Annotated in this window: 52 protein-coding genes and 1 pseudogene (1 of these 53 running past the window's edge); 17 read left to right on the top strand and 36 right to left on the bottom strand. The window is 48.0% G+C overall.

Annotation, left to right across the window (positions count from 1 at the left end; all coding sequences use genetic code 11):
- On the bottom strand, positions 1-341 hold the beginning of the coding sequence (locus BHV83_RS16615) for an ADP-ribosylglycohydrolase family protein (protein ID WP_005648716.1). 433 nt of this gene lie to the left of the window's left edge; only the first 341 of its 774 coding nucleotides appear in the window; the start codon lies at positions 339-341; its stop codon lies beyond the left edge, outside the window.
- A gap of 44 nt (positions 342-385) precedes the next feature.
- Positions 386-1,435 (bottom strand): linear amide C-N hydrolase, encoded by a 1,050-nt coding sequence (locus BHV83_RS16610; RefSeq protein ID WP_005648713.1) that lies wholly within the window; start codon positions 1,433-1,435, stop codon positions 386-388.
- 351 nt (positions 1,436-1,786) lie between these two features.
- Here BHV83_RS16610 and BHV83_RS16605 point away from each other — a divergent pair, with 351 nt between their 5' ends.
- The gene (locus BHV83_RS16605) at positions 1,787-2,548 is read left to right on the top strand and encodes an exodeoxyribonuclease III (RefSeq protein WP_005647183.1); all 762 of its coding nucleotides are present in this window, start codon (positions 1,787-1,789) and stop codon (positions 2,546-2,548) included.
- Here BHV83_RS16605 and BHV83_RS16600 read toward each other — a convergent pair.
- The 7 genes from BHV83_RS16600 to BHV83_RS16570 all read right to left on the bottom strand — a co-directional run bounded on the left by BHV83_RS16600 (position 2,518) and on the right by BHV83_RS16570 (position 10,231).
- Complete coding sequence (locus BHV83_RS16600; RefSeq protein WP_122205838.1) at positions 2,518-3,480, bottom strand: tRNA-dihydrouridine synthase family protein; 963 nt, start codon at positions 3,478-3,480, stop codon at positions 2,518-2,520. The two genes, BHV83_RS16605 and BHV83_RS16600, sit on opposite strands and share 31 nt — an antisense overlap.
- A complete protein-coding gene (gene lipB, locus BHV83_RS16595; protein WP_122205839.1) occupies positions 3,477-4,145 on the bottom strand; it encodes a lipoyl(octanoyl) transferase LipB in 669 nt (222 codons plus the stop codon). Before lipB ends, BHV83_RS16600 begins: the two co-directional genes overlap by 4 nt.
- A complete protein-coding gene (gene mtgA / locus BHV83_RS16590; protein ID WP_005647186.1) occupies positions 4,142-4,960 on the bottom strand; it encodes a monofunctional biosynthetic peptidoglycan transglycosylase in 819 nt (272 codons plus the stop codon). Before mtgA ends, lipB begins: the two co-directional genes overlap by 4 nt.
- 35 nt (positions 4,961-4,995) lie before the next feature.
- Positions 4,996-6,540: a D-xylose transporter XylE gene (xylE, locus tag BHV83_RS16585; RefSeq protein WP_122205840.1), complete on the bottom strand. Its 1,545-nt coding sequence runs from the start codon at positions 6,538-6,540 to the stop codon at positions 4,996-4,998.
- A gap of 87 nt (positions 6,541-6,627) precedes the next feature.
- The gene (gene xylA, locus BHV83_RS16580; protein ID WP_005635242.1) at positions 6,628-7,956 is read right to left on the bottom strand and encodes a xylose isomerase; all 1,329 of its coding nucleotides are present in this window, start codon (positions 7,954-7,956) and stop codon (positions 6,628-6,630) included.
- Positions 7,957-7,996: 40 nt separating this feature from the next.
- Positions 7,997-9,484 carry a xylulokinase gene (locus BHV83_RS16575; protein WP_005648708.1) on the bottom strand — a complete coding sequence of 496 codons (1,488 nt, stop codon included), beginning with the start codon at positions 9,482-9,484 and terminating at the stop codon, positions 7,997-7,999.
- A gap of 6 nt (positions 9,485-9,490) precedes the next feature.
- The gene (locus BHV83_RS16570) at positions 9,491-10,231 is read right to left on the bottom strand and encodes an NUDIX hydrolase (RefSeq protein WP_036658802.1); all 741 of its coding nucleotides are present in this window, start codon (positions 10,229-10,231) and stop codon (positions 9,491-9,493) included.
- A gap of 225 nt (positions 10,232-10,456) precedes the next feature.
- Here BHV83_RS16570 and BHV83_RS16565 point away from each other — a divergent pair, with 225 nt between their 5' ends.
- On the top strand, positions 10,457-12,277 hold the full coding sequence (locus BHV83_RS16565; protein WP_286757763.1) for a TrkH family potassium uptake protein: 1,821 nt from the start codon (positions 10,457-10,459) through the stop codon (positions 12,275-12,277).
- Between the two features lie 15 nt (positions 12,278-12,292).
- Complete coding sequence (locus BHV83_RS16560) at positions 12,293-12,979, top strand: potassium channel family protein (protein ID WP_005648702.1); 687 nt, start codon at positions 12,293-12,295, stop codon at positions 12,977-12,979.
- Positions 12,980-12,986: 7 nt separating this feature from the next.
- Here the strand turns inward: BHV83_RS16560 and BHV83_RS16555 are convergent, their stop codons facing one another.
- Both BHV83_RS16555 and BHV83_RS16550 read right to left on the bottom strand, forming a co-directional pair.
- A complete protein-coding gene (locus BHV83_RS16555) occupies positions 12,987-14,264 on the bottom strand; it encodes a hemolysin family protein (RefSeq protein ID WP_005635249.1) in 1,278 nt (425 codons plus the stop codon).
- A gap of 204 nt (positions 14,265-14,468) precedes the next feature.
- Positions 14,469-14,774 (bottom strand): hypothetical protein, encoded by a 306-nt coding sequence (locus BHV83_RS16550; RefSeq protein ID WP_005648700.1) that lies wholly within the window; start codon positions 14,772-14,774, stop codon positions 14,469-14,471.
- A gap of 290 nt (positions 14,775-15,064) precedes the next feature.
- Between BHV83_RS16550 and BHV83_RS16545 the strand changes: the two genes are divergently transcribed.
- Positions 15,065-15,493 carry an HIT family protein gene (locus BHV83_RS16545; protein WP_005635255.1) on the top strand — a complete coding sequence of 143 codons (429 nt, stop codon included), beginning with the start codon at positions 15,065-15,067 and terminating at the stop codon, positions 15,491-15,493.
- 223 nt (positions 15,494-15,716) lie between these two features.
- On the opposite strand, the gene BHV83_RS16540 is transcribed toward BHV83_RS16545, so the two are convergent.
- The 6 genes from BHV83_RS16540 to BHV83_RS16515 form a co-directional block, all read right to left on the bottom strand.
- Positions 15,717-16,658, bottom strand: coding sequence for a sugar phosphate isomerase/epimerase family protein (locus BHV83_RS16540; RefSeq protein WP_005635257.1), 942 nt, complete (start codon positions 16,656-16,658; stop codon positions 15,717-15,719).
- Positions 16,659-16,764: 106 nt separating this feature from the next.
- Entirely contained in the window at positions 16,765-17,445 is a 681-nt protein-coding gene (locus BHV83_RS16535) for an ABC transporter ATP-binding protein (RefSeq protein WP_005635260.1), read from the bottom strand.
- Positions 17,446-17,472: 27 nt separating this feature from the next.
- Positions 17,473-19,848, bottom strand: coding sequence for an ABC transporter permease (locus BHV83_RS16530; protein ID WP_122131937.1), 2,376 nt, complete (start codon positions 19,846-19,848; stop codon positions 17,473-17,475).
- A gap of 119 nt (positions 19,849-19,967) precedes the next feature.
- Positions 19,968-20,432, bottom strand: a complete 465-nt coding sequence (locus tag BHV83_RS16525) for an N-acetylmuramoyl-L-alanine amidase (RefSeq protein WP_005635265.1) — start codon at positions 20,430-20,432, stop codon at positions 19,968-19,970.
- Complete coding sequence (locus tag BHV83_RS16520; protein ID WP_005635268.1) at positions 20,429-20,539, bottom strand: smalltalk protein; 111 nt, start codon at positions 20,537-20,539, stop codon at positions 20,429-20,431. The genes BHV83_RS16525 and BHV83_RS16520 overlap by 4 nt, the downstream gene beginning before the upstream one ends.
- 90 nt (positions 20,540-20,629) lie before the next feature.
- Positions 20,630-21,136, bottom strand: a complete 507-nt coding sequence (locus tag BHV83_RS16515) for an HU family DNA-binding protein (protein WP_005635270.1) — start codon at positions 21,134-21,136, stop codon at positions 20,630-20,632.
- 207 nt (positions 21,137-21,343) lie between these two features.
- On the opposite strand from BHV83_RS16515, the gene BHV83_RS16510 reads away from it, so the two are divergent.
- Both BHV83_RS16510 and BHV83_RS16505 read left to right on the top strand, forming a co-directional pair.
- Positions 21,344-21,553 (top strand): DUF4248 domain-containing protein, encoded by a 210-nt coding sequence (locus tag BHV83_RS16510; protein WP_005635272.1) that lies wholly within the window; start codon positions 21,344-21,346, stop codon positions 21,551-21,553.
- A gap of 93 nt (positions 21,554-21,646) precedes the next feature.
- Positions 21,647-22,585, top strand: coding sequence for an Rpn family recombination-promoting nuclease/putative transposase (locus BHV83_RS16505; RefSeq protein WP_122121376.1), 939 nt, complete (start codon positions 21,647-21,649; stop codon positions 22,583-22,585).
- A gap of 304 nt (positions 22,586-22,889) precedes the next feature.
- Here the strand turns inward: BHV83_RS16505 and BHV83_RS16500 are convergent, their stop codons facing one another.
- The gene (locus BHV83_RS16500) at positions 22,890-25,028 is read right to left on the bottom strand and encodes a VapE domain-containing protein (RefSeq protein WP_286757761.1); all 2,139 of its coding nucleotides are present in this window, start codon (positions 25,026-25,028) and stop codon (positions 22,890-22,892) included.
- A gap of 143 nt (positions 25,029-25,171) precedes the next feature.
- On the opposite strand from BHV83_RS16500, the gene BHV83_RS16495 reads away from it, so the two are divergent.
- From BHV83_RS16495 to BHV83_RS16455, 9 genes are all read left to right on the top strand, one after another.
- Complete coding sequence (locus tag BHV83_RS16495) at positions 25,172-25,321, top strand: hypothetical protein (RefSeq protein WP_005635280.1); 150 nt, start codon at positions 25,172-25,174, stop codon at positions 25,319-25,321.
- 138 nt (positions 25,322-25,459) lie between these two features.
- Positions 25,460-27,805: a penicillin-binding protein 1C gene (pbpC, locus tag BHV83_RS16490; protein WP_286757760.1), complete on the top strand. Its 2,346-nt coding sequence runs from the start codon at positions 25,460-25,462 to the stop codon at positions 27,803-27,805.
- Positions 27,806-27,909: 104 nt separating this feature from the next.
- Positions 27,910-28,143, top strand: coding sequence for a 4Fe-4S dicluster domain-containing protein (locus BHV83_RS16485; protein WP_005635283.1), 234 nt, complete (start codon positions 27,910-27,912; stop codon positions 28,141-28,143).
- A 97-nt stretch (positions 28,144-28,240) separates the two neighbouring features.
- A complete protein-coding gene (locus BHV83_RS16480; protein WP_005635285.1) occupies positions 28,241-29,323 on the top strand; it encodes a 3-methyl-2-oxobutanoate dehydrogenase subunit VorB in 1,083 nt (360 codons plus the stop codon).
- A gap of 42 nt (positions 29,324-29,365) precedes the next feature.
- The gene (locus BHV83_RS16475; RefSeq protein ID WP_005647212.1) at positions 29,366-29,539 is read left to right on the top strand and encodes a hypothetical protein; all 174 of its coding nucleotides are present in this window, start codon (positions 29,366-29,368) and stop codon (positions 29,537-29,539) included.
- Positions 29,540-29,662: 123 nt separating this feature from the next.
- The gene (locus BHV83_RS16470; RefSeq protein WP_005635290.1) at positions 29,663-30,427 is read left to right on the top strand and encodes a thiamine pyrophosphate-dependent enzyme; all 765 of its coding nucleotides are present in this window, start codon (positions 29,663-29,665) and stop codon (positions 30,425-30,427) included.
- 25 nt (positions 30,428-30,452) lie between these two features.
- Positions 30,453-31,007, top strand: coding sequence for a 2-oxoacid:ferredoxin oxidoreductase subunit gamma family protein (locus tag BHV83_RS16465; RefSeq protein WP_005635292.1), 555 nt, complete (start codon positions 30,453-30,455; stop codon positions 31,005-31,007).
- 105 nt (positions 31,008-31,112) lie between these two features.
- On the top strand, positions 31,113-33,224 hold the full coding sequence (locus BHV83_RS16460) for a putative porin (RefSeq protein ID WP_195565029.1): 2,112 nt from the start codon (positions 31,113-31,115) through the stop codon (positions 33,222-33,224).
- Between the two features lie 4 nt (positions 33,225-33,228).
- Positions 33,229-34,056, top strand: coding sequence for a transporter substrate-binding domain-containing protein (locus BHV83_RS16455; RefSeq protein WP_005647217.1), 828 nt, complete (start codon positions 33,229-33,231; stop codon positions 34,054-34,056).
- A gap of 9 nt (positions 34,057-34,065) precedes the next feature.
- On the opposite strand, the gene BHV83_RS16450 is transcribed toward BHV83_RS16455, so the two are convergent.
- The gene (locus tag BHV83_RS16450) at positions 34,066-35,610 is read right to left on the bottom strand and encodes a PAS domain-containing sensor histidine kinase (protein ID WP_122116348.1); all 1,545 of its coding nucleotides are present in this window, start codon (positions 35,608-35,610) and stop codon (positions 34,066-34,068) included.
- A gap of 188 nt (positions 35,611-35,798) precedes the next feature.
- Between BHV83_RS16450 and BHV83_RS16445 the strand changes: the two genes are divergently transcribed.
- Positions 35,799-37,082 carry a DEAD/DEAH box helicase gene (locus BHV83_RS16445; protein WP_005635300.1) on the top strand — a complete coding sequence of 428 codons (1,284 nt, stop codon included), beginning with the start codon at positions 35,799-35,801 and terminating at the stop codon, positions 37,080-37,082.
- Between the two features lie 166 nt (positions 37,083-37,248).
- Here BHV83_RS16445 and rho read toward each other — a convergent pair whose 3' ends face one another.
- From rho to BHV83_RS16360, 17 genes and pseudogenes are all read right to left on the bottom strand, one after another.
- The gene (gene rho / locus BHV83_RS16440; RefSeq protein WP_224204622.1) at positions 37,249-39,297 is read right to left on the bottom strand and encodes a transcription termination factor Rho; all 2,049 of its coding nucleotides are present in this window, start codon (positions 39,295-39,297) and stop codon (positions 37,249-37,251) included.
- 183 nt (positions 39,298-39,480) lie between these two features.
- On the bottom strand, positions 39,481-40,815 hold the full coding sequence (gene tilS, locus BHV83_RS16435; protein ID WP_286757758.1) for a tRNA lysidine(34) synthetase TilS: 1,335 nt from the start codon (positions 40,813-40,815) through the stop codon (positions 39,481-39,483).
- A 4-nt stretch (positions 40,816-40,819) separates the two neighbouring features.
- Positions 40,820-41,584 (bottom strand): zinc ribbon domain-containing protein, encoded by a 765-nt coding sequence (locus BHV83_RS16430; RefSeq protein WP_005635305.1) that lies wholly within the window; start codon positions 41,582-41,584, stop codon positions 40,820-40,822.
- A 1-nt stretch (position 41,585) separates the two neighbouring features.
- Positions 41,586-42,683 carry a Nif3-like dinuclear metal center hexameric protein gene (locus BHV83_RS16425; RefSeq protein ID WP_005647224.1) on the bottom strand — a complete coding sequence of 366 codons (1,098 nt, stop codon included), beginning with the start codon at positions 42,681-42,683 and terminating at the stop codon, positions 41,586-41,588.
- A gap of 84 nt (positions 42,684-42,767) precedes the next feature.
- On the bottom strand, positions 42,768-44,525 hold the full coding sequence (aspS, locus tag BHV83_RS16420; RefSeq protein ID WP_272070156.1) for an aspartate--tRNA ligase: 1,758 nt from the start codon (positions 44,523-44,525) through the stop codon (positions 42,768-42,770).
- A gap of 315 nt (positions 44,526-44,840) precedes the next feature.
- A pseudogene (locus BHV83_RS16415) lies at positions 44,841-47,046 on the bottom strand (GH92 family glycosyl hydrolase).
- A gap of 50 nt (positions 47,047-47,096) precedes the next feature.
- Positions 47,097-49,271, bottom strand: coding sequence for a glycoside hydrolase family 20 protein (locus BHV83_RS16410; protein WP_005635316.1), 2,175 nt, complete (start codon positions 49,269-49,271; stop codon positions 47,097-47,099).
- 476 nt (positions 49,272-49,747) lie between these two features.
- Positions 49,748-50,092 (bottom strand): 50S ribosomal protein L20, encoded by a 345-nt coding sequence (gene rplT / locus BHV83_RS16405; protein ID WP_005635321.1) that lies wholly within the window; start codon positions 50,090-50,092, stop codon positions 49,748-49,750.
- Positions 50,093-50,198: 106 nt separating this feature from the next.
- Positions 50,199-50,396 (bottom strand): 50S ribosomal protein L35, encoded by a 198-nt coding sequence (rpmI, locus tag BHV83_RS16400; protein WP_005635323.1) that lies wholly within the window; start codon positions 50,394-50,396, stop codon positions 50,199-50,201.
- 59 nt (positions 50,397-50,455) lie between these two features.
- A complete protein-coding gene (infC, locus tag BHV83_RS16395) occupies positions 50,456-51,070 on the bottom strand; it encodes a translation initiation factor IF-3 (RefSeq protein ID WP_005648683.1) in 615 nt (204 codons plus the stop codon).
- 33 nt (positions 51,071-51,103) lie between these two features.
- Positions 51,104-53,059 carry a threonine--tRNA ligase gene (thrS, locus tag BHV83_RS16390; protein WP_119216410.1) on the bottom strand — a complete coding sequence of 652 codons (1,956 nt, stop codon included), beginning with the start codon at positions 53,057-53,059 and terminating at the stop codon, positions 51,104-51,106.
- A 61-nt stretch (positions 53,060-53,120) separates the two neighbouring features.
- A complete protein-coding gene (locus tag BHV83_RS16385) occupies positions 53,121-53,591 on the bottom strand; it encodes a hypothetical protein (RefSeq protein WP_005648681.1) in 471 nt (156 codons plus the stop codon).
- Between the two features lie 194 nt (positions 53,592-53,785).
- Positions 53,786-54,130, bottom strand: coding sequence for a S26 family signal peptidase (locus tag BHV83_RS16380; RefSeq protein ID WP_286757757.1), 345 nt, complete (start codon positions 54,128-54,130; stop codon positions 53,786-53,788).
- Positions 54,085-54,453, bottom strand: a complete 369-nt coding sequence (lepB, locus tag BHV83_RS16375; RefSeq protein ID WP_286757756.1) for a signal peptidase I — start codon at positions 54,451-54,453, stop codon at positions 54,085-54,087. Before lepB ends, BHV83_RS16380 begins: the two co-directional genes overlap by 46 nt.
- A complete protein-coding gene (locus BHV83_RS16370) occupies positions 54,441-54,881 on the bottom strand; it encodes a hypothetical protein (protein WP_005648678.1) in 441 nt (146 codons plus the stop codon). Before BHV83_RS16370 ends, lepB begins: the two co-directional genes overlap by 13 nt.
- Before the next feature lies 1 nt (position 54,882).
- Complete coding sequence (locus BHV83_RS16365) at positions 54,883-55,494, bottom strand: hypothetical protein (RefSeq protein ID WP_286757754.1); 612 nt, start codon at positions 55,492-55,494, stop codon at positions 54,883-54,885.
- Positions 55,491-56,714 carry a DUF4934 domain-containing protein gene (locus BHV83_RS16360; RefSeq protein WP_055285042.1) on the bottom strand — a complete coding sequence of 408 codons (1,224 nt, stop codon included), beginning with the start codon at positions 56,712-56,714 and terminating at the stop codon, positions 55,491-55,493. Before BHV83_RS16360 ends, BHV83_RS16365 begins: the two co-directional genes overlap by 4 nt.
- A 176-nt stretch (positions 56,715-56,890) precedes the next feature.
- Between BHV83_RS16360 and BHV83_RS16355 the strand changes: the two genes are divergently transcribed.
- Positions 56,891-57,562 (top strand): IS5 family transposase, encoded by a 672-nt coding sequence (locus BHV83_RS16355; RefSeq protein WP_259324908.1) that lies wholly within the window; start codon positions 56,891-56,893, stop codon positions 57,560-57,562.
- Positions 57,563-57,671 lie beyond the last annotated feature (109 nt).

The following is a 57,671-nucleotide window of genomic DNA, read 5'->3' as shown; positions in this document are numbered from 1 at the left end:
ACTTGCAATGTTTTTTCCAATGAACCAAAAGCCCACCCAACTGCGCTAACCCGCATAGCCGAACCATTCCCCCTACTGTTATAAGGCTGTGGATTCGTTTCACAAAGCCATTGCCCGAAACGTGCTCCATAGCCTCCCATCGGACACGGAAACTCCCTGCCATAACGATGCATAACTTGCACGAGATTCCCTCCATACAATAGCCAGTCAGTCACGGCGACCGTCATAATCGTGTCGTCCGTATAATTGCTTTTCCTGGTAAATAACGGAAAAACCGTTGTCTTTATATTATCAAACTCATATACGGAACCGATAATATCTCCGACTATTGCTCCTATCATATTACTCTCATTTTTATTCGGACATAAAAATACAAAACAACCTCCTATATCTCAAACAGAAAGTGAAGTGACTTTCCGGCCCGAAACCTTCCGGCGGCATTGCCCGCATAAATCTCTCCACCCGTGAGCGTCAACTTCTTCACCGGAGCTCCGGTTTTAAAATCCAAGTCTTTGAAATTGATCCAAAAAATATCGGGGCTAAGCGTTGACTCGAAATAATACACTTTATTTTTTTGATCCGCTACCGTACGCCAGCGAGTCGAAGCAATATTAGGCTGTTCGGGGATAGAGATTCCCAAAGGAACCGAAACATTGCGCATCACACTAAAAACTCCGGCAACAGCCTGCCTGAAATTATCGGTTTGCGGTAATGCCTGGATATAAAACGATGCACGGACAAAGCGATCAGAAGCACGGTTTGTCCCGGGTAGCATAACCAGACCGCCAATCTCTTTCCAGTAATCATTCAAAGTCAACTGTTTGTCATAGGTAGGGGAATTTGTCATTATCTGGCATTCTCGTCCCTCATGAATAATCAGATTGCCGTTGATATATTCAAAGATGGCACTATTCCCGGTCGCATCCGAAATCGAGAGGTGCAAAGTCGATTTTGCTCCGTTAGGTAAATCAGGGTCATCGATACGGAAAGTTTCCAGGCTCAATTCATTCACAGCTTCGTCCACCGTCGCAAAATTATCCAAGACATATTGTGTCCAGATGCTCAATCCCATCACCGGACGACTATCATTCGGACGATGATAAGAGGATTCGGTCAAGAAAAGCAAGTTCGCCACCAGGCCTTTCTCATTCATACCGTCACAAACTCCGATATCATATCCGGCAGTCACGACACTCCCATATTTGGAAGTCCACGTCACCGTATTGTCCGTAATCCCTCCCCGTTTCTCCATTCCCCGAGGGAAAAGGTAAATATTCGATTGCGGATCCTCTTTCCAATCCATCGTCCGCCCTGTCACGATCATATCATCCGGTCCCAGATAGACCGCACGCGTACAAGCTTTGTTTTGCTCTGCAAAAAACATCATGCCTAAAGCTACCACTGAAAAGACGGCTAACTTATTTCTTTTTGCCATAACTATAATTTTAAATATGTCCAAACTATATTTATAACAGGGATATGAGAATGATAGTTCCAGTTGTTCAGAACAACTTGTAACAGAATAAAATCAACAATACCCCCTTTTTGTACCATTTTTCTATTTCATCGAAAATTCCGATCCATACTGTTCTTACGTTTTGGCAAGATTAGGATGCCCTATTAATTCAATTTAGATGGGAAAGAGGTGTCATTTTGATAACTGTGCCGAAAGATTCCTCCCTGTGAAAAAGGAGAAATGATATTTTGGTGAGGTTACCTCACTGAAAATATGTCAATAGAAGAAAATACATTACATTTGTCTTATCATTAAAATAAGTATTAGGAGATGAAAATTATAACATACAATGTAAACGGCCTGCGTGCCGCCGTAGGAAAAGGATTGCCCGAATGGCTGGCACAAGAACAACCCGACGTACTTTGCCTGCAGGAGACCAAGTTACAACCGGAACAATATCCAGCCGAAGCATTTGAAGCACTTGGCTACAAAGCGTGGCTTTTCAGTGCACAGAAGAAAGGCTACAGCGGAGTCGCAATCCTGAGCCGCCGAGAACCGGACCATGTAGAATATGGAATGGGAATCGAAAAATACGATAACGAGGGGCGTTTCATCCGGGCCGATTTCGGGGATCTGTCGGTGATCAGCGTTTACCACCCTTCGGGTACGAGCGGCGATGAGCGTCAGGCATTCAAGATGGAATGGTTGGAAGATTTCCAGAACTATGTAATGGAACTACAAAAATCGCGTCCGAAACTGATCTTATGCGGAGACTACAATATCTGCCACGAACCGATTGATATTCATGACCCAGTACGCAATGCGACGAACAGCGGCTTCCTTCCGGAAGAACGGGAATGGATGACTCGTTTCCTGGATGCCGGCTATATTGACACGTTCCGCCTCCTCAACCCGGACAAACAGGAATATACTTGGTGGAGTTATCGTTTCAGCGCTCGTGCCAAAAACAAGGGCTGGCGTATTGACTATTGCATGGTCAGCGAACCGATGAAAGCACAAGTGGAAAAAGCGTATATTTTAAATGAGGCTGTTCATTCGGATCATTGCCCGGCAGTGATCGAGGTGTCGTAAATCAAATTCCGCACTGCCTCTTGATAATCTGCCAACCGGGAACTTTTCAATATTTTTTTCCGGAGCCGTTTCTCTGCATCCGGCAACAGGTAATCCCAAAGGGTCTTCATCTTGTCGAGTACCTGGTGTTCGCCTCCCTCCAGACGGAAAGAATAGCCCGCTAACAGTAAGGTATGGAAAGCAGACAACTTCTCTATCTTCTCCTGAGCGGTAAGCGGGGTATCGGATATATATTCCGTTGCCAGCCAAGGAGAAGACAGCAGACCACGTCCGATCATGATACCTTTCAAACGGGGAAAACGTCTGGTTAACGAACGAATATCCGGCAAAGTCCGGATGTCTCCATTATAGAAAAGCGGAAGCGTGCATGAATCATAAAATCGGGAAAAGGCACTTAGGTCAGTCTTTCCTTTATATTGCTGCGTACCGATCCTGGGATGCAATGTGAGATGTGTGAGGGGCAATCCGTTCAAAAAAGGAAGAAGCGCTTGCGCCTCCTCAGGAGAATCCCAACCTAACCGCAGTTTGACCGAGAATTGTATCTCCGGGAATTCAAAAATCGTTTCCAACAACACTTTCACCTCATCCGGATAAGGCAGGATACCCGCTCCCCGATGTTGTCGTGCCTGCATCGGGAAAGGACAACCCAAATTAATATCAGCACGCCGGTACCCTGATTCACGAAACAAACCGGCAATCCGGCGGAACTCTTCGGGCGAAACTGCGATCATCTGGGGAACAAGTGAGGCGGATGTATTTGCTTCCGGTACAAGATCCCACAACTCCTTATTGCGAAAGCCAGTCTTTTCGAGACGGACAAACGGGGTGTAATAGGTTTCGACACCTCCGAATATTTGTGCATGTGCTTCCCTATAAACCGAGTCGGTATAACCCTGCAATGGGGCAAAATGAATAACATACGGTTCCATCATTCCGGAAACATTTCAATGAAAAGTGAATGAAGACGTGCTTTGGCCTCTTCAAAATCCTGCTCCATCCCCATCTCTTTCTCAAGCGAAGTAACCCCTTTATCTTTAAAGCCGCAAGGGTTGATCAAAGAGAAGTAATCCAAGTCGGTATTTATATTCAAAGCAAAACCGTGCATGGTGACAAAACGGCTGCTTTTCACACCGATCGCACAAATCTTACGGGCTTTTCTCGGTACACCAGGATCGATCCACACACCTGTAGCTCCCGCGAGCCGCTCCCCTTTAATGCCATAGATAGCTAAAAAGCGGATAATGGTTTCTTCCAACCTGTCGATATATTGCTTGAGTCCCAACTTCCAGGTATCGAGATCGAAGACCGGATATCCGGTGATTTGTCCGGGACCGTGATACGTGATATCCCCTCCCCGGTTGATATGGTAGAAAGAGATACCTCGCTGCACAAGCAGTTCTTCCGGGATCAGTAGGTTGGTGTCCTTACCACTTTTTCCAATAGTCAGTACCGGCTGATGTTCGCAGAAAAACAACCGGTTTTCCCCGGTCCTGCCTTGTGATTTCGCTTCCAACAAGGCGTTGAAAGCAATCGTCTGGCGTTCCAATGCCTTCTCATATTCGATACGTCCGAGGTCGTGATATATAAAATGACTCATATGATTATCGTTCTTATGTAAATATTTTTTTCGGGCAGACGGACCGTCGTGTCGGATTCCGCCCGGAGCTTCTTCCGTCTACGCACCTTCCTACTGCCGGATTCAGAATCGGGATCACCACTGTCATACCCCATTTCGATCTTAAGCAGTTTCCCCATCAGCGACATGATCTTCGTCTGCCGTTTCAGCATATAAGGAGAAGGTTTTGCAGAGTTGAACTTGCGGGGATTCGGCAAGGTCGCAGCGATCAAAGCCGCTTCCGCCTTTGTCAGTTTATAGGCCGGCTTTTTGAAATGAGCCTGTGCGACTGCTTCAGCACCATAAATACCGTCTCCCATTTCGATCGAGTTCAGATAAACTTCCATGATACGCTCTTTCCCCCAAATCCATTCGATCAGGACGGTGAAATAAGCTTCGATGCCTTTGCGCAAATAAGTCCTTCCGGGCCAGAGAAACACGTTCTTGGCAGTCTGTTGCGAGATAGTGCTCGCTCCTCGTACACGTTTGCCTTTTTCGGCATCGGCACGAGCTTTCTGAATCTGTATCATATCGAAACCGTCATGGTCGAGAAAAAGATTGTCTTCCGAAGCCACGACCGCCTGTGCCAATGGCTGGGCAATTTGTTTCAAAGGCATCCATTTGTGTTCCAGCTTGATGGGCTTGCTATCCCGCACCTGTTCGTAGACGCGGATGAACATCAGCGGAGTGTAGTAAACAGGTATGAACTTATATGCCACCACAGCCAACAAACTAGAAACAAACAGGAACAGCAACAGGTTCCGGCTTCCTATCAGTATTTTTTTCAATATGCGCATCGATTCTTGTCTTTTCGGACAGCAAACTTACGGATTTATTTCCAATATTGTTCCATCTGCTCTAGTGTCCTACCCTTTGTTTCGGGAACGAATTTCCATATAAATAGGGCAGCCAGAACTCCCATGACACCATAAACCCAGTAGGCCATGCCATGATTGAACGTATCGGTCAGATACTGGTTCTTATCGAGCATCGGGAAAGTCCAGGAGACAAGGAAATTGGCAATCCACTGCCCGGCAACGGCAATACTCATAACAGTCGAACGGATCGTATTCGGGAAAATCTCTGCCAGCAATACCCAACAGACCGGCCCCCACGACATCGCGAAACCAGCCGTGTACACCAACATACAAACTAACGAACCGATACCGACAGAATGCGTATAGAAAGTCGTCCCCAAGATCATCATCGAGACGGCCATGACCAATGCTCCGATAATCATCAACGGACGGCGACCGAACCGATCGACCGTAAAGATAGCCAGCACGGTAAAAGAGAGGTTCACGGCTCCTACCACGATCTGTTGTAACAAGGCGGCATCAGTGGCGGCCCCCATTGTCTTAAAGATCTCCGGCGCATAATACAACACGACGTTGATCCCGACAAACTGCTGGAAACCGGACAAAAGGACACCGACAAATATGATCAGCACGCCGAATGAACGCACCGGGAAGACCAGAGATACAAAAAAGCTACCAATCAAAGCGATCTCCAAAGCACTCGTGTTTCCAGCCAGTTCCAATGCTCCATACAAAAGCAGAAACAACACCAGCCACATCCCCATAAACAGAAAATAGGGACGCATGGAGGGTTCCTGTTTCCTGAAACTTTCTTTTATTTCCACCAATTCAGGTGCTGCTCTTTCTTTTCCCATCAAACGATCCAATACAGACAGTGCCTTATCCGTCTTACCGCGCATCACCAAATAACGAGGCGTTTCCGGTACAAACATCAGAAGGGCCAGAAAGAGCAAAGCCGGGACGATTTCGGACGCGAACATCCAACGCCAGCCGATCGTATGCAACCAGACGGCATCTCCCTGCAACGCGATACTGTAATTCACAAAATAGACGACAAGCATACCGAAAATAATCGCGAACTGATTCCATGACACCAGATTTCCTCGTTTCTCCGCCGGGGCCATCTCAGCAATATACATCGGGGAAACCATAGAAGCCAAACCGACTCCTACTCCTCCGACAATCCGGTAAAACACAAAAAGGTACATGAACGTGTGATCTCCGCTACCAGGCATCCCGACAAACAACTCCGGCCACGCCGAACCGATTGCCGACAACAAAAACAGGATGGCAGCCAACACAAGCGTAGGTTTCCGTCCATACCGCTGGCTGATCCAACCGGCAAAAGAAGCACCTAAGATACAACCGATCAGGGCACTGCTTACAACGAATCCTTCAAGCGCATTTGCCTGATCCAATGGTAGCCCGAAAGGTTCGATAAAGAATTTACGCAGCGATTCAACCGTCCCGGATATCACCGCTGTATCATATCCGAATAATAATCCCCCCAATGTCGCCACGAGGGTAATTCCAAAAATGTAATAGTTGTTGTTTTTCACGATAGAGATTCATATAGGTAAATAATGTTTTATCCGTTACTTTTGGTTTGATTCAAAAGTAACGGATAAAACATTATTTATATGTTATTAAATGTACTGGTTGATAATCATCTCATACAATTCCTGTTTCCCGCTGATCTGCTTCGGTTCGCCAGAGGCAAGAGCGATTGTACGCAGGTCTTCGAGGAGAAGTTTACCTTCTTCGAACTTCTTACCGTCACCCTGGTCGAAACTAGCGTAACGTTCGGCACGCATTTTCTTGTAATCAGAATGTTCCAGGATATCGGCAGCAGCCATCAAAGCACGGGCAAAAGAATCCATACCACTGATATGAGCCAGAAAAATATCATCCAGATCGGTCGAGTTACGACGTGTCTTGGCATCGAAGTTCGTACCTCCGGTAGTCAAGCCGCCTGCTTCGAGGATAACCAGCCAAGCCTGTGTCAGTTCGTAGATGTCAACCGGGAACTGATCCGTATCCCAACCATTCTGATAATCACCACGGTTGGCATCGATACTGCACAACATACCGGCATCGGCGGCAGCCTGAAGTTCATGCTCAAATGTATGCCCGGCCAATGTGGCATGGTTCACTTCGATATTAATGGCAAAATCCTTGTCGAGACCATAATGGCGCAAGAAGCCGATAACCGTTTCCGTATCCACGTCATACTGATGTTTAGTCGGTTCCATCGGTTTAGGCTCTACCAGGAAAGTTCCTTTGAACCCGTTCTTGCGGGCATAGTCACGTGCCATCGTCAACATCATGGCAAGATGTTCCTTTTCGCGTTTCATATTGGTGTTCAGCAAGCTCATATAGCCTTCACGTCCCCCCCAGAACACATAGTTTTCGCCACCTAAGGCAATACAAGCGTCGATCGCGTTCTTGATCTGCGTGCCGGCACAAGCCACAGCAGGGAAATAAGGATTTGTGGCAGCCCCGTTCATATAACGTTTATGTCCGAACACATTGGCGGTAGACCACAACAGCTTCTTCCCCGTCGCTTCCTGATGTTGTTTGGCATATTCGACCATCGTATGCAGGTCCTTTTCAAATTCGGCCAACGTCGGTGCTTCATCTACGACATCCACATCGTGGAAACAATAGTAAGGTATGTTACATTTCGTCATAAATTCGAAAGCAGCATCCATCTTATACTTGGCACGGGAAATACGGTCTGCGCCCGCATTCCAAGGAAATGTCTTCGTTCCGCCACCGAACTGGTCGGCTCCCTCCGCACATAATGTATGCCAATAGGCCATAGCGAAACGCAGGTGGTCTTTCAGAGTTTTACCCATTACGACCTTGTTTTCATCATAGTAATGAAAAGCCATCGGATTTTTTGACTCGCGTCCTTCAAACTCTATTTTTCCAATTCCCGGAAAAAATTCTTTTTCACCTTTAAAGTAATTCATGATAATAAGTATTTTATTGATTATACAATGCTTTCGTTTATTACGCCAATGCTTTCTCCAACCGTTCTTTCCAGACCTCGAAAGCCCCGCAGTATTTATCCGCTTTCAGTCCGTCCGGCTCTATCACATTGATCTTTTTCAGGGAAGCAAACGCCTCTTCCGCCGACGCATAGATGCCGGCCCCGATACCGGCGCCTTTGGCAGCCCCGACAGCCCCGTTCGTATCGTAAAGTTCGATCACCGTTCCTGTCACACCAGCCAACGCATCCCGGAAAATAGGGCTTAGGAACAGGTTGGCATTACCGGCACGGATCACCCCGATATCGATCCCCATCTCATTCATGATATCCATGCCATATTTGAAAGAGAAGACAATCCCTTCCTGTGCGGCACGGGCGATATGAGCTTTATTATGAATGTTGAAATTCAGCCCGTGAATGGAGCAATCCACCTGCTTGTTCTGTAACATACGCTCCGCACCGTTCCCGAAAGGCAGAATCGAGAGGCCCTCCGAACCGATCGGAACAGTCGCCGCCAGCTCGTTCAAAGCAGGATAGCTTATACCTTCCGGGGCCACATTCCGCTTCACCCATGAATTGAGGATTCCCACACCGTTAATACACAGCAGGACACCCAAGCGCGTCCGGTCGGCCGAATGGTTCACATGCGCAAACGTATTCACACGGGACAGCGTGTCGTAGTTCACCTTGCCGTTCACACCATACACGACCCCCGACGTACCGCCCGTAGCGGCTATCTCGCCCGGATTCAGGACATTTAGCGACAACGCATTGTTGGGTTGGTCACCGGCCCGATAGGTAACCGGCGTACCCTTCTTCAAACCCAACTCCGAAGCGACCGATCCGAGCAATTCCCCCTGCACACCGAAAGTCGGACGGATATCCGGAACCAGTTCCTTGCTGAACCCGAAATAGTTCATCAGATCTTCAGAAACGCTATTATTCCGGAAATCCCAGAAAATTCCTTCCGAAAGGCCTGAAACAGTCGTGACGATATCGCCCGTCATGCGCATGGCAATAAAGTCGCCAGGCAACATGAATTTATGCACCTGTCCGAATATCTGCGGTTCATACTCTTTTACCCATGCCAATTTGGAAGCCGTAAAGTTTCCGGGAGAATTCAAAAGATGTGCCAGGCATTGCTTTTCGCCGATCGACTTGAAAGCGCGATCCCCATAAGGCACCGCACGACTGTCGCACCAGATCACCGACGGACGCAGCACCTGCATCTTCCTGTCCACCAATACGAGCCCATGCATCTGGTACGAGATGCCGATCGCATCTATCTCCGTTCCCTTGATGCCCGCCTTCGCGATCGCACCCTTTATCGCTTCTTTCAGATACATCCACCAGTCATCCGGATTCTGCTCCGCCCATCCGGGACGCACGGCTTTGATCGCCGCCTCTTCTTTCGGATAAAAATCAGAGGCAAGCGTCAACCCCGTATCTTTATCGACAATAGAAGCCTTCACCGAAGAACTTCCGATATCACAACCTAATAAACACATACTATATCATATCTTATTAAACTTCGAATGCAACTTGTTATATTTCACCTTATCGAACCGGTAATAGCGGGCTGCCCGATGATTCACTCCCGTTTCCACTTCATCCGTCTGCACGACATATTCCATCGCCGTCATCTTTTTATGGAAATTGCGTACATCTATCGTCTTATTATAAATGATCTCAAAAATGCGCCGCAACTGATAGGCCGTAAACTTTGACGGAAGATAATCGAAAACGATACCCGGTTCGACATCCACCCACCGCCGTATCTCTTCGCCGGCAGCTTCAACAATTTCCTTATGGTCGAATGGCAGATGTGGCAATTCATTTATAGGTGCCCAGATAAGGGTATCGGACATCTCCCCCATCGTCATTTTCTTCCCGAACTTACACAACGCCAGATAAGCGACCGTCACGATTCGTGTGATTTTCATTTTGGAAGCATTTTCCAGCCATTGCACATCCTCTTTATTCTTGGTACGGGCAGGAGAGCCGAAACTGCGGAACTGTTTCAAGGCTACACGTTTCAGACCTGTCGCTTCGTTCAAGACACGATAAGCGGCCGTATCCAGATCTTCACTCTCATAAATCAAGCTTCCCGGCAATTTGTAGTGTTTCTCGTTACTACCGGCAACTTGTCTTTCGACGAGCAACACGCACAGTTTATCTTCGTTTGTCCCAAGCAATACGCAATCGACCGAAACGTGCGGATAAAACATTTCATGCTTATTTTCCTGTGTTTCCATAATATCCCAATAAAGATTCTCCGCAAATATAAGGTTAAAACGACATACGACATAATGTAATTCGAACAATATCTACTCAAAAGGCTAAAAAGCCCGTTATTTAACATACATTATCACTCACAGAAAAAGGAACTGTATCAAACCTGAATTTTAATGCGATTATCCGGAAAGGGAAGAAACTTCTAACATTTATTTAATACATTTGTTATTAAAAAAAGACGTACTATGGATATCAAACATCTACAGTTCTCATTCCGAATGTACTGGGCGAATATGAAGGGCTTGCTGAACATGGTGGCCGAAGGGATCATACTCGTCGCCTCTCTCGCCTCCCTCTTCATTCTGGTCTATCAGTTCGGATTCAAATATTCGGCCCATGTCACCCATATGTTGGAAACCAGCCGGGTTTACCTCCTGCTGGCTTTCTTTACCGGGATATCGCTTCGGTATATTTTGAAATTCAAAGAGATCATACAAGAGAAAATGTTATACCTGGATATCGGCATTTATTTTTTCCTCTTTGCCGTGCTATCGGGCAAAGTATTCTTCAAAGAAGCCATCCACCAGTCGCTGCCCTACCTCGGTTTCCTCACGGAACCGCTGTTCGTTTATTTCCTCCTGCTGTTGCTGAGCGCCATCCATTTGTCGCGGCAGACATTCACGCTGTTACAAAGCCATATCAAGCCGTCCCTCCTGTTCCTGCTGAGTTTCGTGTTCGTCATCCTTGTCGGTTCGGGATTGCTGATGTTGCCAAACGCCACGGTGCACGGGATTCATTTCGTAGATGCCCTGTTCATCTCGACCACCTCCGTCTGTGTGACCGGACTGACGACAGTCGATGTGGCAACGACATTCACGCATACAGGACATATCATCATCATGCTTCTTATCCAGATCGGCGGTATAGGAGTCATGACTTTCACCAGCTTTTTTGCCCTTTCTTTCATGGGGCATTCATCTTTCACCAGCAAGCTCGTTCTGAAAGACATGCTGAACGAAGACCGGGTGAACGGGCTGTTCCGGGTGATCCTTAACATCCTGTTCGTGACACTGTTTATCGAAGGTGTAGGGGCCTACCTGATTTATCTGGATATAAAGGGAGGGCTGCCGGGAGGCACGCAGGAAGAAGTGTTCTACGCTGTGTTTCATGCCGTTTCGGCTTTCTGCAATGCTGGGATCTCGACGCTGAGCGGAAACATGTATGACCCGCTGGTCGCCCAAAAATACAACCTGCATGTCTGGATCGCCCTGCTCATCGTATTCGGCGGGCTAGGTTTCCCGATTGTTTTCAACTACCTGAAGCTGTTACGACATCTGCTTGTCAATACATTCAAGATCGTAATCGGACAGCAGAAGCATTATATCCATACCCCCAGAATTATCAATATCAACACGTACATCGTGATGATCAGCACGTTGGTATTGCTTGCCGGCGGTACATTTTTCTACTATCTGCTGGAAATGGACAATACGCTCGCCGGATTGCCGTTCAGAGGACAGCTTGCCAATGCATTCCTGGGAGCCGTCACCCCGCGTACGGCCGGATTCTGCGTTGCGGATATGGGGACGCTGACTACCGGAACACTCATGCTGACACTGATCCTGATGATAATAGGCGCCGCTCCCATGTCTACCGGCGGCGGTTTGAAAGTAACGACCGTCTGTGTCGCCCTGCTGACCGCACACAACGCCGCCCGCGGGAAAGAGAATGTGGAAATCCGCAAACGTGAAATATCACCGGAAACCATACGCAGGGCTTTCGCCACAATCGTTTTCTATTTCTGCTGGCTGGGGGCGGCCGTCTGGATATTGTCCATTACCGAAAAAGACGTACCGGTCTTCACCTTGATCTTCGAAGTCGTGTCGGCACTCAGCACGGTAGGGTTAAGTTTGAACTTCAGCCCGTTACTGAGCATTTCGGGAAAACTGGTCATCATCTTCACCATGCTGGTCGGACGTATCGGCATACTGGCCTTCTTTATCAGTTTCTACAAGGAATACAAAAAGAAGAATTACACCTATCCACAGGAAAATATATTAATGTAACATAAAGAATACAATATGAAATATTTAGTAATCGGATTAGGAAACCTGGGACGCGCCATCGCCGAAAGCCTGACACGCATCGGCAATGAAGTGATCGGCGTAGATATCAACCCGCACAAGACCGAAGCGGTCAAACACACCATATCCGGAGCAATCAGCCTCGACACGACGGACAAAGACGCCTTGAACACGCTACCACTGAACGAGATGGATGCCATCTTCGTCACCTTCGGCAAGGACTTCGGGACCTCCATACAGACTGTAGCCCTGCTAAAGAACTTAGATGTGAACAAACTGATCGTACGAGGGATTTCTCCCATCCACGAGGCAGTGATCCGTTCGATCGGTGTAGCGGAGATCATCACTCCGGAAGATGATTTCGCCGGTATGTACGCATCCCAATCCTTACTTGGGGAACTCTTCAAACAATGGTACAGAGTGACGGACACACACCATCTCTACAAGATAAAAGCACCTGTCACCTTTGTCGGACAGACCCTGCAGACCATAGACCTGGAAGAGAATTTCGGAGTGCGCCTTGTCGGCATCGAACACCCCAAGACAGAACGCAACCTGATCGGGTTAAAACAAACCCAATACTCCGTCATCGACAAAATCACCGGAGACCTGAGAGTCGAAGAAGGTGATCTGCTCATCCTTTTCGGCAAGATGGAAGTGTTGCACAGGCTGGCAGATATCTGACGCCGGTTTATTCTTTCTGAGGTATCTTGGAAACCAAAACCTTATCTATACGGGCGCCGTCCATATCGACGATCTCGAATTCGAAGTTCAACCAGCTCAATTTCTCACCGGTCTTCGGAACCCGTTCCAGAATCTCCAGGATCAGGCCGCTGAGCGTATTATAGTCATGCTCGGCATACAAATCTTCCATGTCGAAATATTCAAGGAAGTCATAGAAGTTGTACTGCCCGTCCACCAGCCAGGTCCCGTCGGACCGCTCGACGATCTCGGCCTCTTCCCCCACATCGGGAACCTGCCCGATCAGACCTTCCATGATATCTTTCAAGGTGACGATCCCCTGGATGCCTCCGAACTCGTCCGTGACGATGCCATATTTCACACGTGCCTGCTTGAACTGTTCCAACGCATTATACACACTCTGGTTTTCCGGCATAAACTCCGCCGGACGAATCACCTGCGACAAAGAGAAATCCGGCTCGTCGATACGGCCGAACAAGTCTTTCAGATAGACGACGCCTTTGATATCGTCAAACTTTCCGGCAGCAACCGGATAGATGTTGAAAAGATTTTCCTGGACTTTCTCGCGTATCTGCTCGATACTGTCCGTCAGGTCCAGCCAGACAAGCTCGCTGCGGTGTGTCATGATAGAACCGACATTACGGTCGCCCAGATTGAACACGCGTTCCACGATGTCCTGCTCGACTTCCTGCACTTCGCCGACATCAAAGCCTTCTTTGACAATCGCCTTGATCTCCTCCTCCGTCACCTTGTTTTCTTCAGTCGCATCGGTTCCGATCAGTCTGACGGTCAACGCCGTACTCTTGGATAACAGCCACACGAAAGGCGAGGCGACCAGCGAAAGGAAATTCATCGGTTTGGCAACGAGCATCGACACACGCTCAGCATAGCCCATACCGATACGTTTGGGGACCAGCTCGCCCATAATCAATGTCAGATAAGTGACGATCACGACAATAGTGGTTTTGGAAACTCCCAACGCATAAGGTTCCAGAAAAGGAATGCGGCGGACATGCTCGGCCAGGTCATAGGCAAAAGCCTCGCCCGAATACAAACCGGTCAGAATACCGATAAGCGTAATCCCGATCTGGATGGTAGAGAGAAACCGGTCCGGTTCGTTTGCCAGCTTCAAAGCAGTCTTGGCAGATTTGTTTCCACGTTTTGCTTCCAGCTCAAGACGAGCCTTACGAGCTGACACCAAAGCAATTTCCGACATAGAAAGAAGGCCGTTCAATAAGATAAGACCGATAATAATAAATATTTCCATTTGCTATATACACAGCGATTGATTAGAGAGGCGAAGATATGAATTATTCGAACTCTCACATCTAACAAGATGAAAATAAATCTAATTAATATATAAAAAAAGCCATTCTATCTTCGCAGACAGAACGGCTTCATGTGTCGATAAGTTTCACTAACTCTTATTTAAAATTTTATTAGAAAACAGTATCGGGAGATAGATACATACTTACTCGATTACCTCGCCCTTCTCATTCAGAACAACCGTCTGTTCCTTCTGATCTTTGTCGACAAGGACGACTTTATACTTCTTAGCACCGTCGGCACCGGCAACATAGGCTTCCTTCACCGTACTGCCCTCGTAAGACTTGGCGATTGCATCCTGCACGGCCTGGGGAAGTTCCTTTACCTCGATTTTCACAAAATCGTCCTGCATTACGTTTTCGACTGATACCTGTACAGTCGATGCCTGTACACCTTGTGATGCGAATGCCACACATGCTACTACCGCTACCATTAAAACAATCTTTTTCATGACTCTAACAATTTAAAAATTAATACCTAAGTGATTACTAAAACCTTTATTCAATCTGATCAAACAAGTACAAGGATCGTACCACAACAGCATGCCAAAAACATGATAAAGTGTCCCAGAGCTTACAAAATAAGGGGTAGAAAAAGAGCAAACCATCGGATACCCAACCATAAAACATGGGAAAAAGTGTAGAAGTCCGTGTATTTTTTCTACAATAAATGTGGCACACCTCTTCCAATCTCCATTTTAATTGTTAATTTAGCCACATCATTAATGAAATCTAATAAAATATGAATTTAAGTGATCCCAAAGATTGTCTGTATTGCCAGAACAATCAGACTTTACACGAGCTGATGATCGAAATCGCTCCTCTCTCGGTATCCAGACTGTTCCTGTTCAAGGAACAAACGTATCGCGGGCGTTGCCTGGTTGCCTACAAAGACCACGTACACGACTTGAACATGCTCAGCGACGAAGAACGGAACGCATTCATGGCCGATGTCGTACGGGTGACCCGCGCGATGCAGAAAGTATTCAATCCACAAAAGATCAATTACGGCGCTTATTCGGATAAACTGTCGCACCTTCATTTCCACCTGGCCCCGAAATATGAAGGAGGCCCTGACTTCGGCGGAACATTTACCATGAACCCGCAAAAAGTATACTTGACGGATGCGGAATACCAGGATATGGTTGAAAAGATCAAAGAGGCGTTATAAGGCAGGCACAGAAGTTGCAAAAGTGGACGCGGAAGATTTCCGGACATAACATATAGGAAGGTGTGTCAAAATCTCCTTGTCCCCGCACTTGATGCGGGGATGCAAAAGGACAGACCTTATCAATCAGACTTTTATAGGGCTGGTTTTAATGCGATCCCGCGTCAAGCGCGGGAACAGGATAGTTTCGACACACCTCTTACTCTATTAATGCTTCCGTGTCTGCTTACTTTACAAACGAAGACTTCAGCAGGTAATCGGCACTTTTCTTCACGCCTTCGAACTGATGTCCGCTGCCTGTACCTTCCATTTCAACGAAATAGTCCTTATGGCCGTTTGCATAGAAATGCTTGAATATCTGCTCGAAGTTCATCATGCCGGAATCCCCCAGGACATAGCGGTCTTTGATATGGAGCACTTTGATACGGTCTGCATATTTCGTGATATACTCGACCGGGTCCTGCTGGCCCATCACGGCCCAGTAAACGTCCATCTCAAAGAAAACCAATGACGGGTCCGTATTCGCCAGGAAGATGTCATACACTTTTTCGCCTTTGTTATGGCGTCCGAACTTCATTTCCGTGCCGCCGGGAACCACCTTGGCAAATTCCATGTCGTGATTGTGGTAACCGAACGGTATGCCGGCCGCTTTCACGATCTTTCCGGCTTCGTTGAAGACTTCACAAACAAATTTCGTTTCTTCCACGTTACGGGTACTGGGCTGGCCGGGCTGCACCAGATATTTCACTCCTAACTTGGCATGGTCGTCAGCCGTCTTCTTCCAGTATTCCTTTATTGTATTCAGGTTGTCTTTCGTGTATTCGCGAACAGGAGGATTCACATGCGAACTCAGAATCGTAATGCCGGCATCATCCGCCATCTTCTTGAAATCCATCAATTCGATATCACGGATCTTGCCTTTCCCATAACCGGCAAGTTCGATGGTCTGATACCCCATCTTTTTCAACTTCTTCATTCCTCCCGGAACATCCTTGTAGAGCTCGTCGCCTAAAGAATAGATTTGTAAACCGATGTTCTTGGCCGCCGTCGCTTCGAAAGCGGCAGATGTCGCAGGCTGCGCTGCAACGGCATTCCCTACCTTACCGGCCATCAGGCCACCCAACGTAAACAGGGACGCGTTTTTCAAAAAGTTTCTTCTATTGATCATGGTCTATTAAATTTAGATTGCTCCAAAGGTATGATTTTATTCTGGAAATCATACAAAAAGCCGTTTGAAAAAAAATCAAACGGCTTCCTGTTCTTTCTTCTGCACCTCAGATAAACTCGTTCACCGACGAGACGATGCTTCCGTCGAACAGATTGATGATCCGGTGGGCGAAACTGGCATCGTGCTTGGAGTGAGTCACCATGACGATCGTGGTCCCTTCCCGGTTCAGTTCGGTGAGCAATTGCATCACTTCGGCTCCGTTCTTCGAGTCCAGGTTACCGGTCGGCTCATCGGCGAGGATGATCTTCGGATTCGAAACGACAGCACGTGCGATGGCCACACGCTGCTGCTGTCCCCCGGAAAGCTGCTGCGGGAAATGACCCGCGCGGTGGCTGATGTTCATCCTTTTCAGGATATCGTTCACCATCTGCTTACGCTCGCCGGCTTTTACTTTCAGGTAGGTAAGCGGGAGTTCCACGTTTTCGAACACGTTCAGTTCGTCGATCAGGTTGAAACTCTGGAACACGAAACCGATGTTGCCTTTGCGGACCTGCGTACGCTCCTTCTCCTTGAGATGCCCGACTTCCTTGCCTGCCAGGTAATAATCGCCCGAAGTCGGATTGTCCAGCAGCCCCAAGATATTCAGCAATGTAGATTTGCCACATCCGGAAGGTCCCATGATAGCCACAAACTCGCCATCTTTCACTTCCAGGGAAACATTATTCAATGCAATCGTCTCCACCTCTTCCGTACGGAAAAACTTACTTAAACCTTCGATCTTTATCATGACTTTCTGAATTATGTTTTTTTGATTTTATTCTGATTTTATGTTCTTTACCGGATTTTCGTTAGCGACATGCCAGTTCTGGTACGTCACCGTCATAAACGTGATCACGCCTACGGCCAGGAAAGCCAGCGGCAACACCCACCAATACATCGGCGTACGGTAGGCGAAATTCTCCAGCCAACGGTGTACGCCGTACCAGGCGACCGGAGCACCGAAGACGAAGCATATCAGCAAAATCCAGAAGTAGCTCACATTGAACATATACAAGATTTCTCCCGTCGTCGATCCCAACACCTTGCGCACGGCGATCTCTTTCCGCTTGTATTCGCTTTCGAACACGACAAGGCCGAACACGCCCACAATCGAGATAAAGATAGCGACAAGGCTGAACAAGGTGATCAAAGAACCGATCTTCAATTCCTTTTCGTAGGTATGCTGTAAAACCTCGTCATAGAAACGGACCACAAAAGGATACTCCGAATCGAACTTTTCCAGCGACTCGCGCACATGCTCCATTCCGGAGCGAAGGTCGCTTCCCGCCTTGAACTTCACATAGGCGGTATTATAATAGTTGCCTTCCTGCCCCCACTGGTATTTGCCCCAAAGATAGAAAGCCATCGGGGTAACTTCCTGGCGGAATGAGGCGAACTTGATATCCGGGATAAAACCGATGATCTCGTCACCGTCGATCTTTTCGTTCAACTTCAATTCGTACTGCGCCTTCGCCTTTTCGTTGAATATATAGCAACCCGTCTCCTTCTGATCGTCTTCCGGACGGAAATCACGGCCTTCCTTGACCTCTATCCCCATCACTTTCAGGAAAGAAGAAGAAACAGGAAGACACTGGAAATTGATGTTGTTCCCATTATAGTCACGCCCCCATCCCATGTACTGGTCCTGGCTCGAAAGCAGGAATTGGGAATAGGTCACATCCTCCACGCCGGAGAACGATTTCAACCGGTCCGTGAAAGCATCCCGGTTCTTATTGATATTATCATTCAGGTGCACGATAATCATCTCCTCCTTGTCATATCCCAACGGCGCATTCTGCATATAATGATTTTGCAGGTACATAAACAAAGAGCCGATAATCAGGATGAAAGAAGCCACAAACTGGACCCCCACCAGCACGCTCCTCATCCGGCGCCCGGCAAGCGAGAGGCCGAAACTTCCTTTCAACACCAATGCCGGCGGGAAAGAGGTGACATAGTAGGAAGGATAAAGGCCGGCCAGCACTCCCACGATCGCCGCGATCACGGCCGTGCCGGCAATGATCATCGGCTGCGCCCCGAACGAGATGTCGGCATCCACCAGCGAGACTACCGGTGTTTTGGGGATTATGTATAAGAAAAGAAGCGAAAGCAGATAAGCAAACAGACTGACGCAGACCGCCTCTACCAACAAACTTCCACGCAACGTACGGTCGGAACTGCCCAACACCTTCTGCGTGTTGATGCTCTTGATGCGCATAGGAGTCAGCGCCGTGCTGAAATTGGTAAAATTGATACCGGCGATAATAAGGATGACAAAAGCGATGGAGAAAAGTACCAGCAACGTCTGGCGGCTCGCTTTCGGCATCGAATCGAAATCCACGTTATTCAGGAAATGGACATCCGGCAAAGAGGTCAGGCGGAGATCCAAGCTATTCTCCTCCCCCCATTCGAACTCATTGCCGAAGGCTTCCTTCGCATTAAAATTACGCTTGAAATTGTCCAACACCTCAGCCTTATCCATCCCCTCGCCCAGACGGACAAAGAAAAAATAATTCCAGTTTCCCCAGTTATCATAGTTTTCCTTCGGACTCATCGACGTGTACATGACGTTCTTCAAAGCAGAGTTACGGGGAAAATCCTTATACACGCCTTTCACGATTTTCGCATCTTCCATAGGATTGGCAGAGATCAGTTGCTTGCCTACCGCCGATTCGTCACCGAAGATCTTTCTCGCCATGCTTTCCGGAAGGACTACGCTATTGGGCTCATCCAAAGAGCGCTCGCTTCCTTCGAGCATATCGAAACGGAACACTTCCAAGACTCCGGGAGTCACGTTCCACGCATCTTCCTTGTAGCTCGTCCGCTGTCCGCCATCCTCTATATAGAAAAAACGGCTTTCGGTCCAAGCACTCAAAAGGCATCCTTCCTCTATAAGAGGCGAAGACCCGGTAAACGCCCGCGCGAACGGACGGCAGATAATGGCTTGCGACCCTTTGCTTCCGTGCACGATATCCACCCGGAAGATAGCATCGGCGTTCGGGTGGCTGCGGTCGAACGTATAATCATAATTCACCTGCATCATAATGAGCATAAACGCCACAAAAGCAATGCTCAACCCCAGCACATTCAAAACAGAAGCCGTCTTGAACCGGCGGAGCACACTAAAGAAATTTCGCAAAATCGTTTTCATATCCAACTGTTTTGCTTCAATAATAACAAAAAATATGCCAAATAGCATAATAGGCAAATAATCAATAAAATAGATATCCAACAATTCGAACAGACTGTCTAATAATTAGACACCACTGTCTATTTTCTTGACACTTCCTCTTCCAATCCCGCATACTCCTCCCTGGCGTCGAAGCAAGGGCAGGCCTTGCGGATGTAAGGACTCAGTTGGCAATGCCCCACTATCTTCGCCTCCGGATAGTCCCGCCGGAGCTGGCGGAGCAGGTCGAGCAGCGAACATTTCTGGGCGTAGGTACGGGTGTCGGAAGGGGTTCCCGCCTCATCGAGACCGCCTTCATAACAGATGCCGATGCTCCGGTCGTTCCACCCGGCTGCATGTGCGCCGATCTGGTTGACGGGACGGCAACGGTGGAGATAGCCGTCGCGGGTGATATAGAAATGATAGCCGATATCGGCAAATCCTCTCGCCTTGTGTGAAGCCCGCAAGGCCTCCACCGGGAAATCGCGGTCATAGCGCGTCGCGCTGCAATGAATTATCAGGAGGCGTACCTCCCGATAATTCTGATAGAAACATCCCGCCGTCATAACGAGCAGGCGCTTATGCCGAGCGCACCGGCAATGGCGCTGGCTACGGCGATGATCACTTTGAGGAGCACTCCCCAGACAGATTTCTTTTCGTTTTTTTGTTCCATGATGAGATTTATGATTTATGATTTGAAAAGCATGGGGCAGGGTCCCGCCCTACGCTTTTCTCTTGCTTTTAATTGTCAATTATCAATTGCTTAAAGTTCTCCCGGCCGGTCATCTTCGCCTCCGCTCCCACCTCCTTCGTTCGGTTTCTTCGACAGGTCGACCGTCGTCTCGCCTGCTTTCTCGGCACGGAGTACGGCACGTACGGATGCACGGCTGGGTACGGGATTGAAACTCATACCGTTGAAGATCTTTTTCAGATCGTCGCCGGGAACGAACTGGATATTGACTCCGGTGATATTGGTGGCAGTAAACACCTCCGCGCTATCGGCTCCCCGGCTGGTCGCCTGCAAACGGAACTTGCCCAACTCGCCGAAATCAACCTGCTCCCCGTCGCGCAGGGCCTCGATCATATTCTCGACCACACTGATCAACACCGCTGAAACATCCGCACGACTCACGGTCGTCTGGGCCGCGACACGTTGCGAAAGCCCTTTCAACGTAAGCTCCTTGCTGACCTGCGAACGGGCGTAGGCTTTCTTCGGATCGTCCGGCTTACGCGGATTGCCCAACAAAACAATACTGTAATTTAATGGCATAACCTTACTTTTTTTAATGAATACTTCTCTGCTATTAATCTCTGAGACAAAGATACGGCAGGCGCAAAAGGCGATCGGGAGACAGGATGAGACAGTGTGAGCCAACCATGAATAAGGTTAGATATATAACCGATTCATGAGCAGAAACACTTCCGTATCCCAGATTTTTTCCGTATCTTTATAACCATACAATCAAACAGAAAAATCATGAAAATCCGTCCCTACAGCAAGAGCGAACTGGCACAGGCCTATGCACCGGAGATCACCTCCCAGGCCGCACTGAACCGGCTCGCCGCCTGGATACGCCTGAACCGCCCGCTCACGGAAGCGTTGCGACAGACCGGCTACTACACGAAACAACGGCTCTTCACCTCCCGGCAGGTGGCACTGATTTTCGAATATCTGGGAGAACCATAGGATATTGCACAAAACTTTCCGGTTGTTCCGTTGCCTGTTCATGAATAATACCTACATTTGTGAATCACATAACAAATAGAAAAAACATTAACTATGGAAGATCAAGATCCTAAAATCATGGCAGAGAAAGAAAGAATAGAGTTACAAGACCGGTATATCCGTTTCGATTGGGCCATCAAACGCTTGTTGCGGCAGAAGGCTAACTTCGACGTGCTCGACGGTTTCCTGACCGTCATGCTGAACGAAGAGATCAAGACCGTCGAAATCCTTGAAAGCGAAAGCAACCAGGGAAGTGCCGACGACAAGTTCAACCGTGTCGACATCAAGGCGCTCAACAGCAAGGGGGAGATCATTCTCGTCGAGGTGCAGAACACCCGCGAAATACACTATCTCGAACGTATCCTCTACGGCGTAGCCAAGGCCATCACCGAGCATATCTCCCTGGGCGAAAGCTACCAGAAAGTGAAGAAGGTGTATTCCATCAGCATCCTCTATTTCGACCTCGGTGTCGGAACGGACTATTTCTATCACGGGCAAAACCATTTCGTTGGCGTGCATACCGGCGACCTCCTGCGTATCAACATGCGCGAACGCGATGCCGTCATTCCCCGCCTGCCGTCCGAGATCTTCCCCGAATACATCCTGATCCGCGTGAACGAGTTCGACAAGGTAGCAAGCACCCCGCTCGACGAATGGATCGAATACCTGAAAGACGGCACGATCCGTCCGGACACGACCGCCCCAGGCCTCCGCGAAGCCCGCGAGAAACTGAAATACGACTCCATGACACGCGGGGAACGCCACGCCTACGAAGAGCACCTCACCAACGTCGTGATCCTGGAAGACGCCATCGAGAATGCCAAGTGGGAAGGGCTCACAGAAGGAAAGGCAGAAGGCCTCGCAGAAGGTCTCGCAAAAGGTGAAGCGAAAGCCTTGCACCAGACCGCCGCCAACATGAAGCGGATGGGCATGGATGCCGCCGCCATTTCAAGCTGCACGGGGCTGACGGCCGAAGAGATCGGGAAGCTATAACCCTGCCACACCGCCCGGCATTCCCATGATTGCCGCCCGGCATTTGCAGGAATGCGGGCCGACGTTTGTAGGAACGCGGGCCGGCAATCATGGAAATGCCGGAAGACGGACCTTGCGGGATTTGACACAATTGGCACATTTGACATAGGGTTGCTAAACTATATATAGGTAATAATATATATTCTGGTATATATACCTACATAGGTATATTAAATAATTAATTATTTATCTCGCGTATATATATTTCTACAACCCTATGTCAAATGTGCCAATTGTGTCAAAAAAACGGGCCGGAAGCAAAAAATCACAATCCCAAAGCGCCGGATCTCCGTTCCCTGTCGATATCCTCCCCGGTCTTTTTCACAGTGATATAGCCCCTTTTCCCTTTATACCGGATCGATTCGAACTCCAGCCCCGCCATGATACGCCCGATTTTATTCGGACTCAGGGGGTAACGCAGGCATGAACTGATCTGCTCCAGGATATCGGCCGCCGTGACGAAGATGCCCGCCTCGCCCTCGAACGGTTTGCGGAAATGAGTACGGATCAGGTCTTCTTCGAGGTTGGGGACTTCGAAGCGGCTGTTATGCGTGTTCAGCACCCGTATCTCCTCCTGCGAGAACCAGTGGCAGAAACCGCTTTTCCACAAAGCATAGGCCTGGCTGTAGACCAGCTCGTAAGGGATGGCATGCTGATGCGGATCCCGGATCTGCGACACCTCGAAAGGCAACCAGCGGCGGTTGCCGGTCGGGTCGGTCAGGAACTGGACATTATTGCCCGTGCCGCAAAACGAAGCGATATGCGGATGGCGCTCCTTGTTGCGCCCGTAGGCCGCCCGCTCGTTGACGTAGGGCATGGTGACCATCGCCTTCAACTGGTTCAACTCGGCAGGCCGCATGCCGTCGAGCTCCTCGAAGCAGATCAGGGCGAATTCGGTAAGCGAAAAGAGATCGTCCTTATTCAAGCGGTCGCTGTTCGTCTTCGTATAGAAATAGCAGCGCAGTTCGGGTGGCAGCAGGAAGTTGAACCAGGTGGTTTTGTAAAGCCCCTGTTCGCCGATAAGGACCAGGATCTCATGGTTCACGACCGTATCGTCGAGCAGCGCGGGCAATATGCCGACAAACCATTTCCGGAAATAGTCCCTAAACTCCGCCTGGTCGCTTTTGACATGCACCGTATCGGCCAGGTCGCCGATAGGGTCGCTCACGCCGTCCCATGATGGCAAATGGTCGAAATAGGATTGGAAAGGGTTGAAGAGGGGGACGAACTCGGAATGTATCACATTGTATATATCCGTCAGATAGACGCGTCCCACCGTTTTGTTCATCCGCCCCCAAAGCGTATTCACGTCACGGTCTGTCAGCGGCAGGAAGCCGGCCTCCTCCGTCCAGCGGATTTCACAATGGTGCGTGATGACATTGTGGCGGAACTCCGCCTGCGAAAACAGGAACGCCTCGATCGCCTCCACCTCGGCCGGCTTGTTCGCCTCGTCTGCCTCCCATCTGCCTTTGCCGCCAGCGCTCCGGGGCAGGCGCACGGAGCCATGCTCCTCCTCTCCCGCGTAGCAGGAACGGAAGGTGCTCCCGACGTTCTCCGCGCCATAATCGGCAAACGCCTCGATCGCCCATGCGACGGCCTCCGCCTCCGGCACGCCATAGAGGTTGAAGAGGTAGCCGGTGCGCATGACATATTCGTTATGGTGGCCCGGCTCATAGCGGATTCCTTCGTCCTCCAGCCGTTTTCCGGACACCTCGGCCGCCTTGCCCGCCGTTGCGGTATAGCGTCCCGGTTTCGCCTTCTGTCCTTTCGGCCGACCCGGTTTCGCGGAGGGAGCAGGCGGCAGCTTGACCTGGAGCGGCAGGGCTTCCGGATTGTAATAGGCGTCCGGATCATAAGCCGTACCGCTGATCCGTTCGGGATTCTTGCAACTGCTGTCGTATTCCAGCCCGGCGAGGCGGGCGAAAAGTTCGTTACCCTGTCGGTAGCCCTCCTGGTAGACCCGGAGCGTCTTCCGATCGGCAGGGTCGGCGTCCGCGACGGAACTGCCGTCTTCAAAGAGAAAAGCGTAAATGACGCGCAGCCCTCGTCCGCTGATCGTATGGTAGGCCAAAAGGACATGGGGGTCGGCACAGACCGCCGCAAAAGCCTCCGCCATCCGTTCTTCCGGTATATGATCCAAATCGCAAAGGCTCAAACCGGTATAAGCCTTAATATGCATGCGCTTCCTGCCTCCTTCGCATCGCACGGCGGGAGTGAAGGCGGGGCATGAAGTCTTTTCGCAGGCCGACATTTGCTTGTTTCCTACCCGGAGGTAGAAGCGGAATTTCTCGGTACGGTCACGCAAGTCGGAGTCGGTAGTGATGAGCCGGTAAACACGGTCCAACGTGATCTCCGATGGGGTTGTTTGCTTGAAATTGGCAAACAGGCTGAAAGATTTTTCCATAATACTATTAAAATTAATTATACATTTGCACTCGCTGTCATAAGCAGCATAAAAATACGGACTATCCGGCAAACAAAAGTTCCCACATAAGGGAACCGGACAACCGAAAACTTCCTGCTATTTAACTAATTATAACTCATATCATGACAAAAGACTTCAAAAATCCCGGCCTAATCAGCCAAGTTGCCGAATTCATCGACAAGAAAAGGATCGAAGAGGGCATCAGCATCGACACCCTCTGCCAATCGGCCCACATCAGCAAACGTATCTACATAGACTTTAAAAGGGGCTGAAGCCGGCAACGACGCTCCACTGGTTCTTCCGCCTCGCAAATGCCCTCAGCCAGCACACGGACGAAGAAAAATTCAAGGAAATATGGTTGGAAATCGCGAAAATAATGACTAACTTAGAGGAGTAAAACCAAATGGCGAATGATTGTCTTCCACCTGTTTTTCATAAAGCTGCTGATAGGAACGGTCCTGCATCTGACCGCCCCCCGGACACTCTTTCCGGAGGCCTGCTCCACCCTGCTCTATTCTTCCGACGGGCAGTTGTTAGGGGCACGGATCGCACCGGACGGGCAATGGCGTTTCCCTCCGGCAGACAGTCTTCCCGGCAAATTCGTGACCTGCCTGCTGACCTACGAAGACAAACGTTTCTTCCGGCATCCAGGAGTAGACCCGGTTGCCATCGTCCGAGCCATGCGGATCAACCTCAGCCGGGGCAAGGTCGTCAGCGGGGGGAGCACGATCACCATGCAGCTGGCACGGATCGCGCGGGGCAACCGCGACCGTACCCTGTATGAAAAAATGGTCGAAACCGGCTATGCCCTTCTCCTGGAAACAGCCTTCGACAAACATCAGATCCTGAACTTCTATGCCTCGCACGCCCCGTTCGGAGGGAATGTGGTAGGCATCGAGACGGCGGCCTGGCGCTATTTCGGGCGAAGCGCCGCCGACCTCTCGTGGGCCGAAAGCGCCACACTCGCCGTCCTGCCCAACTCGCCCGCCCTGATCCATCCCGGACGTAACCGGGCACGGCTGAAAGCCAAACGCGACAAGCTCCTGACCGCCTTGAAGGAGAGAGGGATACTGGACGAAACCGAATACGGGCTGTCGCTCCTCGAACCGCTTCCCGAAGCGCCCGTGCCTCTGCCCGACAAAGCCCCTCACCTGCTCGAACGGTTGGCGGCCGACGCTCCGGGAACGCGCATCACGACCTCCGTCAACCGGATGTTGCAACGCCAGACACAGGAGATCGTCAACCGCTACGCCCGCGACTACGCCTCCAACCACATCCATAACCTGGCCGCCCTCATCGCCGATGCCGAAACGGGCGAGGTGCTGGCCTATGCGGGAAACGTCACTTTCAAGGCCGACGCCCGCAAAGGGAACCAGGTAGACATCATCACTTCGCCACGCAGCACGGGCAGCATCCTGAAGCCCTTTCTTTATGCCGCCATGCTGCACGACGGGCAACTGCTCCCCGGTACGCTCGTTTCAGACGTTCCCCTGAACCTGAACGGCTTCTCGCCGCAAAACTACAACAAGACGTTCTACGGGGCGGTCCCGGCACACCGGGCGATCGAACGTTCGCTCAACGTCCCGCTGGTACGGATGCTTTCGGCCTACAACACGGGGCGGTTCATGTCGCTGCTGAAAAAGGCGGGCATGACCACGCTGCGCTTTTCCGAAGAACATTACGGGGCTTCGCTGATCCTGGGAGGCGCCGAAGGGACGTTATGGGACCTCACCGGCATGTATGCTTCACTGGCGCGTACGCTCGCACATTACCGGACTTACAACGGGCGGTATGACCCGGCGGATATCCATCCGCTCACTCCTTTCCCGGCTCCTCCGGCCGATCCGGTCCGATCCGTCGCCGACAGAAGGCTGACGGACAAACCGCTCCTCTCCGCCGCCTCCATCTGGTTCGCCTTCGAAGCGATGTCGGCGCTGAACCGCCCTGAAGAAGAGGCGGACTGGCAGCAGTTCGGCTCCATGAAGCAGGTGGCCTGGAAAACGGGGACGAGCTATGGCGGACGGGACGCCTGGGCGATCGGGACAACCCCGCGCTATACGGTCGGCGTATGGGTGGGCAACGCTTCGGGAGAAGGCCGGCCGGGACTGACAGGCGTGGGCAATGCCGCTCCCGTCCTCTTCGACCTGTTCTCGCTCCTTCCGGGAAGCGGCTGGTTCGACATGCCTTACGACGAACTCCTCCCGATGGCCATCTGCCGTCTCAGCGGGCACAAGGCATCCGCTATCTGTGACCGGGTAGACACACTCTACATGCCGCGCTCGGCCGACAAGACGGAAGTCTGCCCCTACCACCGGCTTGTCCATCTTTCTGCGGACAGCCGTTTCCGGGTGAACAGCTCGTGCGAATCGGTCGGCCGGATGATCGCACGCCCGTGGTTCGTACTGCCTCCTTCCGAAGAATATTATTACCGGAACTATCATATCGACTACGCTCCCCTGCCTCCTGTCAAACCGGGATGCGGCGAAGACAGGGGCCGGCAGATCGAACTGATCTATCCGGAGCATAACGCCATCCTTTATCTTCCGAAAGGCTTCTCCGGCAAACGGGAGCAGTTTGTCTTCAAAGCTGCCCACGCCCGTCCGGATGCCATCCTCTACTGGCATCTCGACGACACGTATGCCGGCGAAACGACAGACCACCACCAGATCAGCTTCTCCGCTTCCCCCGGCAAACATCGCCTGACGCTGATCGACGACCAGGGCAATCGAAAGACAATATCGTTCGAGGTGAAATAATCAAAACAGTTTCTAAAAAAGGCTCTTTCTGTAAAGTTTTTACTACCTTTGGCAGTCGCAAATGAGATAGTTAGTGTTACATTAGTTTTTAAATATAATAAATTATGGCGAAGATAAAAGGAGCTGTTGTTGTAAACACAGAGCGATGCAAAGGATGTAACCTCTGCGTAGTAGCCTGCCCGTCGGATGTTCTCGAATTGCACCCGCGTGAAGTAAACAACAAGGGATACCATTATGTGTACATGAAAAACCCCGATGACTGCATCGGTTGTGCAAGCTGCGGGTTGGTTTGTCCGGACGGTTGTTTGACCATCTACAAGAAGAGAATTGACAATTGACAATGCACAATTGACAATTTAACAAACAGAAAAAGGAATCAGAATATTAATCACAAAACAAAATTGTCAATTGTCAATTGACAATTAAATATAAGGTATGGCAGAAGAAGTAAAATTAATGAAGGGTAACGAAGCCATCGCCCATGCGGCTATCCGCTACGGTGTGGACGGTTACTTCGGCTACCCGATCACTCCGCAGTCGGAGATACTCGAAACCCTGATGGCCGAAATGCCGTGGGAAACAACCGGAATGGTCGTGCTACAGGCTGAAAGTGAAGTGGCAGCCATCAATATGGTATATGGAGGTGCAGGTACGGGCAAACGTGTGATGACCTCCTCGTCCAGCCCCGGTGTCAGTCTGAAACAAGAAGGTATATCTTATATCGCAGGAGCCGAACTGCCCTGTCTGATCGTGAACGTGATGCGTGGCGGTCCCGGCCTGGGGACAATCCAGCCCAGCCAGGCAGACTATTTCCAGACCGTCAAAGGCGGCGGACATGGCGACTACCGCCTGATCACGCTCGCTCCCTCTTCCGTACAGGAAATGGCGGACTTTGTCGGACTGGGTTTCGAACTCGCTTTCAAATACAGTAATCCGGCCATTATTCTGGCAGACGGCATCATCGGGCAGATGATGGAAAAAGTGGTATTGCCTCCTTTCCATACACGCCGTACAGAGGAAGAAATCATAGCCGAATGCCCGTGGGCCACACAGGGAAAGACAGCCGGCCGTAAACCGAATGTCATTACTTCACTGGAGCTGGACCCGGCAAAGATGGAGGAAAACAACATCCGCTTCCAAGCTAAATATCGGAAGATCGAAGAAAATGAAGTCCGCTACGAAGAGTTCCAGTGCGAAGATGCCGAATATCTGCTGATCGCTTTCGGTTCTTCTGCCCGTATCTGCCAGAAGGTGGTGGAAATAGCACGTGCGGAAGGCATCAAGCTCGGCTTGCTCCGTCCCATCACTTTGTGGCCGTTCCCGACAAAAGCGATCGCCGCTTATGCCGAGAAAGTAAAGGGCATGCTTTCCGTCGAACTGAACGCCGGACAGATGGTCGAAGACGTACGTCTGGCCGTAAACGGCAAAGTAAAGGTTGAACATTTCGGCCGTCTCGGAGGTATCGTGTTCACGCCGGATGAAGTGCTGAATGCGCTGAAAAAGAATTTTGAATTATGATTGATTTGTAATACATAATTCATAAATCATAAATTAACAACGATGATTCGCGGAAGTAAAATTGATACGATATTGACCTGGTTATTCATGGTTTTGGCAGTGGCAGCAGTTGTTTGCTACTTCGCCTTCCCTGAAAACCGGCTGCCATTCCTGTATTGCGGTGGCGCGGCGATCTGTTTCCGCTTGGTTCAATATCTGATGAGATTTATAAGTTAATAATGTGGCAATGTGCCAATCAGACAATGTGCCAATCCATATTGTTGTTGACGCATTCCTTAACTGGCACATTGGCAAATTACCACATTATTAATATAAGCACATTGAAAAATTATTCATAGTATGGAAATTAACGAAATAATAAAACCGGAAAACCTGGTATATGGAAAACCCAGGTTGATGAATGAAAATCCCATGCACTACTGTCCCGGTTGCAGCCACGGCGTGATACACAAGCTGATTGCCGAAGTGATCGCCGAAATGGGGATGGAAGATAAAACGATCGGCATCTCTCCCGTCGGATGCGCCGTTTTTGCCTATAACTATCTGGATATCGACTGGATCGAAGCGGCCCACGGACGTGCGCCTGCCATCGCGACAGCCGTCAAGCGACTGAATCCGGGCAAGATGGTGTTCACGTACCAGGGCGACGGCGACTTGGCTGCCATCGGTACCGCCGAAACAATCCATGCTGCCAACCGTGGAGAAAATATCGTGATCGTATTTGTCAACAATGCCATCTATGGTATGACAGGCGGTCAGATGGCCCCTACCACACTGGAAGGAATGCCGACTGCAACCTGTCCGTATGGCCGTAATATCGCCCTAAACGGTTATCCTTTGAAGATCGGCGACCTGCTTGCACAACTGGAAGGGACCTGCCTGGTCACCCGCCAGAGCGTACAGACCGCGGCAGCCGTCCGCAAGGCTAAAAAGATGCTTCGCAAGGCATTCGAAAACTCGATGGCCGGCAAAGGCACTTCGATTGTCGAATTCGTTTCCACCTGCTCGTCCGGTTGGAAAATGACACCTGAGAAAGCTAACAAATGGATGGAAGAGAATATGTTTCCGTTCTATCCGTTAGGAGATCTCAAGAATAAGGAATAATAAGTAATTATTAATTTTTGAAGCAATGAAGCAAGAAATTATAATAGCAGGTTTCGGTGGACAAGGGGTTTTGTCAATGGGTAAGATCCTGGCTTATTCCGGCCTGATGGAAGGAAAGGAAGTCAGTTGGATGCCTTCTTACGGCCCAGAACAACGGGGCGGCACAGCCAACGTAACCGTCATCCTGAGCGACGACCGCATCAGCTCTCCCGTATTGAACGAATATGACATTGCCATCATCCTGAACCAACCTTCGATGGAGAAGTTCGAAAACAAAGTGAAAAAAGGCGGTATCATTATTTATGACGGATACGGAATCCATACACCGGTGAAACGGACCGATGTCAGTGTATATCGTGTGGATGCGATGGACGCGGCTACCGAGATGAAAAACGAGAAAGCATTCAATATGCTGATCCTCGGCGGACTACTGAAAATCGTTCCGATGGTGAAACTGGAAAACGTTTTGTTAGGCTTAAAGAAATCCCTGCCCGAACGCCACCACAAGCTCATCCCGATGAACGAGGCGGCTATCAAGAAAGGTATGGAGATTATAACCAATGTGCAAACGTGCCATTAAGGTGCTTAGCTAAATGTGCCAATATGCCAATAAAAATATAACTAATATTAATTGGCATATTGGCACATTGTTCATATTGGTACATTATCACTATCTTTGCCCCTCATGAAGCATAGCCTATACATATTATTACTCTTGATAATATCCGCTTCGGCCCTGCATGCACAACGCCGACCAGGTGGAGACCGGAAAGGATTCTCACTCGGAAACCTATCCAAAGCCAATCAGGAAGTCCCTGACAGCCTGCTGATTCCAGACAGCGCAGCAATAAGCAACAGACGTATCACGGCCTATCGGCTAACCCCTCTGTTGGGCGATCCTTATATTGCCCCGTTGGACACGCATAAATTGAATTTCGCCAACAGCACGCTGGTGGAATCCGAATCGCTGGCAGTCGGCTACCTGGCCAATACAGGGTCACCGGCACAAACCCGCATCTTTTCCGAACGTAAGGAACCACGGGATTTCCTGTTTGCCGACGCTTACGATTATTATATCACGGACCCTCAGAACGCACAGTACTACAACACGAAAATCCCTTATACAAACGTGATGTACACGACTATGGGGGGAAGTGAAAGCAAAAACGAACGGCTGAAAGGCACGCTGACCATGAACTTCGGTCCGAAGATCAACGTAGGTGGCGACCTGGACTATATCTACAGCCGCGGATATTACAAGAATAACGGTAATAAGCTGTTAAGCTACCGCCTTTTCGGCAGTTACAAGTCGGATCGCTACGAAGCGCACGCTTACTTGAGCAACTTCAACTTCATCAATTACGAAAACGGAGGCTTGGCCAACGACTCGGTTATCACCAACCCGGACCAATATTTTGCCGGCGAGAGAAACCAGGACGACCCCAAGGCATTCAATACACGCTATCCGGTCAAGGCATGGAACCGGGTACGTGGCAAACAGTATTTCCTCAGCCACCATTATAACCTCGGATTCGAGCGCGAACTGGAAGGGGAAGTGGACACGCTGGGAAATCCCGTGAAAGTATTTATACCCGTATCCAGTATCATTCATACACTGGAATATCAGGACAACCGCCGCCGTTTCCGATCGGAAGCAAACGAGAACCTGAATGAATGTTATCTGACCCCGGATGGATACCCGCGTGTATTCGGTTTGGAAAACGGCACGGGTGTCGACGACCGCACTTCCTACTGGAATCTGCGCAATACGTTCGGTCTTTCCCTCCGCGAAGGTTTTCAAGACTGGGCCAAGTTCGGCATCACTGCCTTTGCCACTTTCGACAAGCGCAAATTCCAGTTGCCGGCCCAGATACCGGGATTGTCTTACGACCCCGAATATGGAAGCGGGTTAAACGCTTCTCCCTCCACCATCGAATTTCCGATTACACAAGTGTATGACGAATTCTCGACATATATCGGAGCCGAAATCTCCAAACGCCGGGGAAACATTCTGACTTACAATGCCCGTGGAGAACTTTGTGTCGTAGGCGACGATATCGGGGAATTTCGGGCCACGGGAAACCTGCAAACCAAATTCAAGCTATTAAAAAAAGATGCGACGATCAGTGCGGAAGGATACATCAAGAATGTCACTCCTTCCTTCTATATGCGTCACTTCCATTCCCGCTATTTCTGGTGGGATAACCGGGATATGAACATGATCCAGCAAATCTATGCCGGAGTCAAGATCAACCTGGAGTCCACACGGACACAGTTGTCTGCCGGGGTCGAAAGCATACAGAACTATGTATTCTTCAACAAACAAGGAATGCCGGAACAGAAAAGCGGGAATCTGCAAGTGATAAACGCCCGCATCAAACAAGATGTCATGTACCGCGCTTTCGGATGGGAAAACGAAGTGGCCTACCAGCTGAGCAGTGACAAAAGCGTACTGCCTTTGCCTCAAATCAGCCTGTATACCAATATGTATCTGAAATTCAAGGTAGCAAAGGTGCTGATGGTGCAATTGGGAGCCAATATGTATTATAACACTTCTTACTACGCCCCGTATTACGAACCGGCCACACAGCAGTTCCAGGTACAGGACGAAGTGAAAGTCGGCAATTTCCCGCTTGTCAATGCCTACGTCAACTTCCACCTGAAACAGGCTCGTTTCTTTGTGATGGGTTATAACCTGGGTTCCAAGTTCGTCAATCCGAACTATTTCTCGCTGGCGCACTATCCGCTGGATCCGTTCGTCCTGAAAATGGGCGTGGCTGTCACATTCAACAACTGATCTTATGAAATCGAGGAAACTGATAGGAGTCTACACCGGGCTGCTGATAATCGCCGTAGCAACCATGATCATGTTATGGCGCCTGAAAACCATGCCGAAGGCTGAAGTCTTCCCACGCGATTATCCGGAGATCAAAGAAGAAGGAATCCTGCGGCTGGTGACCGAATACAATCAATCGGGGTATTATGTGGCAGGTGACACGATAGAAGGTTTCCAATATGAACTGAGCCAGGCTATCGCCCAATTATCAGGTCTGGAAATACAGATATTTTTGGAGATGAGCCTGGCCGAAAGCTTCGATATGCTTGAAGAGAACAATTGCGATGCCGTTGCCCGCAATATCCCGATCACCAGCGAGATCAAAGAGAAATATCTGTTCACCGAACCGATCGTCCTCGACAAGCAAGTCCTGATACAACGGACGGAAGCGGCCAATAACGGGCTCAAGCCCATCCGCAACCAACTCGATCTGGCCGGTAAGACCCTATATATCCCAAAAGATTCTCCCGCCCAGCTCAGGCTACAAAACTTAGGACATGAGATCGGCGATACGATCTACGTGATAGAAGACGAATTATACTCCGGGGAACAGCTTGCCATCATGGTTGCCAAAGGAGATATCGATTATGCCGTTTGCGACCAGCAGACGGCTGCCCTTTCCCAAAAGCAACTCCCGGAAATAGATATCAAAACAGACATAAGTTTCACGCAACTCCAATCCTGGGCAGTCCGCAAAGATTCCCCTATCCTGCTCGACAGCCTGAACAGCTGGCTGGAACAGATACGCAAGAACGGTACATTCGACAAGATATACAAGAAATATTATAAATAATGCATCACTTTATCCCTCATGCGACGGCAGCACGAAGGAGAAAGTCGAACCGACCCCTAATTCGGATTCCACGTGCATGGAACCACCCATTTTCGTAACCAGCCCTTGGCAGATGGCAAGCCCCAAACCGATACCTTCCACATAATCGTTCACCTTAACGAAGCGTGTGAAAAGGCTCTCCAGTTTATCTTTTGCAATGCCGGTTCCCGTATCCTTCACATAAAATTTCAGACATTTATCCGGCAGGCAGGTATATCCCAGCGTGATACTTCCCTGCTTGGTATTCTTAATCGCATTATTCGCCAGATTATTGATCAATTGCAACAGACGGATACTATCGGCTCCGAAACAGCACGTGCAGCTACCTTTTTCCAAAAACAACTGCACTCCTTCGGGCATACGGAGTTTGATAGAGGCGAATATCGTATCCATCAGTCCGTTTATATCGACCGGTTCATAACTGATCCTGATAGCGTCGGCTTCGATCTTGGACAGGTCGAGAATATCGTTTATCAGTTGCATCAGCAGCAGGTTATTGGTCTTGATGATCTCATAATATTCCCTACGCTCCTCATCCGAATCGGCAAAAGCCATCAATTCGGAAAAACCGGTGATCGCATTCAGCGGGGTGCGGATCTCATGGCTCATATCCGCCAGATACTTGGACTTCATCTTATCGGCAAGCTCCGCCTTGTGCTTGGCTTCTTCCAGATTCAGCTCCTGCCCTTTGCGTTCCTGTATGTTGATCGTACATCCCAGGATCACAAGCACCCTTCCCCGTTCATCCCGTTCGTAGACGGTTGCCGACGATTCACGCCAGTGGTAATGATCCATTCCCGGGTATTTCACACGCAACTCGATTTTCATTTCCGATATCTCTCCCGAACATAATTTCCGAAAAGCCTCATCGTGTCTCTCCCTGTCGTCAGGATGAACCCGCGCGGCAAAACGAGGCCATGAAATATCGACCAGCTCGTCTTCTTTACCCGGCAACCAGTTATTTACCTGGACAACCGAATCATCATAATTCCGTTTGCTGTCAGGATTCACGAATATGGAACAGAGACGGATATCATTGGAATGCAGGGCCATCTTAGTAAGTACCTGCGAACGTCTCAAGGTATTCTCCATCTTGTTGCGGACCGTGACGTCACGCCACAAAGCCAGCAAAAGGGGTTTGCCATTGCTCAAGGCAATCGGGAATTTCGTGACTTCGATATCCTTCGGGATGCCATACGCATCAGAAATCTTCCCGCTAAATTCAATAGTCCTACCCGTCTCCATGACATCACGATCCAGCCCTAAACGCTCTTCTGCAGGCATGATCGCATCAAAACTCAGTTCGAAATCATTGTGACCCTCAACTTCTTCCGTACCGATACCGGTTATTTCTTCCATGAAGCGGTTCCAATACAGATACCTGAAACCATCTTCTGCATCTTTTACAAAAACGCCTAACGGTAGTTTATCCAAAATCGTATTGATCAATCCATGTAATGAATCTTGCTTTTGTGAGATTGGCCGGATGTCCTTCCCGCCATAAATGCCGCCCATATAAACAAAATGCTTTAAAACGCTAATTTGGGTATAAAGATATTTATTTTTATCACAATCTTCCCCGGAAAATATCACAAAAATCAATCTTCCCTTGAAAAAATAACTCTTTTGAAAGAAGAGCTGCGTTCTATATAACAAATATTGCCAAATATTATCTACCTTTACCGGGAATTTAATGATGAAAGATGAGATTTGACGAATTGGACTTAGAAGAGGCCGTATTGGACGGCCTTGACGCAATGAATTTTCTGGAGACAACTCCAGTACAGGAACTGACGATTCCGGTCATTTTGGAAGGGAAAGATATTATTGCCTGTGCACAGACAGGGACAGGAAAGACTGCGGCTTATGTGTTGCCGGTGATCAATGAACTCAGCAAAGGATTACATCCGGCCAATGCCATCAATGCTATCATCATGGCTCCCACACGCGAATTGGCCCAACAGATCGACCAGCAGATCGAAGGTTTCACCTATTTTGTCCCGGTTTCCGCCGTTGCCGTCTACGGAGGCACGGACGGTATTGCCTGGGAACAGCAAAAGCGAGGGATGGAAATGGGGGCCGATATCGTGATCGCTACCCCCGGACGTCTGTTGTCGCATATCAAACTGGGCACTGTCGATCTGTCGCAAGTATCCTTCTTCGTCCTGGATGAAGCGGACCGGATGCTCGATATGGGATTTTATGACGATATCATGCAGGTCTATAAACTACTGCCGGCAACCTGCCAGACCATCATGTTCTCCGCCACAATGCCTCCCAAGATCCGGACACTGGCCCAAACGATCCTGAAAAACCCGGAAGAAGTCAAGATAGCCATCTCCCGTCCACCCGAAACAATCATGCAAACGGCCTATGTCTGCTATGACATGCAGAAACTGCGCATATTGGAAGACTTGTTCTCAAAGAGCCGTCCGCAGCGTGTCATCATTTTTTCGTCCTCGAAAATGAAAGTAAAAGAGCTGGCATCCACTCTCAAACGGATGAAGTTCAACGTCGCAGCCATGCATTCTGACCTTGAGCAGTCACAGCGTGAAGAGGTGATGAAAGAGTTCAAGAACGGACGTATAGACATCCTCGTCGCCACTGACGTCGTCTCGCGCGGTATCGATATCAACGACATCAAGCTGGTTATCAATTTCGACATTCCCCACGACCCGGAAGACTATGTGCACCGCATCGGCCGTACCGCCCGCGGAACAAACGGCGAAGGGCTGGCCATCACTTTCATTTCAACCGAAGAACAATTCCAATTCAAACGCATCGAAGAATTCCTGGATAAGGAAATCTATAAAATACCGGTCGATCCCAAATTCGGCGAAACACCTTTATACGAGCCCGAAAAATACTCCAACATGCGTCGTGGCAGAGGACGCCCCCGCAAAGACGGCGGAAAAGGGAAAAGCGACAACCGCTCCGGCAGCGGCAACAACCAACGCCGCAGAGGAAGACTGAGGAAGGAAGCATAGGCTAACGTTTATAAATATGTCGACCGGCATTTATACAAATGCCGGTCGACGATTATAAGTGCATAGCGTTGCAAAATATAGAAAACAGAGATTCGAATCCAATATAAAAAACGCAGACCAGGCCGGGCCCGATCTGCGTTTTTATCAATATCGAGAATCCCCTAACTTATCCGTTCATCGAAGCCAGGAACTCCATATTATCGAATGTCTGTTCCATGCGCTTCTTGACAAATTCCATAGCCTCCATAGAGTTCATATCGGCCAGGTACTTACGCAGGATCCACATACGGTTCACGGTGTTTTCATCCTGCAACAGGTCGTCGCGGCGCGTGCTGGACGCTGTGATATCGACAGCCGGATAAACACGTTTGTTTGCCAGCTTGCGATCCAACTGCAACTCCATATTACCCGTACCTTTGAATTCTTCAAAGATCACATCGTCCATCTTCGAACCGGTTTCAGTCAATGCCGTTGCCAGGATCGTCAGGCTGCCGCCGTTTTCGATGTTACGGGCAGCCCCGAAGAAACGTTTCGGTTTCTGCAATGCGTTCGCATCCACACCACCGGAGAGCACTTTACCGGAAGCCGGCTGAACCGTATTGTAAGCACGAGCCAGACGTGTGATAGAGTCTAACAGGATCACGACATCATGTCCACATTCCACCATACGTTTAGCCTTATTCAATACGATTTCGGCAATTTTCACATGGCGTTCAGCCGGTTCATCGAAAGTAGAAGCAATCACTTCGGCATCTACGCTACGGGCCATATCGGTCACCTCCTCAGGACGTTCGTCGATCAGCAGGATAATCATATACACTTCAGGATGGTTGGCTGCGATCGCATTGGCGATATCCTTCAACAGCATCGTCTTACCGGTCTTCGGCTGTGCCACGATCAGACCACGCTGTCCCTTGCCGATCGGCGAGAACAGATCTACTACACGTACGGCGATATTATCATATACTTTCGAAGACTTGCGGGCCGTCAACATGAATTTTTCGTCCGGGAAAAGCGGAGTCAGATGATCGAAAGGAACACGGTCACGGACTTCTTCAGGCGTACGGCCGTTGATCTTGTCCACTTTGACAAGCGGGAAATATTTTTCACCTTCCTTCGGAGGACGGATAGCCCCCTCCACCACGTCGCCGGTCTTCAGGCCGAACAGCTTGATCTGCGACTGCGATACGTAAATATCATCCGGGGAAGTCAGGTAGTTATAATCGGAAGAACGCAAGAAACCATATCCGTCAGGCATCATTTCTAGCACACCGACACCTGTCAGTATACCGTCAAACTCATACTGTTTTTCCTGCACAGCATTGTTATTATTGTTGTTGCGCTGGTTGTTATGATTATTCTGGTTGTTCTGTCTGTTGTTATTCTGGCGAGGATTGTTCTGCTGCTGGGCGGCTGCAGGTTGTTCTTCCCGCGCTTTCGGTTCCGGTTTTGCAGGTGTGGAAGAGAATGGGAAAAGTTGATCGAGAACTGATTTGGTGTCCGGATGGCGGAATACCACACGTTTAGGTTCGTCTGATGGAGTCGAAGCGGCAGGAGTTTCCACGACAGCCGGTTCTTCCGTTACTTCGGGAGCGATTTCGGCCGGAAGCTCTCCGTTATCCGATTCCACGACAACAGGAGGAAGCAACGGTTTCTCTACAGGTTTGTCAGTCTTCTTAACCACTTTCTTTGCTGCCGGTTTTACCGTTTCGGCAGGGACGTCGGCCGTAGCATCAGCTACCTGGACAAGAGTTTCGGATACAGGAGCATTGGCTGAAACCGGACTTTTGGAAACGGCTGCTTCTTCGTTTTTCTGGACAGGAACAACAGCCGCGGCCACTTTTTCTTTCTTGTCAATACGAGTCCGTCTTTTACGTTCGGGCTGTTCCGGAGCTTCCGGAGCGACCTCTTCTACCGAAGCTTCAACGGGTGTGGCGGGAGCAGCGACTTTCGTTTTGGCATCAGCTTTTGCGCCTTTCGGAGCCGCAGCTTTTGTTTTCTTAGCCTTAGTCTGCCTTTCTGCTTTCTTTGCTTCCTTTTCTTTCTCCTTTTCAGCCTGGATGCCGGCGTATGAAATGGCCTGTTCGTCAAGAATTCTGTATACAAGCTCCTCTTTCTTAAGGGAACTTACTTTTTTAATACCTAACTCTTCCGCTATACTTTGCAACTCAGGAAGGAGTTTTTCATTTAGTTCTAGAATGTTATATTTTTGCATAATGCGAAGTGAATAATAAAAACGACGTACTTACACGACCGGACACGGCACGCGTACAACGCAATCATTGTATCTTTTATAATTTGATAATTAATAATTTCATGTGAAAACCGGATTGTTGAGCTAATTTGAATCATTAGTAACACATCTGCGGAGTAAATCTTTGCAAATGTAATAATATTTTCAGTTACTCTCGCTTTTTGTCGGAAAAAAATTCACAACTAACACACTTTTAGTTGTTTTGTCCAGGCAAAAACGATTATCGGAACGTTCTCCTACAATCCAGATAACAGCGCCTCCGCTGCATAAAAGCCACGTCCGTTCCTTATCTAAACGGCTGAATTTATGATCCGAGAAATAATCGCTTAATTTCTTCCGCCCTTTCATGCCAAAAGGAATAAACCAATCTCCTTCTTTCCATGTACGCAGGGTAAGCGGAAAAGTCAGTTTGTCGTAATCGAAATAAGCGATATTTTTATCTTTCCGGATATGGAAATCTTCCTTAATAACAATCTTCTCGAAAGAAAGTTCGACAGGACCGGACCAAACTTTCTCGCCACCGGTCAGTGTATATTCACGGACCTCTTCTTTTACAAGGGGAGATAACAATAAATAGTCCCGATCTTTTATCAACCGGTGCGTAGAAGAGAAAAAGGTTTTGCCCGATTCTTTCGTCAGGGACAAATAAACATCCTCCGCCACCGGACGAGTAAAGCCATAGGTTTTGAGTAACTCGTATAAAATAGCATCGGGCGACGGGTAACGCATCAAGGCGGCAATCGAAAGGCGGTCCCCTTGCTCGACCACGGCATTCCTCGCCTCTTCCACCACATGCAGATAAACGGCTTCGGCTGCCGACAGATGTTCGGACGTACGGGCGATCGCATCCTTCACGGAAGGATTGATTTCCTCCAGAAGCGGAAGGACACGCAGGCGGATAAAATTGCGCGTATAAGCATCGGAAAGGTTGGTACTGTCGGTCACATACGTCAAACCGCGTCCGGCAAGCCACTCCAAGATATCCTCACGGCTCACGGCAAGCAAAGGGCGCACCACGAAACCGTTCCTCGGACGAATCCCGCTCATTCCCCTGATGCCGGTCCCACGTACCAGATTCATCAAAAGCGTTTCCACACTGTCGTCACGATGATGAGCCACAGCGACAGCCTGCGCCCCGGTTGCAGCCCGTTGCTCTTCGAACCAGCCATAGCGCAACTCGCGGGCAGCCATTTCAATGGAGAGATGCCGGTCGGCTGCATATTTTCGGGTATCGAAGTCCGTCATCAGGAAAGGGACATCCAGTTTTCGGGCATACTCCCTTACAAACTGTTCGTCACGCAGGGATTCGTCTCCCCGCAAATGAAAATTACAATGCGCCGCAATACAGGAATAGCCCGACTCCACCAAAATGGTGAGTAGGGCTATTGAATCTGCTCCGCCACTTACACCGACCAGAACCAGACGGTTTTCCGTAAGCAACCGATATTTCTCTATATATGCACGGACAACGTCGCGCATCCGATTATTCTTCTATGCCTGCCAATTCAGGGTCGATCATGATACGACCACAGTATTCGCAAACGATCACTTTCTTACGCAACTTGATATCCAACTGTTTCTGGGGCGGAATCTTGTTGAAACAACCACCGCAGGCACCACGCTGTACATATACGACAGCCAAGCCGTTACGTGCCCCCTTGCGGATACGTTTGAAAGCAGTCAAGAGGCGCGGTTCGATATTCGCCTCCAGTTTCTTTGCTTTTTCGCGCAGTTTCTCTTCGTCCTGCTTGGTTTCGGAAATGATCTGTTCCAGTTCACCCTGCTTTTGAACCAAATCAGCCTTACGGCCTTCCAGTCTTTCGGACAGTTCGGCGATCTCTTCCTTCTTACGGTTGATCGCTTCACCGAATTCACGAATCTTCTTTTCAGAGAACTCGATTTCAAGTCCCTGAAATTCTATTTCTTTTGACAAGTTGTCGAACTCACGGTTGTTACGCACGTTATCCAACTGCGCTTTATATTTTTCAATCAGACCGGTTGACTCCGTAATCTTATGTTTCTGTTCTACAACAGCATTCTCAAAATCTTTAATTTCTGACTGATAGTTCTGAAGACGTGTTTCCAGACCAGCGATCTCATCTTCCAAGTCCTGTACTTCCAAGGGAAGTTCGCCGCGAAGTGTCTTGATCTTATCAATTTCAGTCATCATCGTCTGAAGCTGATACAGCGTAGAAAGCTTTTCTTCAACTGTAATCTCTTTTTCAGCTGATTGTTTATCTGTAGCCATTCTATAAATATTTTACCGGGTTTGAATTAACATTCGAAAAATGTACCGCAAAGGTAGGGAATTTTTTCGATATTATGTTATAAAAGATATCTTTTGTACAGACTTCACTTTCATAATGACCAATAACCGCCAGCAGAATCCGGTCTTCCACATCGTAAAAGTCATTATATTTAGCCTCCCCCGTAATGAAAACGTCCGCACCGTAACTGATTGCGTCTTTGATCAGGAAAGCGCCGCTCCCCCCGCATAAAGCGACTTCGCGTATCGGCTTGCCGGTCAGGGCGGAATGCTTCACGCACCCCACCTGGAACAGTTCCTTGATCCGTTGCAGGAAGCCCAATTCACTCTCTTCTTCGGGCAACTCTCCCACTACCCCCGAACCGACCTGGTTCCAGGCATTATCCAAAGGATAGAAATCGAATACCGGTTCTTCATAAGGATGGACGGAAAGCAACGCACGCGTCACCGTCGACTTACGGAAAGCGGGCAATATCGTTTCGATACGGATTTCCGACTCCACATGCAACTCGCCTATTTCGCCACAGAACGGGTTCGTCCCTTCGCCGGCACGGAAAGTCCCGCTCCCCGGCAGGCTGAAGCTACAAGAATCATAGTCGCCTATCGCTCCGGCTCCCGCATTGAACAAGGTCGTCCTCACCAAATCGGCATAGGCCTCCGGCACGAAAGTGACCAGCTTCAGCAAAGCTCCTTTCTGGGGGCTCAGGACACGGACATTTTCCAGCCCGATCAGTTCCGCCAGACGGAAGTTCACGCCTCCCGCCGCATTATCGAGATTGGTATGGGCGGCATAGATCACCAAGTCATACTTGCAGGCCTTCATCATGCACCGCTCGATATAGGTCGAACCGGTCAGGGATTTGAAGGCTTTAAAGGCCAAAGGATGATGAGAGACAATCAGATTACACCCCATCTCTATCGCCTCGTCCACCACCTCTTCGGTGACGTCGAGGCAAAGAAGCGCACCGGTAGCCGGCTGATTCACATCGCCTACCTGCACACCTGCATTGTCAAAGCTCTCCTGCAATGGCAACGGAGCGTATTGTTCGATTTCTTTCAGTATATCCTTAACCCTTAACATAATCAATAATTTATAAATAAATCAATTTGCCAATAGGCCAGTGAACCATTCACCAGCATACCGGCAAATCGACCTATCGGTATATTACTCCTTAATATCTACTTTCAGGCATAATTCTTCCAACTGCGAATCATCCAGTTGTCCGGGCGCATCCAGCATGACATCGCGACCGGAGTTGTTTTTCGGGAACGCGATACAGTCACGGATAGAATCGAGGCCGGCAAACAAAGAGACCCAACGGTCCAGACCGTAAGCCAGACCACCGTGAGGAGGCGCACCATATTTGAAGGCATTCATCAGGAAGCCGAAACGCTCCTGTGCCTTTTCTTCGGTGAAGCCCAGCAACTGGAACATCTTATCCTGCAACTTGCTGTCGTGAATACGGATGGAACCGCCACCCACTTCGACACCATTGATCACCATGTCGTATGCATTCGCACGGACGGCTCCCGTATCGCTGTCCAGCAAAGGAATATCTTCGGGTTTGGGAGAAGTAAACGGATGGTGCATTGCATAGAAGCGCTGGTCTTCTTCGCTCCACTCGAACAGCGGGAAGTCGATCACCCACAGGCAGGCGAACTTGTTCTTGTCACGCAAGCCCAACTGACCGGCCACTTCCAGACGCAATTCGCAAAGTTGCTTGCGCGTCTTCATCGCATCGTCGCCGGAAAGGATCAGAATCAGGTCGCCCGGTTTTGCACCGAAGGCCTCTTTCATCTGCTGCAATACTTCCTGGGTATAGAATTTATCCACGCTCGACTTCACATTGCCGTCTGCCTCCACACGGGCATATACCATGCCCTTTGCACCGATCTGCGGACGTTTCACAAACTCGGTCAGCGCATCCAGCTGCTTGCGCGTATAAGAAGCCGCCCCTTCCGCACAGATACCGCCGACATAAGCAGCATTATCGAATACGGAGAAACCGTGTCCCTTCATGATGTCCATCAGTTCGACGAACTTCATATCGAAACGCAGGTCCGGCTTGTCGCTTCCATAATATTTCATGGCATCGTACCAACTGATACGCGGGAAAGCTTCTTTTATATCGATGCCCCGGATCACCTTGAACAGATGCTTGGCCATTCCTTCGAAAATGTTCAGCACGTCTTCCTGTTCCACAAAGCTCATTTCGCAGTCGATCTGTGTAAATTCGGGCTGGCGGTCCGCACGCAGGTCTTCGTCACGGAAACATTTCACGATCTGGAAATAACGGTCGAAACCGGAAACCATCAACAACTGCTTCAACGTCTGCGGAGACTGAGGCAAAGCGTAGAACTGTCCGGGATTCATACGGGAAGGCACGACAAAGTCACGCGCCCCTTCAGGCGTCGAGTTTACCAGCACCGGAGTTTCGACTTCCAGGAATCCTTGCTTATCCAGATAGTTACGCACCTCGAAAGCCATACGATGACGCAGTTCCAGGTTCTTGCGGACGGCGTTGCGGCGCAAATCCAGATAACGGTATTTCATACGCAGGTCGTCCCCCCCGTCCGTATCGTCTTCAATCGTGAAAGGAGGAGTCACGGCAGCATTCAGGACATTCAGTTCCGAAACGATGATTTCGATCTCACCGGTAGGGATATTCGGATTTTTGCTGGAACGTTCGCGAACGGTTCCCGTCACCTGGATAACATATTCGCGTCCCAGCTTATTTGCTTTCTCACAAAGAGCGGCATCCACTTCCTGGTTAAACACCAATTGCGTAATACCGTAACGGTCGCGGATATCCACGAACGTCATGCCACCCATCTTACGGGTTTTCTGTACCCAGCCGGCCAGCGTAATCACCAAGCCTTCATCGGCGAGGCGCAGGTCGCCACATGTTCTTGTTCTATACATTATATAATATGGATTAAACTGTATATAATATGGATTAAACTGTTTTTCTTTTTTACGTGTGCAAAGATAATAATTTATAGGTCTCAAGAATATTTGAAATGGCATTTAAACGTTGAAAAACGGTTTCAAATTTTCTTGAAGCCATTTTTCAATGGTGAAACCCATCTCCATTTTTCTTGAAACGGTTTTTCACCATTAAAAAGGCACTTCAAGAAATATTGAAACGGAGATTCAATAGTGAAAAACGGCTTCAAGAAAATTTGAAACCGTTTTTCAACGTTTAAATGCCATTTCAAATAAAATTGAGAGGGGAAATCAATGCTTGTTTTCCAGCGTAAAGCGCAATGTCCCGGCATTCACCAGTTCGTCTTGCGAAATCGTATACCCTTTCAGCTTCTTTCCGCCGGCTGTCACCTCTTTGATATAAATATCTTCCGGGGTTTTGCGGGCGGACTCGATCACCAATTCGCCTTTCGGGTAGAACTTCTCGTCCAGCCGGATCGTCACCTTGTTGAAGGTCGGAGAAGTCACAACATAATCCAGGTCACCGGGACAGGCCGGATAGAATCCCATCATCGAGAAGATCGCCCAGGTAGACATCGTACCCGTATCGTCGTTACCCGGAAGTCCGTTCGGAGCATTATGATAATATTTGCCCAGCTTCTCCCTTGAAATAGCTGAAGAGGTACGGATAGGCGATATCCGGCTCGTTTGCCATATCGTAGTACCCTTTGTCGAAGACCATCTGCAACTTATCGACAAACTTCTTCTGACCGCCCATCAGTTTGGCAAGGCCTTTGATGTCATGGGGGACATAGAACGTGTAGTTCCAGGCGTTTCCTTCATGGAAACCGGGGCTCGGCTCGAAGTTCTCCCCCTGTTTCGGATCGAAAGGGGAATAGAACGTGCCGTCGGGCAGGATGGGACGAAGCGTACCGAACTCCTTGCAATAGTAATGCTTATAGCCCATAGCCCGCTCACGGAACAGCTTGGCGTCTTCCTTCTTTCCCAACGCATCTGCCAACAACGAGAGATTCCAGTCGGCAATATAATATTCCAAGGCATGCGAAACCGAATTATCATACTGTTCGCGCAAGGGGACGTAGCCTTTGCTCATATAGTCGTTATTGTCCGGGCGGAGCAGGTTGAACTCTCCGGGAGTAGTAGCGCCCTTGCACATCCCTTCGTAGGCAGTCTCGATATCGTAATCGCGCAAACCGCGCATATAAGCATCCACGATATAAGGGATAGACGGATCACCTTCCATCGTCAGCGTCTCGCGTCCGTACAGTTCCCACTTCGGAAGCCAGCCGCTTTCCTTGTACATGTCGATCATGGTGCGGATGATGTCGAGCTGTTTTTCGGGATAGAGCAATGTCATCAATGTGCTGACATTGCGGTAGGTGTCCCAGAGCGAAAAGACCGTATAGCGGTTTCCGGTAGTATGGCCGACTTTCAGGCTTTCCATCATCGGATATTCGCCATTCACGTCCTGAATGATGTTCGGATGGATCAGCAGGTGGTACATGGCGGTATAGAAAATCGTCTTATCATCGTTCGTCCCGCCTTCCACCATCACACGCGACAGATCGTCGTTCCACATCTTGCCGGCAGCCGCACGCACTTTGTCGAAATTGAAATCCGGCTGTTCGGTGTTCATATTCAGGCGGGCATTTTCGATGCTGACAAACGAGACACCCATCTTTACTTCGATCACTTCGTCTTCTTCGGTATCATACTTGAACCAGACGCCGATGTCGTCACCGCTCATCTCACGGTCGTACTTCGTGTACAATTTATATTTGCCGGAATAGGCATCCCATTCGGCTTCCACACCCTTCATCTCGCGCTGTTTCTTCCAGTAGCCGGCCTGCTTGGGGGCTTTGCTGAGCTTCATCACGAAATAGATCGGGAAAACAGCCTGCGGGTTATAGCAGAACGTACCGAGCAGCTTGCTTCCTTCTATCTCCGTATCGCTCACCATACGAACGGTCGCACCGGTTTCATTCGTCAGCCCTTCCCCCAAATTCAAGAGGATATTCCCCTGCCCTTTCGGGAAAGTAAAACGTGTCAGGCCGGTACGCATGGAGGCGGTAGCTTCCGTCTTGATGTTATATTTCGTCAGGATATTACTGTAATAGCCTGGATGGGCCACCTCGTTCTTGTATTCGCTGCCGTATGCGTGATAATCCACATTCAACTCCCCGGAGGTAGGCATCAACAACAGGCTTCCCATCTCCGGACAACCGACACCGCTCAGATTGACGTGCGCATAACCGGTGAAGAAATTATTATCCGCCGAATAAGGCGTGGACCACCATTGGCTGTCCTTGTCAAACTTATTACTTTTCGACCCCATCACATTGAAGGGGGTGACACTCATCATTCCCTGGGGGCAAATCGCACCGGGATTGGTCGTCCCGTAGTTGCTTGTCCCGATAAACGGATTCACATAATCTACCGGCTGTTGCGCGGAAACCAGCAAAGAACAGCAACCCAATAAAAAAGAAAACAACACCATCTTCATAACACCAACTCTTATTTTTTAATTCTTAATTCTTAATTTTTAATTCACCAAACAACGATCTCATCCGCAAAAATAAAACCGGGATTCGCCCTCGGCGCTTTCAAACGGATATAACGGGTTTTCCAGTTACCGTCGAACGTATATTCTTGGAACAGGAGGTCCGGATCATCAGCCGGAACCGTTGTCGGAACAATCCCGCGGGAAATAAAGTTTTCACCATCTTCCGAAGTCAACAACTCCACTTGTCCGGGCTGGAACACACCCGGACCGATCAATTGCATGAAACGAATGGACACTTTATGGATATCCGTATCCTCTTCCATATCGATCACACAGTCCAGGTCATCCAAATAACCTTGCCAACGTCCGTCCAGATAAGTCAGACCGCCCCGATAGCCGTCCAACAGGGCGTTCGTTCCTCCGGCCATATAGCCTTCGTAGAGCTTACTATTATAATGTATAGGCTTATTGATGGCCCGATGATAATCCACTTTCTTTTCCGTCGGTGTCCCCTGAAGCACACCGTCCCGGAAAATAGCGGCTTTGATATGGGCGGAATCTTGCACGGTTATCGGCCCGGCATAAAGGGCGGAAGATGCCACCGGAACGGAACCGTCCGTCGTGTAGCGGATTTCCGCCGGGTATTTCTCGGCATCCAGTATGACTTCTATCTCTCTGCCTGCCGTATCGACCTGCATGGTCACTTCCAATTCGTCCGAAAGGGTAAAAGTACGGATCCCCATTCCCTGCAATTTGGAAATATGCGCATTCATGCGAGGTTTGAAATCCTCCCATGTCCGTAATTCCTGCGGCGTCCATCCGATCTCGGCCACAGCAAGGGCACGCGGGAACATCATATATTCCAGATGTTCGGGTGTCTGGATATATTCGGTCCAGGTATTGGCCTGCACCCCCAAAATATGCCGGCATTCCTCTGCCGTCAACGAATCCGCCGGGACGGGATCATAGCTATACACTTTCTTTATCGGCGTATAGCCGCCGATGGCATACGGCTGTGTCTTCGGATCGGCCTGATAGAAATCCAAATACATATAATTGCCCGGTGTCATCACCACATCATGCCCCATCCGTGCCGATTTGATTCCACCGTCTTCTCCCCGCCATGACATGACGGTTGCTTCGGGAGCCAGACCGCCTTCCAGGATCTCATCCCAGCCGATCAGCTTGCGATCTTTCGAATTCAGAAACTCCTCAGCCCTGTGAATCATGTAACTCTGAAGCTCGTCCACGTTCTTCATTCCTTTTTCCTTCATCAAAGCCTGGCATTTCGGACATTTCTTCCAGGCGGACTTCCCGGCTTCATCGCCACCGACATGGATATATTCGGACGGGAAAAGATCGATCACCTCCGCCAATACGTCTTCCATGAATGTAAACGACTGCTCGTTACCGATACAAAAATCGCCGTTCTGGTAAGGCTTTCCCGAACAGCTCAGTTCGGGATAGGCCATCAGGACCTCTTCCGAATGCCCCGGAAATTCGATCTCCGGTATTATGTTTATATGTTTGGAAGCCGCATGTTTCACGATCTCCCGGATGTCCTCCTTCGTATAGTAACCGCCGTAAGCACCCGGCGTCCCTTCCGGCAGATACTTACGGTCGCGGCCGTCCCACCACTTCCGCCAATCAGATTCGGTGCGGAAGGCCGTTTCAGAAGTCAGTTTCGGATATTTGTCTATCTCGATACGCCATCCTCCGGCATCCGTCAGGTGCATATGCAAGGTGTTCAACTTGTAAAAAGACATCACATCCAACAATTTCATCACTTCCTCTTTGGAGAAGAAATGACGGGATACATCCAGATGCAATCCCCGATACCCAAAACGAGGATTATCCCGGATCGAAACACATGGGACCTCTCCTCCGGCATAGAGTTGGCGTAACGTCTGCATCCCATAGAACAGACCGTCCGGCGAACCGGCACGCAGGTCGATTCCTCCCGGCGTCACATCCAACTGATAACCTTCCGGGTTACCGGACCAGGCTTCATCGATCACTGTTTTGATATTCCGGGAAGATTGCCCGCCAAATAACGCGAGACTATCGACCGTGAAAGTTCCTCCGGTCATTGTCATCTGTTCCGGTTTGGGAATAAGATTGACCTGCCGGACTTCCTCCGGAGAGCAGGCAATCAATAGCAACGAGCAAGCGGCAGCCAGCCCGGTTACATAATTGCGAGACTGTTTTGGCAGTAACATAAATATTTAGTTTAGTGTGTTTAATTCTTGGAGGGTAAATATACGAAGAAAAAACAGACAAGCTCCTATTTCAAACAAAAAGCGATGCTTTAGCTCCCCTAACCCATAGCGTTACACCGTCTAAAACTATGCTTGACGGGGCACAAAAAAAGAGGATATGCCTGTTCTGACATATCCTCCTATGTAAAGAAAGCCGCACCGTAGATATGAACAAACTCCGTATGACAGGATTTGAGTGCTTTGCCATCTTTGTAATCCGCCGTGCTAAGCATGCCCCGAAGGGTGCGGCCCGCCATTGACGACAAGAGCTGTGTCTCGGAATTAAAATAAACTGATGAGTTTCCCAATCGAACATGTGCGGCTAACTCATTTTTCTTATCACAAAGATATGCAATAGGAATGAAACCACCAAACTTTTGACATAAAAAAAAGAGCTCCTGAATGGAGCTCTTTTTCCAATTGCTCTATAATGTCAATTACTTCACTTTAGCAACGATTGCTTTGAAAGCTTCCGGATGGTTCATAGCCAAGTCGGCAAGAACTTTACGGTTGATTTCGATACCTGCTGCATGCAAAGCTCCCATCAGACGAGAGTAAGACATTCCTTCCAGACGTGCGGCAGCATTGATACGCTGAATCCACAATGCGCGGAAGTTACGTTTCTTGTTACGACGGTCACGGAATGCATAAGTCAAACCTTTTTCCCAGGTATTTTTAGCAACGGTCCACACGTTCTTACGTGCACCATAATAACCACGGGTAAGTTTTAAAATCCGTTTTCTTTTTGCTCTTGAAGCAACATGATTTACTGATCTAGGCATAATACTAATCTGTTTTGAATGTTAGCGTCATCACTATCGGATGATCTTATTTGCTAAATACATTCGGTTAATAAAAATCTTGTAAAACTCGCTTAATTAAAAAAGATTACTTCAAACCAAGCAACTGCTTAACGTTGCTTACGTCCACACTGGCAACCAAACCTGTGTGAGTAAGATTTCTCTTCTGCTTTGTAGTCTTCTTTGTCAGAATGTGACTTTTAAAAGCGTGTTTTCTTTTGATTTTACCTGTTCCGGTAAGAGCGAATCTTTTTTTGGCACCGGAATTAGTCTTCATCTTAGGCATTTTCCAATATATTTTAATTATTAAACTTTACACCCTTTAGCGGGTGGTTTCTTTCCTTATCATTCAGACTCTTCAGTCTTGGGCTTGGGAGTCACGACCACCTTCTTCACTACCGGTTTTGAAACGGCAGGTTTGGAAGCTGCGGCAGCTCCGGCTTTCTTCGGTGTCAGCATGATGATCATACGTTTACCTTCCAGTACCGGCAATTGTTCTACCTTTCCGTATTCCTCCAAGTCATTGGCAAAACGAAGCAACAATACCTCTCCTTGCTCTTTGAAAAGAATGGAACGTCCTTTAAAGAACACATATGCTTTTACTTTTGCTCCTTCTTCCAAAAATCCCTTCGCATGTTTCAACTTGAAGTTGTAATCATGATCGTCGGTCTGAGGCCCGAAACGGATCTCCTTCACGATCACTTTCACAGATTTCGCCTTCTGTTCCTTCTGGCGCTTCTTCTGTTGATAAAGGAATTTCTGATAATCAGTAATTCTACAAACGGGGGGCGCAGCATTCGGTGAAATTTCAACCAGATCGAGCCCTTGATCTTCAGCCATCTTTAATGCCTGAGAAGTAGGATAAACTCCCTGTTCTACGTTATCACCTACTAAACGAACTTCACGAACACGAATACGTTCGTTGATTCTATACTGTTCTTTCAGACTGTCATTCTTCATTCAAAAAGATTTATTCTCCTCGTTATTAGTTAATTAATTATTATCTTTCTTCCAGTGATTCATCTGATCCTCTACCTCACCTTTCAAAAGCGCTGCAAAGGTAGTAATTTTCATCGAACCTTTATCACCTTCGCCCTGTTTTCTTACAGAAACTTCATTATTTTCTGCTTCTTTCTCTCCAACAATGAGCATATAAGGGATACGTTTCAATTCTGTATCACGGATCTTACGACCGATTTTCTCATTACGGTCATCAACCAGAACGCTCAGATCTTCGGCTTCGAGCTGACGTTTTACCTCATAAGCATAATCGTTGAACTTCTCGCTGATCGGCAAGATCGCCACCTGGTCCGGAGTCAGCCACAGCGGGAACTTACCACCCGTATGTTCGATCAGCACGGCAACGAAACGTTCCATAGAGCCGAACGGTGCACGGTGGATCATAACAGGACGGTGTTTCTTATTGTCCTCACCCGTATATTCCAGTTCGAAACGTTCCGGAAGGTTATAGTCAACCTGGATCGTACCTAACTGCCAACGGCGGCCGATGGCATCTTTCACCATAAAGTCCAGTTTAGGACCGTAGAAAGCAGCTTCGCCATATTCGATCTTGGCTTTCAAGCCTTTTTCCTGACAAGCTTCGATAATTGCGCTTTCGGCTTTCTCCCAGTTTTCTTCCGAACCGATATATTTATCCCGGTTTACCTTGTCGCGCAGAGAAATCTGTGCTTCAAAGTTTTCAAAATCCAAAGCCTTAAAGATGATAAAGATAATATCCATCACCTTCAAAAACTCGTCTTTCAGCTGATCGGGACGACAGAACAGGTGGGCATCATCCTGCGTAAAGCCACGTACTCTTGTCAAACCGTGCAGCTCGCCACTTTGTTCATAACGATACACAGTCCCGAACTCCGCGAAACGCAGAGGCAGGTCCTTGTATGAACGCGGGAACGATTTGAATATTTCACAGTGATGAGGGCAGTTCATCGGCTTCAACAAGAACTCTTCACCCTCCTGCGGAGTATGGATCGGCTGGAACGAATCCTTACCGTATTTAGCGTAGTGGCCGGAAGTCACATACAACTGCTTGCCACCGATATGCGGAGTCATCACTTGCTGGTAACCATATTTCTTCTGGATACGTTTCAGGAAGTCTTCCAGTTTCAGGCGCAACTGCGTGCCACGCGGCAACCACAACGGAAGCCCTGCTCCCACTGCCGTAGAGAACGTAAACAGCTCCAGTTCTTTACCGATCTTACGATGGTCACGTTTCTTGGCTTCTTCCATCAATGCCAGATATTCGTCCAGCATCTTTTTCTTCGGGAAAGTGATACCATACAGACGAACCAACTGTTTACGCTTTTCGTCACCCCGCCAGTAAGCACCGGCAACACTCATTATTTTAACAGCCTTCAGATAAGAAGTGTTCGGCAAGTGCGGACCACGGCACAGGTCGGTAAACGCCCCCTGCGTATAGGTTGTGATCTTACCGTCTTCCAATTCGCTGATAAGTTCTGTTTTATATTCTTCGCCTCTGTCACCGAACATTTTCAGGGCATCTGCCTTCGAAATGTCCTGACGTTTGATTTCCTCTTTCTTCGCTACCAGTTCGAGCATTTTTGCTTCGATAACAGGGAAATCACCTTCTTTGATTGTTGCTTCACCCGGATCCACATCATAGTAGAACCCGTTTTCAATAGCCGGTCCGATACCAAACTTGATGCCGGGATATAACTCCTGCAAAGCTTCAGCCATCAGGTGAGCGCTGGAGTGCCAGAATGCATGCTTACCTTCCTCGTCTTCCCACTTGAAAAGTTTGATGGCGGCATCCTGATTGATCGGACGGGTCAAGTCCCAAATCTCACCATTCACGCTCGCAGCCAGAACTTCCTGTGCCAGACGGGAACTGATGCTTTCCGCAATCTGCATGGCAGTCGTTCCTTCGGCATATTCTTTTACGGAATTATCCGGAAATGTAATCTTTATCATAATCTGTTCACTATAAATTCCTAAAAATTAATCAGGATGCAAATTTAGCATTCTTTTTTTGTTAAACAGAACTTTTAGGAAAAAAGTTTCTGCTCCGCAACCTTTTATACAAAAAGAGGACCACGACAAACAACAGTATTCCTCCATAGATAAAGTATACTGGCGAACGAGCTTTCCGGCTGGATTCCATCCGGATTTCGGCAACTTTTACCTGCTGTCCGGCATATTCATCTTGTTTTCGCACCATCACTTTCCCGGTGTCGGCCAGTGCCCTCCGGTAATCCATCTGCAAAGAGGTGACAGTTTTCGGGTATTGCCTACCGGTACTGTCCGGAGCGAAATAAACAACCCGGTGCAAATTCCACACTGCCGTATCGGTCAAATGAATATCCCTTTTCCTCAAATTCGTCTCACATGAAGAAAATCGGACAGAATCCATAGAAGTCGCCACCTCCCGCCTCTGGCTTTTCCGGTTTCCCCCACACCCCGATAACAAGAATACCAGAACCAAAAGACGCAAAAGTACCTGCATCCGGTTCGTACCGGTTTTCTTTAGTGATACATGTAGAAAATTCCGCTTCCGGTAATGAATCGCCTGGTCAAATTCAAACCCCGATTGCCGTAAGACAGCTAATAGCTCCGCCGTATCCGGCACATAGCAATCAGTAGCCTCTATTTACATAGCCTATTTCGAATGTTTATGCCAATGAAGACTCACATATTCGTTTATAACTTCTCAAATATCCTCTTCCAACGAATCGATTTCCAACCGCATTTATCCGAATCAAAGGAATACAGCACTCTATCGAACTTTCCGACGATTGCATCTTCCGAAATATAACCGAAGTAACGGCTATCGTGCGAATTATCCCGATTATCACCTTCCATAAAGTAGAACGTATGCTTTGTAATATAAAGCGAATCGCATTTGCCATTGATGAAGATACGATTCCGATATTTCGCAATAGAACTTCCTTCCCGAATAATTAAAGAGCGATAAGAATTTAGTGTTTCTTTATTAATGGCTAAAGTATCGCCTTGTGGTATAATATGGGTAATATTACCAGCCATACGCGCTCATCCATAGGGCTGTTGAACACCACAATATCTCCCAACTGTGGCTGGGTAAAACCCGGCAAGCGGAAATACTTCCAATGGTTCTGTTCATCTGCTATACGGAGCGGTTGAATCCATGTGAATACATTGAGCAACGGAATATCTGCCCAACGTTTCGGGAGTCGTCCTCCGTATGCCAACTTATTTATCCATAAACGATCTCCGCAAAGCAAAGTGGGTTCCATACTACCGGATGGAACCACACACGGCTTGCCAACCGCGATACGGATAAATACACAGACGAAAACCAGTAGAATAGTTCCTTTTAGAATTCGCATTTTATTTTTTCTATCTGATATTTATTTATATCTTTATGTATGTTAAAATAACAAGATTTATTGCACATACCCTCTTTAGCTATGAAATCGGATATATATAAAGCATAGCCCGGAGCCAGCTCTTTCATGCTTGCCGTATCCTTCGTATGGCAAATAATGAGAGTATTGGTGCAATTATATGGCTGATTGCTGTTCAAGGCTTCTATCAAATGAAAATAAGTGCTTATAGTAGTATCTTCAGGAATTAAAACGGCATATTCATAACTTGATTTCCAGATAGAATCTAATTCAGCAGATTGAATATATGCTTGATCCGGTTGTTTTATGGCAATTGTGTATTTTCGTGAAAAATTCCAGTTGAAATCACATCTGGTAAATATCAATCCTAACGCACAAAGGGATAGGAGTAGTAAGTTTGTTCTTTTCATGTTATTTGTATTTATTGTTAATTGAGACTCCATTCACCGAACATATTCGAGCAATACTTTTGATATAGGAATCCGTTATATCAGGTTTTGACTTTTCCGGTAAGAAAAAGTCAGATGCCCTTTTATTCGGATGTAAAACAAAATAATAAGGAACTTCTAATTGTTCCACATACCATTCATACATGCAATCATAGGATATATTAAAAAATGTAACGTCTTTGCATCCTTTTGTGCGTAGAATTTTTCTTGCTATGGAAGGATTATTATACGTTGTCAAGATAATACAGTTTACACCATTTTCTATTAAATCCCTAACTCGATCCAACTCATTGAATATACATGATTGGCAACTCGTCTCCTTGATTCGAAGCATTAAAGTAGGAGTCTTTAAATTCCTTATAAACAAGGATAGACTATCATTCTGTAATTTTTTATTGTCTGGAAATTCTTGCCATTGTGTATTGGCATTAACTTCCATATTTCTTAACATCACATACATCTCTGTATTATCCATGTCGTTGCTTATATTGTATCGATTATTGTAGAATAAAACACCAGCTATAATGACAATTATGATGGATATGATAATATTAGCTATACTTACTTTCTTCATAACGTCTTTACTTTAAAGAATACCAACACCATATTATCATCTTCTTTCAAGCTCTCTATCATTATCCGGTTTTCCTCTTTCATCGGATAATGCGTTGTAGTTTCTATATGCTTCTTTAAACCTTTCAATGTTTCCGGTTCCACTAAAGCCACAAAATAGTCTTTATAGCTGAATATATTATTCATAAATTCTAAGGCAAAATCCATATCGTAATAAATGTAATACCAGCTGATCATTTTTTTACTTCGTTTGTCGTAAAAAGATACAAAATCTTTCCCATCTTCACTTGAAGTTTTAAGAAATAGGTGCGTGCTGTTTTCAGCAAAACCGGATAAATAAGTATGAGAAGAACAATACCGATAAAAGTCCTCATAGTTTTCGAAAGCCTCCAAGTCTTTTTCTTTAAACGGACTGAAATCGCTATAATCGAATTTATATCTCATCTCAAAAATAGAATCTTTCAGTGTATATACTTTATCCCTATACAACGAGAAATACAACAATTCATCATTTGCCCAAATTAACGGATCATAAACAATCGTAGTATAAACTTTTTCGGGGAAGGTGTAAGCTGCTTTCAATAGTCTGCCTAATGTGTCCGTATAGAGAACTTTATAATCAGCGTATTTCCCTAAGTGATAATTTCGGTCGCCTGCATCAGTAAAGGAGACATATTCTCCATTTGGAAATATCTGAAAACAACTTTTCATTCTAAAGTTAACATCATACGAAGTAATAAAATCTCCCTTATCCGTAAATACCATCCATTTACGTTTTTGATTGTCATAGATGACAAATTGCTTATTAGTCCTATTAACGGCAAATGCTTTAGGAGCATAAAATTCGTAGGAAGCACCGCCCTTATCTCCTACATAATTCAAGAACTTGCCATATTTGTCGAATATAAACAATTTTTCCGCACCCAACCTATCAAACAAATAAATCTTATCCTCATAAAACTCCAAGTTATTGCAATATGCAAATAATGATTCATCAGTCGTTTCCAATGGAATGTAATAGAAGTCCTCTATTAGTTCGGAAGATAAGACTTTACTTTTTACATTATCCGATACTTTTATTACTTCCGCGTGTTCCTCATCGGTTGGAATAACCGTTACACTATCTGTATTTACTTCAGGAAAAGGTCGTCCTTTTCTTATTGCTTCTTGGCAGCTACAATATAAAGTAATTAGTCCTAAGAAAATAATCTTTGCTTTCATAATATGAATTTTTATAAAGTAGAGTTACGACTAATAAGAGCCTGTTTAAATTTTCCAGTTTATTATTTTTAGTTACCAAGCTTCAAATAATTATGTATTGTACGGATTTAGAAGAAACACAGTGGCAAGTTATCAAGAAAATCTTGAACTTGCAAGAAAGAAAACGAAAATAGGACTTGCGTGAAATATTGAATGCCATATTCTACATAGTAAAAACAGGTTGCCAATGGCGTATGCTTCCTTCTAGATTCGCCCCTTGGGAGCTGGTTTATTACTATTATCGCAAATGGTCTTCTTTAGGTGAGTTTGATTTGTTGTTGAATAATTTACGCGAAACAGTACGTTTAAAAATGGGACAAAAAGCAGAAGCAAGTCTGGGTATCATGGATAGTCAAAGTGTCCGTTGGGGTGATAATCGTTCTCTTAATGGCATTGATGGGAACAAGAAAGTAAAAGGCGTTAAACGCCATGTGTTGGTAGATAAAAATGGCTTTCTACTTGCCGTCATGGTGACGGTTGCCTGTGTACATGATAGTAAGGCGGCTTATCTGCTGGCAAGATGTCTCAAGGAACTTTGTTGCAATATCAAAGTGATATTGGCAGATGCCGGATATCGGGGAGAAATCGCCGAGAAGATTAAAAGTGCTTTTGGATATATTCTTGAAGTTGTTGTCAGTAGTGATAAAGTAAAAGGCTTTAAACCAATAGGTAAAAGGTGGATTGTAGAAAGAACCTTTTCATGGTTCGACAATTATAGAAGGCTCTGCCGAAACTATGAATTAACTTTCGATTCGGCAGAGGAAATGGTAAAACTGGCATCCATTAGGATGCTATTGAATAAAATTTAAACAGACTTTTAGAGCCTGTTTAAATTTCTCTGAAATAAATTTTGCATAGCCCTCATCGGCCTGCTTTATTGCATTATAGGATTATTTTGAAAAACAACTGTCATACTAT

It is taken from the genome of Parabacteroides sp. merdae-related_45_40, from assembly GCF_001915675.1.
This window is presented reverse-complemented; position numbering and strand designations above follow the sequence as displayed.

Excerpts from the sequence above, each read along its gene's own strand:
- BHV83_RS16570 (WP_036658802.1), bottom strand. The coding sequence starts at position 10,231 with ATGGAAACACAGGAAAATAAGCATGAAATGTTTTATCCGCACGTTTCG.
- BHV83_RS16465 (WP_005635292.1), top strand. The coding sequence starts at position 30,453 with ATGAAGCAAGAAATTATAATAGCAGGTTTCGGTGGACAAGGGGTTTTG.
- BHV83_RS16425 (WP_005647224.1), bottom strand. The coding sequence starts at position 42,683 with ATGTTAAGGGTTAAGGATATACTGAAAGAAATCGAACAATACGCTCCG.
- BHV83_RS16385 (WP_005648681.1), bottom strand. The coding sequence starts at position 53,591 with ATGCAGGTACTTTTGCGTCTTTTGGTTCTGGTATTCTTGTTATCGGGG.
- BHV83_RS16480 (WP_005635285.1), top strand. The coding sequence starts at position 28,241 with ATGGCAGAAGAAGTAAAATTAATGAAGGGTAACGAAGCCATCGCCCAT.
- xylA (WP_005635242.1), bottom strand. The coding sequence starts at position 7,956 with ATGAATTACTTTAAAGGTGAAAAAGAATTTTTTCCGGGAATTGGAAAA.
- rho (WP_224204622.1), bottom strand. The coding sequence starts at position 39,297 with ATGCAAAAATATAACATTCTAGAACTAAATGAAAAACTCCTTCCTGAG.
- aspS (WP_272070156.1), bottom strand. The coding sequence starts at position 44,525 with ATGTATAGAACAAGAACATGTGGCGACCTGCGCCTCGCCGATGAAGGC.
- BHV83_RS16555 (WP_005635249.1), bottom strand. The coding sequence starts at position 14,264 with ATGGAAATATTTATTATTATCGGTCTTATCTTATTGAACGGCCTTCTT.
- BHV83_RS16380 (WP_286757757.1), bottom strand. The coding sequence starts at position 54,130 with ATGGCTGGTAATATTACCCATATTATACCACAAGGCGATACTTTAGCC.
- BHV83_RS16475 (WP_005647212.1), top strand. The coding sequence starts at position 29,366 with ATGATTCGCGGAAGTAAAATTGATACGATATTGACCTGGTTATTCATG.
- BHV83_RS16550 (WP_005648700.1), bottom strand. The coding sequence starts at position 14,774 with ATGAAAAAGATTGTTTTAATGGTAGCGGTAGTAGCATGTGTGGCATTC.
- BHV83_RS16530 (WP_122131937.1), bottom strand. The coding sequence starts at position 19,848 with ATGAAAACGATTTTGCGAAATTTCTTTAGTGTGCTCCGCCGGTTCAAG.
- BHV83_RS16495 (WP_005635280.1), top strand. The coding sequence starts at position 25,172 with ATGACAAAAGACTTCAAAAATCCCGGCCTAATCAGCCAAGTTGCCGAA.
- mtgA (WP_005647186.1), bottom strand. The coding sequence starts at position 4,960 with ATGCGCATATTGAAAAAAATACTGATAGGAAGCCGGAACCTGTTGCTG.
- BHV83_RS16505 (WP_122121376.1), top strand. The coding sequence starts at position 21,647 with ATGGAAGATCAAGATCCTAAAATCATGGCAGAGAAAGAAAGAATAGAG.
- BHV83_RS16430 (WP_005635305.1), bottom strand. The coding sequence starts at position 41,584 with ATGGCTACAGATAAACAATCAGCTGAAAAAGAGATTACAGTTGAAGAA.
- BHV83_RS16470 (WP_005635290.1), top strand. The coding sequence starts at position 29,663 with ATGGAAATTAACGAAATAATAAAACCGGAAAACCTGGTATATGGAAAA.
- BHV83_RS16370 (WP_005648678.1), bottom strand. The coding sequence starts at position 54,881 with ATGAAAAGAACAAACTTACTACTCCTATCCCTTTGTGCGTTAGGATTG.
- BHV83_RS16485 (WP_005635283.1), top strand. The coding sequence starts at position 27,910 with ATGGCGAAGATAAAAGGAGCTGTTGTTGTAAACACAGAGCGATGCAAA.
- rplT (WP_005635321.1), bottom strand. The coding sequence starts at position 50,092 with ATGCCTAGATCAGTAAATCATGTTGCTTCAAGAGCAAAAAGAAAACGG.
- BHV83_RS16610 (WP_005648713.1), bottom strand. The coding sequence starts at position 1,435 with ATGGCAAAAAGAAATAAGTTAGCCGTCTTTTCAGTGGTAGCTTTAGGC.
- BHV83_RS16540 (WP_005635257.1), bottom strand. The coding sequence starts at position 16,658 with ATGATCAATAGAAGAAACTTTTTGAAAAACGCGTCCCTGTTTACGTTG.
- lepB (WP_286757756.1), bottom strand. The coding sequence starts at position 54,453 with ATGCGAATTCTAAAAGGAACTATTCTACTGGTTTTCGTCTGTGTATTT.
- BHV83_RS16515 (WP_005635270.1), bottom strand. The coding sequence starts at position 21,136 with ATGCCATTAAATTACAGTATTGTTTTGTTGGGCAATCCGCGTAAGCCG.
- infC (WP_005648683.1), bottom strand. The coding sequence starts at position 51,070 with ATGAAGAATGACAGTCTGAAAGAACAGTATAGAATCAACGAACGTATT.
- BHV83_RS16575 (WP_005648708.1), bottom strand. The coding sequence starts at position 9,484 with ATGTGTTTATTAGGTTGTGATATCGGAAGTTCTTCGGTGAAGGCTTCT.
- BHV83_RS16560 (WP_005648702.1), top strand. The coding sequence starts at position 12,293 with ATGAAATATTTAGTAATCGGATTAGGAAACCTGGGACGCGCCATCGCC.
- BHV83_RS16605 (WP_005647183.1), top strand. The coding sequence starts at position 1,787 with ATGAAAATTATAACATACAATGTAAACGGCCTGCGTGCCGCCGTAGGA.
- BHV83_RS16460 (WP_195565029.1), top strand. The coding sequence starts at position 31,113 with ATGAAGCATAGCCTATACATATTATTACTCTTGATAATATCCGCTTCG.
- BHV83_RS16600 (WP_122205838.1), bottom strand. The coding sequence starts at position 3,480 with ATGATGGAACCGTATGTTATTCATTTTGCCCCATTGCAGGGTTATACC.
- rpmI (WP_005635323.1), bottom strand. The coding sequence starts at position 50,396 with ATGCCTAAGATGAAGACTAATTCCGGTGCCAAAAAAAGATTCGCTCTT.
- BHV83_RS16455 (WP_005647217.1), top strand. The coding sequence starts at position 33,229 with ATGAAATCGAGGAAACTGATAGGAGTCTACACCGGGCTGCTGATAATC.
- BHV83_RS16360 (WP_055285042.1), bottom strand. The coding sequence starts at position 56,714 with ATGAAAGCAAAGATTATTTTCTTAGGACTAATTACTTTATATTGTAGC.
- BHV83_RS16450 (WP_122116348.1), bottom strand. The coding sequence starts at position 35,610 with ATGGGCGGCATTTATGGCGGGAAGGACATCCGGCCAATCTCACAAAAG.
- BHV83_RS16500 (WP_286757761.1), bottom strand. The coding sequence starts at position 25,028 with ATGGAAAAATCTTTCAGCCTGTTTGCCAATTTCAAGCAAACAACCCCA.
- thrS (WP_119216410.1), bottom strand. The coding sequence starts at position 53,059 with ATGATAAAGATTACATTTCCGGATAATTCCGTAAAAGAATATGCCGAA.
- BHV83_RS16510 (WP_005635272.1), top strand. The coding sequence starts at position 21,344 with ATGAAAATCCGTCCCTACAGCAAGAGCGAACTGGCACAGGCCTATGCA.
- BHV83_RS16535 (WP_005635260.1), bottom strand. The coding sequence starts at position 17,445 with ATGATAAAGATCGAAGGTTTAAGTAAGTTTTTCCGTACGGAAGAGGTG.
- lipB (WP_122205839.1), bottom strand. The coding sequence starts at position 4,145 with ATGAGTCATTTTATATATCACGACCTCGGACGTATCGAATATGAGAAG.
- tilS (WP_286757758.1), bottom strand. The coding sequence starts at position 40,815 with ATGCGCGACGTTGTCCGTGCATATATAGAGAAATATCGGTTGCTTACG.
- BHV83_RS16365 (WP_286757754.1), bottom strand. The coding sequence starts at position 55,494 with ATGAAGAAAGTAAGTATAGCTAATATTATCATATCCATCATAATTGTC.
- BHV83_RS16410 (WP_005635316.1), bottom strand. The coding sequence starts at position 49,271 with ATGTTACTGCCAAAACAGTCTCGCAATTATGTAACCGGGCTGGCTGCC.
- BHV83_RS16565 (WP_286757763.1), top strand. The coding sequence starts at position 10,457 with ATGGATATCAAACATCTACAGTTCTCATTCCGAATGTACTGGGCGAAT.
- BHV83_RS16520 (WP_005635268.1), bottom strand. The coding sequence starts at position 20,539 with ATGGAACAAAAAAACGAAAAGAAATCTGTCTGGGGAGTGCTCCTCAAA.
- BHV83_RS16525 (WP_005635265.1), bottom strand. The coding sequence starts at position 20,432 with ATGACGGCGGGATGTTTCTATCAGAATTATCGGGAGGTACGCCTCCTG.
- BHV83_RS16445 (WP_005635300.1), top strand. The coding sequence starts at position 35,799 with ATGAGATTTGACGAATTGGACTTAGAAGAGGCCGTATTGGACGGCCTT.
- pbpC (WP_286757760.1), top strand. The coding sequence starts at position 25,460 with ATGATTGTCTTCCACCTGTTTTTCATAAAGCTGCTGATAGGAACGGTC.
- BHV83_RS16545 (WP_005635255.1), top strand. The coding sequence starts at position 15,065 with ATGAATTTAAGTGATCCCAAAGATTGTCTGTATTGCCAGAACAATCAG.